At 71.9% G+C, this 55,647-nt stretch carries 53 protein-coding genes; 14 read left to right on the top strand and 39 right to left on the bottom strand.

What is annotated here, in order from left to right; translation table 11 throughout:
• Positions 1-56 precede the first annotated feature (56 nt).
• Both ACZ7MY_RS28755 and ACZ7MY_RS28750 read right to left on the bottom strand, forming a co-directional pair.
• Positions 57-1,598, bottom strand: a complete 1,542-nt coding sequence (locus tag ACZ7MY_RS28755; RefSeq protein WP_499606165.1) for a hypothetical protein — start codon at positions 1,596-1,598, stop codon at positions 57-59.
• Between the two features lie 409 nt (positions 1,599-2,007).
• Positions 2,008-2,868, bottom strand: coding sequence for an alpha/beta fold hydrolase (locus tag ACZ7MY_RS28750; RefSeq protein ID WP_499606164.1), 861 nt, complete (start codon positions 2,866-2,868; stop codon positions 2,008-2,010).
• 43 nt (positions 2,869-2,911) lie between these two features.
• On the opposite strand from ACZ7MY_RS28750, the gene ACZ7MY_RS28745 reads away from it, so the two are divergent.
• On the top strand, positions 2,912-4,639 hold the full coding sequence (locus tag ACZ7MY_RS28745) for a dolichyl-phosphate-mannose--protein mannosyltransferase (protein ID WP_499606163.1): 1,728 nt from the start codon (positions 2,912-2,914) through the stop codon (positions 4,637-4,639).
• A 31-nt stretch (positions 4,640-4,670) separates the two neighbouring features.
• Here ACZ7MY_RS28745 and ACZ7MY_RS28740 read toward each other — a convergent pair whose 3' ends face one another.
• Positions 4,671-5,405, bottom strand: a complete 735-nt coding sequence (locus ACZ7MY_RS28740; RefSeq protein WP_499606162.1) for a rhomboid family intramembrane serine protease — start codon at positions 5,403-5,405, stop codon at positions 4,671-4,673.
• A gap of 185 nt (positions 5,406-5,590) precedes the next feature.
• Here ACZ7MY_RS28740 and ACZ7MY_RS28735 point away from each other — a divergent pair, with 185 nt between their 5' ends.
• On the top strand, positions 5,591-6,097 hold the full coding sequence (locus ACZ7MY_RS28735; RefSeq protein WP_499606160.1) for a GNAT family N-acetyltransferase: 507 nt from the start codon (positions 5,591-5,593) through the stop codon (positions 6,095-6,097).
• Positions 6,098-6,162: 65 nt separating this feature from the next.
• Here the strand turns inward: ACZ7MY_RS28735 and ACZ7MY_RS28730 are convergent, their stop codons facing one another.
• Positions 6,163-6,462 carry a hypothetical protein gene (locus ACZ7MY_RS28730; RefSeq protein ID WP_499606159.1) on the bottom strand — a complete coding sequence of 100 codons (300 nt, stop codon included), beginning with the start codon at positions 6,460-6,462 and terminating at the stop codon, positions 6,163-6,165.
• Positions 6,463-6,578: 116 nt separating this feature from the next.
• Positions 6,579-6,944, bottom strand: a complete 366-nt coding sequence (locus ACZ7MY_RS28725) for a hypothetical protein (RefSeq protein WP_499606158.1) — start codon at positions 6,942-6,944, stop codon at positions 6,579-6,581.
• Positions 6,945-7,002: 58 nt separating this feature from the next.
• Between ACZ7MY_RS28725 and ACZ7MY_RS28720 the strand changes: the two genes are divergently transcribed.
• Positions 7,003-7,461, top strand: a complete 459-nt coding sequence (locus ACZ7MY_RS28720; protein WP_499606157.1) for a DUF4279 domain-containing protein — start codon at positions 7,003-7,005, stop codon at positions 7,459-7,461.
• A 109-nt stretch (positions 7,462-7,570) separates the two neighbouring features.
• On the opposite strand, the gene dapD is transcribed toward ACZ7MY_RS28720, so the two are convergent.
• Positions 7,571-8,563 (bottom strand): 2,3,4,5-tetrahydropyridine-2,6-dicarboxylate N-succinyltransferase, encoded by a 993-nt coding sequence (dapD, locus tag ACZ7MY_RS28715; RefSeq protein WP_499606155.1) that lies wholly within the window; start codon positions 8,561-8,563, stop codon positions 7,571-7,573.
• A gap of 10 nt (positions 8,564-8,573) precedes the next feature.
• The gene (locus ACZ7MY_RS28710) at positions 8,574-9,839 is read right to left on the bottom strand and encodes an MFS transporter (protein ID WP_499606154.1); all 1,266 of its coding nucleotides are present in this window, start codon (positions 9,837-9,839) and stop codon (positions 8,574-8,576) included.
• 66 nt (positions 9,840-9,905) lie between these two features.
• Between ACZ7MY_RS28710 and ACZ7MY_RS28705 the strand changes: the two genes are divergently transcribed.
• Positions 9,906-10,793, top strand: a complete 888-nt coding sequence (locus tag ACZ7MY_RS28705) for a winged helix-turn-helix transcriptional regulator (RefSeq protein ID WP_499606153.1) — start codon at positions 9,906-9,908, stop codon at positions 10,791-10,793.
• Here the strand turns inward: ACZ7MY_RS28705 and ACZ7MY_RS28700 are convergent.
• From ACZ7MY_RS28700 to ACZ7MY_RS28645, 12 genes are all read right to left on the bottom strand, one after another.
• Positions 10,771-11,982, bottom strand: coding sequence for an MFS transporter (locus ACZ7MY_RS28700; protein ID WP_499606152.1), 1,212 nt, complete (start codon positions 11,980-11,982; stop codon positions 10,771-10,773). The genes ACZ7MY_RS28705 and ACZ7MY_RS28700 overlap by 23 nt on opposite strands.
• Positions 11,983-12,088: 106 nt before the next feature.
• A complete protein-coding gene (locus ACZ7MY_RS28695; RefSeq protein WP_499606151.1) occupies positions 12,089-12,643 on the bottom strand; it encodes a TetR/AcrR family transcriptional regulator in 555 nt (184 codons plus the stop codon).
• Positions 12,643-12,963 (bottom strand): DMT family transporter, encoded by a 321-nt coding sequence (locus ACZ7MY_RS28690; protein ID WP_499606150.1) that lies wholly within the window; start codon positions 12,961-12,963, stop codon positions 12,643-12,645. The genes ACZ7MY_RS28695 and ACZ7MY_RS28690 overlap by 1 nt, the downstream gene beginning before the upstream one ends.
• A 58-nt stretch (positions 12,964-13,021) precedes the next feature.
• Entirely contained in the window at positions 13,022-13,816 is a 795-nt protein-coding gene (locus ACZ7MY_RS28685) for a hypothetical protein (RefSeq protein ID WP_499606149.1), read from the bottom strand.
• Between the two features lie 113 nt (positions 13,817-13,929).
• Positions 13,930-14,271: a metal-sulfur cluster assembly factor gene (locus ACZ7MY_RS28680; RefSeq protein WP_018560667.1), complete on the bottom strand. Its 342-nt coding sequence runs from the start codon at positions 14,269-14,271 to the stop codon at positions 13,930-13,932.
• Entirely contained in the window at positions 14,268-14,732 is a 465-nt protein-coding gene (sufU, locus tag ACZ7MY_RS28675) for a Fe-S cluster assembly sulfur transfer protein SufU (protein ID WP_499606148.1), read from the bottom strand. Before sufU ends, ACZ7MY_RS28680 begins: the two co-directional genes overlap by 4 nt.
• A 19-nt stretch (positions 14,733-14,751) precedes the next feature.
• Positions 14,752-16,011, bottom strand: a complete 1,260-nt coding sequence (locus tag ACZ7MY_RS28670; RefSeq protein WP_499606147.1) for a cysteine desulfurase — start codon at positions 16,009-16,011, stop codon at positions 14,752-14,754.
• Positions 16,008-16,772, bottom strand: a complete 765-nt coding sequence (gene sufC / locus ACZ7MY_RS28665; RefSeq protein ID WP_499606146.1) for a Fe-S cluster assembly ATPase SufC — start codon at positions 16,770-16,772, stop codon at positions 16,008-16,010. The genes ACZ7MY_RS28670 and sufC overlap by 4 nt, the downstream gene beginning before the upstream one ends.
• Positions 16,773-16,779: 7 nt before the next feature.
• Positions 16,780-17,109, bottom strand: a complete 330-nt coding sequence (locus ACZ7MY_RS28660) for a non-heme iron oxygenase ferredoxin subunit (RefSeq protein ID WP_018560671.1) — start codon at positions 17,107-17,109, stop codon at positions 16,780-16,782.
• A complete protein-coding gene (sufD, locus tag ACZ7MY_RS28655; protein ID WP_499606145.1) occupies positions 17,106-18,281 on the bottom strand; it encodes a Fe-S cluster assembly protein SufD in 1,176 nt (391 codons plus the stop codon). Before sufD ends, ACZ7MY_RS28660 begins: the two co-directional genes overlap by 4 nt.
• 188 nt (positions 18,282-18,469) lie before the next feature.
• Complete coding sequence (sufB, locus tag ACZ7MY_RS28650; protein WP_499606144.1) at positions 18,470-19,891, bottom strand: Fe-S cluster assembly protein SufB; 1,422 nt, start codon at positions 19,889-19,891, stop codon at positions 18,470-18,472.
• Entirely contained in the window at positions 19,888-20,637 is a 750-nt protein-coding gene (locus ACZ7MY_RS28645; RefSeq protein WP_499606143.1) for a helix-turn-helix transcriptional regulator, read from the bottom strand. Before ACZ7MY_RS28645 ends, sufB begins: the two co-directional genes overlap by 4 nt.
• 215 nt (positions 20,638-20,852) lie before the next feature.
• On the opposite strand from ACZ7MY_RS28645, the gene ACZ7MY_RS28640 reads away from it, so the two are divergent.
• Together ACZ7MY_RS28640 and ACZ7MY_RS28635 are read left to right on the top strand one after the other, a co-directional pair.
• On the top strand, positions 20,853-21,779 hold the full coding sequence (locus ACZ7MY_RS28640; RefSeq protein WP_499606142.1) for an ABC transporter ATP-binding protein: 927 nt from the start codon (positions 20,853-20,855) through the stop codon (positions 21,777-21,779).
• 50 nt (positions 21,780-21,829) lie between these two features.
• Positions 21,830-22,546 carry an ABC transporter permease gene (locus ACZ7MY_RS28635; RefSeq protein ID WP_499606274.1) on the top strand — a complete coding sequence of 239 codons (717 nt, stop codon included), beginning with the start codon at positions 21,830-21,832 and terminating at the stop codon, positions 22,544-22,546.
• Here the strand turns inward: ACZ7MY_RS28635 and ACZ7MY_RS28630 are convergent.
• Complete coding sequence (locus ACZ7MY_RS28630) at positions 22,533-23,813, bottom strand: glycosyl hydrolase family 28-related protein (RefSeq protein ID WP_499606141.1); 1,281 nt, start codon at positions 23,811-23,813, stop codon at positions 22,533-22,535. The genes ACZ7MY_RS28635 and ACZ7MY_RS28630 overlap by 14 nt on opposite strands.
• A gap of 61 nt (positions 23,814-23,874) precedes the next feature.
• On the opposite strand from ACZ7MY_RS28630, the gene ACZ7MY_RS28625 reads away from it, so the two are divergent.
• A complete protein-coding gene (locus tag ACZ7MY_RS28625) occupies positions 23,875-24,894 on the top strand; it encodes a COX15/CtaA family protein (protein ID WP_499606140.1) in 1,020 nt (339 codons plus the stop codon).
• Between the two features lie 535 nt (positions 24,895-25,429).
• Here ACZ7MY_RS28625 and ACZ7MY_RS28620 read toward each other — a convergent pair.
• The 4 genes from ACZ7MY_RS28620 to ACZ7MY_RS28605 all read right to left on the bottom strand — a co-directional run bounded on the left by ACZ7MY_RS28620 (position 25,430) and on the right by ACZ7MY_RS28605 (position 29,293).
• A complete protein-coding gene (locus ACZ7MY_RS28620) occupies positions 25,430-26,539 on the bottom strand; it encodes an amidohydrolase family protein (protein WP_499606272.1) in 1,110 nt (369 codons plus the stop codon).
• Positions 26,536-27,888, bottom strand: coding sequence for a glutamine synthetase family protein (locus ACZ7MY_RS28615; protein WP_499606139.1), 1,353 nt, complete (start codon positions 27,886-27,888; stop codon positions 26,536-26,538). The genes ACZ7MY_RS28620 and ACZ7MY_RS28615 overlap by 4 nt, the downstream gene beginning before the upstream one ends.
• A gap of 67 nt (positions 27,889-27,955) precedes the next feature.
• Positions 27,956-28,318 carry a hypothetical protein gene (locus ACZ7MY_RS28610; RefSeq protein ID WP_499606138.1) on the bottom strand — a complete coding sequence of 121 codons (363 nt, stop codon included), beginning with the start codon at positions 28,316-28,318 and terminating at the stop codon, positions 27,956-27,958.
• Between the two features lie 24 nt (positions 28,319-28,342).
• The gene (locus ACZ7MY_RS28605; RefSeq protein ID WP_499606271.1) at positions 28,343-29,293 is read right to left on the bottom strand and encodes a heme o synthase; all 951 of its coding nucleotides are present in this window, start codon (positions 29,291-29,293) and stop codon (positions 28,343-28,345) included.
• Positions 29,294-29,634: 341 nt separating this feature from the next.
• Here ACZ7MY_RS28605 and tkt point away from each other — a divergent pair, with 341 nt between their 5' ends.
• The 5 genes from tkt to pgl are packed head-to-tail and all read left to right on the top strand — an operon-like array spanning position 29,635 to position 36,184.
• Positions 29,635-31,713, top strand: coding sequence for a transketolase (tkt, locus tag ACZ7MY_RS28600; protein WP_499606137.1), 2,079 nt, complete (start codon positions 29,635-29,637; stop codon positions 31,711-31,713).
• A gap of 40 nt (positions 31,714-31,753) precedes the next feature.
• Complete coding sequence (tal, locus tag ACZ7MY_RS28595) at positions 31,754-32,872, top strand: transaldolase (RefSeq protein WP_499606136.1); 1,119 nt, start codon at positions 31,754-31,756, stop codon at positions 32,870-32,872.
• 5 nt (positions 32,873-32,877) lie between these two features.
• A complete protein-coding gene (zwf, locus tag ACZ7MY_RS28590) occupies positions 32,878-34,401 on the top strand; it encodes a glucose-6-phosphate dehydrogenase (RefSeq protein ID WP_499606135.1) in 1,524 nt (507 codons plus the stop codon).
• Positions 34,398-35,405: a glucose-6-phosphate dehydrogenase assembly protein OpcA gene (opcA, locus tag ACZ7MY_RS28585; protein ID WP_499606134.1), complete on the top strand. Its 1,008-nt coding sequence runs from the start codon at positions 34,398-34,400 to the stop codon at positions 35,403-35,405. Before zwf ends, opcA begins: the two co-directional genes overlap by 4 nt.
• Positions 35,402-36,184: a 6-phosphogluconolactonase gene (gene pgl, locus ACZ7MY_RS28580; protein ID WP_499606133.1), complete on the top strand. Its 783-nt coding sequence runs from the start codon at positions 35,402-35,404 to the stop codon at positions 36,182-36,184. The genes opcA and pgl overlap by 4 nt, the downstream gene beginning before the upstream one ends.
• 102 nt (positions 36,185-36,286) lie before the next feature.
• On the opposite strand, the gene pgi is transcribed toward pgl, so the two are convergent.
• The 15 genes from pgi to uvrA all read right to left on the bottom strand — a co-directional run bounded on the left by pgi (position 36,287) and on the right by uvrA (position 53,932).
• Positions 36,287-37,948 (bottom strand): glucose-6-phosphate isomerase, encoded by a 1,662-nt coding sequence (pgi, locus tag ACZ7MY_RS28575; protein WP_499606132.1) that lies wholly within the window; start codon positions 37,946-37,948, stop codon positions 36,287-36,289.
• Between the two features lie 46 nt (positions 37,949-37,994).
• On the bottom strand, positions 37,995-39,248 hold the full coding sequence (locus ACZ7MY_RS28570; protein ID WP_499606131.1) for an MFS transporter: 1,254 nt from the start codon (positions 39,246-39,248) through the stop codon (positions 37,995-37,997).
• A 78-nt stretch (positions 39,249-39,326) separates the two neighbouring features.
• The gene (locus ACZ7MY_RS28565; protein WP_499606129.1) at positions 39,327-40,094 is read right to left on the bottom strand and encodes a sugar isomerase domain-containing protein; all 768 of its coding nucleotides are present in this window, start codon (positions 40,092-40,094) and stop codon (positions 39,327-39,329) included.
• Positions 40,095-40,252: 158 nt separating this feature from the next.
• Positions 40,253-41,233, bottom strand: coding sequence for an N-acetylglucosamine kinase (locus ACZ7MY_RS28560; protein ID WP_499606128.1), 981 nt, complete (start codon positions 41,231-41,233; stop codon positions 40,253-40,255).
• Between the two features lie 109 nt (positions 41,234-41,342).
• Positions 41,343-41,678, bottom strand: a complete 336-nt coding sequence (locus tag ACZ7MY_RS28555; protein ID WP_361803309.1) for an RNA polymerase-binding protein RbpA — start codon at positions 41,676-41,678, stop codon at positions 41,343-41,345.
• Between the two features lie 162 nt (positions 41,679-41,840).
• Positions 41,841-42,077: a preprotein translocase subunit SecG gene (gene secG, locus ACZ7MY_RS28550; protein WP_018557252.1), complete on the bottom strand. Its 237-nt coding sequence runs from the start codon at positions 42,075-42,077 to the stop codon at positions 41,841-41,843.
• 118 nt (positions 42,078-42,195) lie between these two features.
• A complete protein-coding gene (gene tpiA / locus ACZ7MY_RS28545; protein ID WP_499606127.1) occupies positions 42,196-42,972 on the bottom strand; it encodes a triose-phosphate isomerase in 777 nt (258 codons plus the stop codon).
• A gap of 4 nt (positions 42,973-42,976) precedes the next feature.
• The gene (locus tag ACZ7MY_RS28540; protein WP_499606126.1) at positions 42,977-44,188 is read right to left on the bottom strand and encodes a phosphoglycerate kinase; all 1,212 of its coding nucleotides are present in this window, start codon (positions 44,186-44,188) and stop codon (positions 42,977-42,979) included.
• Between the two features lie 129 nt (positions 44,189-44,317).
• A complete protein-coding gene (gap, locus tag ACZ7MY_RS28535) occupies positions 44,318-45,322 on the bottom strand; it encodes a type I glyceraldehyde-3-phosphate dehydrogenase (protein ID WP_499606125.1) in 1,005 nt (334 codons plus the stop codon).
• Positions 45,323-45,495: 173 nt separating this feature from the next.
• Positions 45,496-46,473 (bottom strand): DNA-binding protein WhiA, encoded by a 978-nt coding sequence (gene whiA, locus ACZ7MY_RS28530; protein WP_319136625.1) that lies wholly within the window; start codon positions 46,471-46,473, stop codon positions 45,496-45,498.
• Positions 46,464-47,471 (bottom strand): gluconeogenesis factor YvcK family protein, encoded by a 1,008-nt coding sequence (locus tag ACZ7MY_RS28525; protein WP_499606124.1) that lies wholly within the window; start codon positions 47,469-47,471, stop codon positions 46,464-46,466. The genes whiA and ACZ7MY_RS28525 overlap by 10 nt, the downstream gene beginning before the upstream one ends.
• The gene (gene rapZ / locus ACZ7MY_RS28520; RefSeq protein ID WP_499606123.1) at positions 47,468-48,391 is read right to left on the bottom strand and encodes an RNase adapter RapZ; all 924 of its coding nucleotides are present in this window, start codon (positions 48,389-48,391) and stop codon (positions 47,468-47,470) included. The genes ACZ7MY_RS28525 and rapZ overlap by 4 nt, the downstream gene beginning before the upstream one ends.
• The gene (gene uvrC, locus ACZ7MY_RS28515) at positions 48,388-50,481 is read right to left on the bottom strand and encodes an excinuclease ABC subunit UvrC (protein WP_499606121.1); all 2,094 of its coding nucleotides are present in this window, start codon (positions 50,479-50,481) and stop codon (positions 48,388-48,390) included. The genes rapZ and uvrC overlap by 4 nt, the downstream gene beginning before the upstream one ends.
• A 39-nt stretch (positions 50,482-50,520) precedes the next feature.
• Positions 50,521-50,940 carry a QcrA and Rieske domain-containing protein gene (locus ACZ7MY_RS28510; protein WP_499606119.1) on the bottom strand — a complete coding sequence of 140 codons (420 nt, stop codon included), beginning with the start codon at positions 50,938-50,940 and terminating at the stop codon, positions 50,521-50,523.
• A gap of 76 nt (positions 50,941-51,016) precedes the next feature.
• Positions 51,017-53,932, bottom strand: a complete 2,916-nt coding sequence (gene uvrA, locus ACZ7MY_RS28505) for an excinuclease ABC subunit UvrA (RefSeq protein WP_499606117.1) — start codon at positions 53,930-53,932, stop codon at positions 51,017-51,019.
• Positions 53,933-54,142: 210 nt separating this feature from the next.
• Between uvrA and ACZ7MY_RS28500 the strand changes: the two genes are divergently transcribed.
• The gene (locus ACZ7MY_RS28500) at positions 54,143-54,874 is read left to right on the top strand and encodes a maleylpyruvate isomerase family mycothiol-dependent enzyme (RefSeq protein ID WP_499606115.1); all 732 of its coding nucleotides are present in this window, start codon (positions 54,143-54,145) and stop codon (positions 54,872-54,874) included.
• Between the two features lie 4 nt (positions 54,875-54,878).
• On the top strand, positions 54,879-55,535 hold the full coding sequence (locus ACZ7MY_RS28495) for an MBL fold metallo-hydrolase (protein WP_499606113.1): 657 nt from the start codon (positions 54,879-54,881) through the stop codon (positions 55,533-55,535).
• The last annotated feature ends 112 nt before the right edge of the window (positions 55,536-55,647 follow it).

Here is a 55,647-nt window from a genome sequence, read left to right as displayed (position 1 = left end):
GTTCGGGCCTCCCGCGCGCCCTCCCCGCGGGGTCCGCGAGGAGGACCGCGGGCCGCTCAGGGCGCCGTGGTTCCCGCCGAACGGGCCTTGAAGGCGGCCTTGCGCGCCTCCTTGGCCAGCCGCTTGTCGGGGTGGATGCGCCCCATGGCCTCCAGAACGTCGGCGGTCGCCGGGTGGTCCACCCGCCAGGCGGCGGAGAAGAACCCGTCGTGCCGGGCGACGAGGTCGGTGACCAGCTCGCGCAGCAACTCGGGGTCGTCGTCGGCGTCGAGCTGCGCGGCGATGGTGTCGACGGTGAGCCAGAAGATCATGTCCTCGTCGGGTGCCGGGACGTCCGCCGCCTCGCGCTCCGTCAGCCAGACCCGGGCCAGCCCGCCGAGCTGGCGGTCGGCCAGGACCTCGCGCAGGGCCGGCTCGGCCTCGTCGCCGAGCAGGCTCAGGGTCTGCTGGGCCACCAGCCGGCGGCCGGGCGCGTTGCGGTCCTCGCCGCGCGCCGCCTCCAGCAGCTCGCGGGCCGCGTCGTACGGCTTGCGGTTGCCCAGCCACGCGTCGGCCTCCCGGCGGGCGATCTGGTCCGGGTACTGGAACAGCGCCTCCAGGAGGACCGTGGCCGGTTCCCCGGCCAGGTCACCGGCGGCCGGGGCGTGCATGCCGGCGTCGACCAGCCGGGTCCGCACGCCGTACAGGCCGAGCGGCGTCAGCCGCACGAGACCGTAGCGGGAGACCTCCTCCGGCCCGATCTCGTCCGGGAAGACCGCCGCGCCCTCGGCGGGGCCGTCGTCCTCCGACTCGGCCTCCTCGATCAGCGCCTCGTCCAGGGGCTGGTACTCCAGCAGCCCGGTGGTCGTGAGGAGCCGGAAGTGCTCGTCGAGGCGCATCATCACCTCGGTGACGTCCTCCAGCAGGGCGTCGCTCGGCTCTTCGACGTCCTCGGGGACGACGAGGGAGGCGGCCAGCACCGGCAGCGGCACGGCGTCCTTGGCGTCGCCGCCGGAGTCCTCCATGGCGGTGAAGAGGTAGAGGTTGGCGAGCGCACCGTCGAGGAACTCGGCCTCCTCCTCCGGGTCCCAGTCCAGGGAGCCCAGGTCGACCTCGCCGTCCGGGCCCAGTTCCTCCATCAGACCGTCGAGGTCGGGGGTCGCGGCCTCGGCCAGCGCCGTGTCCAGCGCGGCCAGCCACACCTCCAGCACCTCGCGCGGCCCGCCCGCGTCCAGCCGCCGCAGCGCCTCGCCGGGCACGGCGCGCCCCGCGGGCTCGTCCAGGGCCACGATCCCGGCGCCGGCCTCCTCGTCGCCCTCGTCGTCCTCGTCCGGGCCGTCCTCGATCTCGAGGTCGACGAGTCCGGCGTCCACGGCCACGCCCCAGGCCTGCGCCGCGTCCGCCGGGCCGTCCGGCTCGTCCTCCAGGCCCAGCTCACGGACGGCGCGCGGGAGGTCCTCCGCGGTGAGCTCCCCCATCGCGTCGACGGTCACGTGCGGCGCGCACCAGCGCGCCAGTCGTACCGCGCGGTCGAGGAGCGGTACGGCGAGTGCGAACCGCGCCAGCTCCTCCTCGGGCAGCAGCCTCACCGGCGGCAGGTCGAGGCGGTCAGCGGCCATGGCGGGGTCTCCAATGCAGCGGTGTCGTGGGGGGCGCCCGAACGCGCAGCACCAGCCTAGACGTGTGGGCGCCCGGTGGGTGCGCTTCGGCCTTCCGTCACCCGCCGTTACCGCAACCGACGCGCGATCCGTCGGCATTGAACGGGTCGGGGCGGCCCAGCGGACGTGCCCGGCCGTTCCACCCGTCAGCGACGTCACTCCCGCCCCACCCCCGGCCCTGCCCCCGGTGCGTACGCCCCGGCGGCCCGAATCACCGGCGCACGACCGGGCGCACGTGAGACCCCCGCACGCCGCCCGGCGCACTTGATCCCGACGAGGGGCGGGATGGGCCAACGCCGGACGCCTCAGGCCCCGCACGCGCGGAAGTTCCTCACAGGCCCTCGTGGGCATGCCGTGCGACGGCCGAACGTCAGGCCTGCGCGAGGAAGTCCTCCAGGGCCTCCAGCCAGGCGTCGGGCTGGTCAACATGGGTCATGTGCCCGGCCTCCTCGATGATCGCGGCCCGCGCGGTGGGCAGGAGCCGCAGCGTGGGTGCCACCAGGCCGACCGGGAAGGTCATGTCCTGCCGTCCGTGCAGCAGCAGCACGGGCAGACCGAGCGCGGCGAGCCGCTCGGGGTCGTCCGGGCGGCGCGGCCCCGGCAGCGTCCCGGCCTCGAAGGGGCGCAGCCACTCCGCGGTGAAGCAGACGCCGCGCAGGACGTCGAGGTAACCGGGCAGGGCCGCCGCGCGCCACACGTTCGCCGGCGCGGAGGCCAGGGCGGCCGCGCGGGTCATGGCCGCTCCGGACAGCGCGGGGTCGGACCACACCGCGGCCTCCGCCGCCAGCCGCTCCTCGCGCTCCCGCCAGCCGTCGAAGGCGTCCGGTGGCACCGGCAGAACGCTGCTCGAAGCGATCACCAGGCGCCTCACTCGGCCGGGTGCGGCCAGGGCGAGGCGCTGCGCGATCAGCCCGCCGTAGGAGAAGCCGAGCACGTCCGTGCGCGGGATCTCCAGCGCGTCCAGGAGCCGGAGGAGGTCGGCGGTGGCCGCGTCCGGTGTGTAGTGGCCGTCGGCAAGCCCGCGCGTGGAGCGTCCGCAGCCGCGCAGGTCCGGCAGGACGAGCCGACGGTGACCCGCGAGGCGGTCCAGGGGCCGCCGCAGGTACGTGTGGTCCCAGTCGGGTCCTCCGTGCACCGCCAGCAGCGGCGGACCGGTCGGATCGCCGGCCAGGGCGACGAACAACTCCACCGCCGGGTCGCGCGAGACCGGTACCAGCATCTCCTCGAACACAGGGGTCAGTATGACGATCCGACAACCCTCTTAGGATGTCCGGGTGACGACGGACACCGCTACGCCGGACCGCACCGACGACGACGCCGGCGACCCCCGGGCGGCGACCGCAGCCGACTGGCCGCGGCGACTGCGCCGGTTCGGCCACAGCCCCCGCCCCCGCACCGACACCCGCGAGCGGCTGGTCCCGCCGTTCCCGGAACCGGGCACCCGCGCGTGGCGGGCCCTGGGCCTCGGCCCGGCGCGGGCGCACCGCGCCGCACGGGCCATGGGCTGGCTCGGCCCGGTCCTGGTCGCCGTCCTCGCCGGCGCACTGCGCTTCGTGGGCCTCGGCAGCCCGCACGCCATCGTCTTCGACGAGACGTTCTACGCCAAGGACTCCTGGTCCCTGCTCCAGCTCGGCTACGAGGGCGGCTGGCCCGACCGCAAGGTCTCGGACCCGCAGATCCTCGGGGACCCCCAGGTCATCCCCCTCTCCGAAACCGCTCACTTCATGGCGCACCCGCCGATGGGCAAGTGGGTGATCGCGCTCGGCGAGTGGATGTTCGGCCTGAACCCGCTGGGCTGGCGCTTCATGGCGGCGGTGCTCGGCACGCTGTCGGTGCTGATGCTGTGCCGCATCGGCCGCCGCCTGTTCCGCTCCACGGCGCTGGGCTGCCTGGCCGGCGGGCTGATGGCGGTGGACGGCCTGCACTTCGTGATGAGCCGGGTCGCCCTGCTCGACGTGGTCGTCATGTTCTTCGTACTGGCGGCGTTCGGCTGCCTGCTGATCGACCGCGACCACGCGCGGGCCCGGCTCGCCGCGGCCCTCCCCGTGGACGAGGACGGCTTCGCCGGTCCCGACCCCGCCACCGCGGCCCGCGCCGGGACCGGCCTGCGGCCCTGGCGGCTCTCCGCCGGCGCGCTCCTGGGCCTCGCCTCCGGCGTCAAGTGGAACGGCCTGTACTACCTGGCGTTCTTCCTGCTGCTGACCGTCCTGTGGGACGTCGGCGCCCGCCGCCTGGCCGGGGCCCGCCGGCCCTTCCGCGCGGTGCTCCGCCGCGACCTCGGCTGGTCGTTCCTGTCCGTCGTCCCGGTCGCCGTGCTGGCGTACCTGGTGACCTGGACCGGCTGGTTCCTCAGCGACGACGGCTACGGCCGGCACTGGGCCGACGGCCGGGGCGGCACGTGGTCGTGGATCCCGGCGCCGCTGCGCAGCCTGTGGCACTACGAGTACGGGGTCTACCAGTTCAACGTCGGCCTGGACGACCCGCACCCCTACCAGTCCAACCCGTGGAGCTGGCTGGTCCTCGGCCGTCCGGTGTCCTTCTTCTACGAGTCCCCCAAGCTGGGGCAGGACGGCTGCGGCACCGCGAACTGCTCACGGGAGATCCTGGCCCTCGGCACGCCCCTGCTGTGGTGGGCGGGCTGCTTCGCCCTCGTCTACCTGCTCTACCGCTGGGCGATGCGCCGCGACTGGCGGGCGGGCGCCGTCCTGTGCGCGGTCGCCGCGGGTTACCTGCCGTGGTTCCACTACCAGAACCGTACGATCTTCTCCTTCTACGCCGTCGTCTTCCTCCCCTACGTCTGCCTCGCCCTCGCCATGACGATCGGCGCGCTGCTGGGCCGGGCCGGGGCGACCGAACGCCGCCGCGCCTACGGGTCGGTGGCCGCGGGCGTGCTCGTCCTGCTGATCGTCTGGAACTTCATCTACTTCTTCCCGATCTACACGGGGCGGACGATCCCCTACGACGACTGGCACGCCCGCATGTGGCTCAACACCTGGATCTGATGCGGCCCGGGCCCGCGCGGGGGCGGCGTTCCTAGAGCAGGCCCAGGTCGTCCAGTTCCTTGTGCAGGCCCGCGCGCGGGTTGTCGGCGGGGACCGGGAGGCCGCCGCGGGTCACCGCGGCGGGCCCGCCGCCCCCGTGGGCCGGCCGGTCGCCGCGGGCGCGCCGGTCGCGGAAGAGCCAGGCCCCCACCAGGCCCCCGACCAGCCCGCCGAGGTGGCCCAGCCAGCTCACCCCGGGCGTCCCGGGCACGGCGACCGTGAGCATGTAGGCGAAGGACGCCGCCATCACGATGCCGATGAGGGTGTCGATCAGGTGCCGGTCGAAGAGCCCGCGGACCACGACGTAGCCGAAGTAGCCGAAGATCAGGCCGCTGGCGCCGACGGTGTCGGCGTTGCCCTGCTCGAAGAACCACACCGCGAGGCCGCTGGTCACCGCGACGAGCAGGCTCAGCGCGAGGAAGCGGCCCACCCCGCGGTACGCGGCGAGGAAACCGAACACGAACAAGGGACCGGAGTTGCTCTCGATGTGCGCCCAGCTCCAGTGCAGGAAGGGCGCGGTGAGGACGTCCGGCAGGGTGCCGACGTCGCCGGAGACCACCCCGTAGTCCCGCGAGAGCGCGTAGTGGCCCGCGTAGTTGGCCAGTTGCAGCAGCCAGACGACCGCCAGGAAGCCGAACACGACGAAGAACGCCTTGCGCGCCTCCGCGATCATCTCCTCCGGCCGTACCGCTCCCGAGCCCGACCCGTCCCGCTCCGCCCCACCCATGACACGTCCCTCCCCGGCGGTCCCCGCCCGCCCACACCACGAACCCCGCGGGTCACATGGTGCCCCAGGCAACCAGTTCCGCCCAAGCCCCACGGCTGCGCCCGGCGCGCCAGTCCCCCTGCGGACCCTGCGGGCCGCATACGCTGCGGGGACGTGCTGCCTGGCGAGCAGGGAGAGGGTGTGGCATGGCGTCCTCAGACGTGCACCTCCGGGAGATCACCGACGAGAACCGGGAAGCCGTCCGCGCCCTCCGCGTCCGGAACAAGCAGAAGCAGTTCGTCGCCTCCGTGTCGCTGTCGCTGAAGCAGGCCGCGAAGATGCCGGACGCCGGCCCCTGGTACCGCGCCGTGTACCGCGGCGACGAGCCGGTCGGCTTCGTGATGCTCTCGTGGAAACCGCCGTCCGGCCCGTACCAGGGACGCCACTTCATCTGGCGCCTCCTGATCGACAAGCACCACCAGGGGCACGGGATCGGCCGCGAGGTGCTCACCCAGATCGTCGACCTGGTCCGCGCCGACGGCGCCACGGAACTGCTGACCAGCTACGAGCCCGGCGACGGCGAGCCCTGGCCCTTCTACCGCAAGTTCGGCTTCGAACCCACCGGCGACATCGACGACGGCGAGATCGTCCTCCGCCTCCCCCTCCCACCCGCGACAGCCGCAGCCACACCCGACGCGACTCCGCACGCATAGCGCCGGTCCCGGCAGCGGTGATCCCGCGCGGGGCAGCCTGTAGGCGAGGCCCATGATCCGAGCGCTCACCCCTCGGGATGGTGGCGAGCCCATTCCCGGTCACCGGGCGTCGGTTCGGTCCGCCAGCGAGCGCGGAGGACTCCGTCGTCGTCGGGCATCACAGCGGTGAACAGCGGAACAGCTTCACCCGCGTACGCAGACACGATCGCTGCCGCGGAGGCACCGCGCATCCGGGCGGTCAGTTCCGGGAAGGCGGTCTCATCGACGATGGCGCTGTGGATGTGGCCGTCGTCGTCCCGCCAGACACCTTCGACGAGGCCTTCAGCCGGCAGGGTTCCCAGTACGGCGTCGACGTCGGCTGACAAGGACGGCCATACGGCCAGAAGGGCCCGGGGAGCCAATCCCGCACAAACCTCCAGCCCCGCAGATCCCGGAGCTCGAACCGCCCAGGGACGCCGCCATGTTCGACGCCGATGTCGGGTCATTCGAATAGGTACCCGAGTCGGGTTTCGGCCGGCCGGGGCACCACCGACCCGCCCCGCACCTGCCACTCGACGTGCTGACCCAACTCGTGGCCGGCCACGAAGATGCCGCGAACCAGGTCCCCGTCCTCGTCAGAGGCGGGGATCGCGGCCATCGCTCGCAGTTGGTCCGTGAACCAGTCCACCGCGGACTCACGGACGTCCCCGCCGTAGAAGACGTAGCAGGTCCAATTGAAGTGTCGGGCCGGAAAGCCCCAGCCGTCGCTGTAGTGCCCGTCGGAGTGGTCCGCGATCACCTGGCGGACGGCGGCGAGCTGCTGCGCGTCGCACTCCAGCCAGCCCCTGATGGAAACGTAGACACCCAACCTGTTGTGACCTCCCCACGGACCGGCGCCACCCCGAGTCCGGGGTAGCATCTCGCGGATGCCCGTCCGTCAGCACGTGTACTTCGCCCTGTACAGCCGCCACACCCCTGCACACGAGATCACCGAACGGCTCGGCGTCAGCCCCGACAAGGTGTCGGTGCGCGGCAGTCGCCGCGCGGGGCCGACGGTGCTCCCGGTCGACCACTCGTGGGAAGTCGCGTGCGCGGATCCGGACCTGTGCGTGGACGAGCAGATCGCCCGCGTCCTCGACAGGCTGCGGCCCCACACGGCCGGCATCGCCGCCCTCGCCGCCCGCCTGGCCGCCGAGGGCGGCGGGGCCGTGCTCCAGGTGGTGCGCTGCTTCGAGGACGCGGACCGGACCCCTCCCGGGGGCCCGGACGGCCCGAACCTCTTCGGCTGGCACCTGGACCGCGAGGTCCTGGACTTCCTCGCCGCCGTCGGTGCCGAAATCGACGTGGACGAGTACGACATGACCTCCGGCCCGGACGAGGACTGAACGCGGGCCGGACGCGCGAGCGCCCTCCCGGGCCGTCATCGGCGGCGGAAGGGCGCTCGTCACGTCGGCCGGCGCGGTCCGGGGTCCCGGGACCTCGGACCGTACGCGGTCAGTTGTGGCTGTGCAGGATCTCGTTCAGCCCGCCCCAGGAGCCCTTGCGCTGCAGGACCTCGACCGTGCCGGTGATGGAGTTGCGGCGGAAGAGCAGGTTGTTCGCGCCGGAGAGCTCCTTCGCCTTGACGATGGTCTCGTCGGGGAGGCAGACCCGGGTGCCGGCCGTGACGTAGAGGCCGGCCTCGACGACGCAGTCGTCGCCCAGGGAGATGCCGATGCCGGCCTCGGCGCCGAGGAGGCAGCGCTCGCCGATGGAGACGACGGTCTTGCCGCCGCCGGAGAGGGTGCCCATGATCGAGGCGCCGCCGCCGATGTCGGAGCCGTCCCCGACGATGACGCCCTGGCTGATGCGCCCCTCGACCATGGAGGTGCCCAGCGTGCCGGCGTTGAAGTTGCAGAAGCCCTCGTGCATCACGGTCGTGCCCGACGCGAGGTGGGCGCCGAGGCGGACGCGGTCGGCGTCGGCGATGCGGACGCCGGAGGGGACGACGTAGTCCGTCATGCGCGGGAACTTGTCGACGCCGTGGACCGACAGGTGCAGCCCCTCCGCGCGCGCGGCGAGGCGGGCGCGCTCGACGTTCCCGGCGGGGACGGGGCCGAGCGAGGTCCAGGCGACGTTGGCCAGGAGGCCGAAGATGCCGTCCAGGTTCTGGCCGTTGGGCTTGACCAGGCGGTGGCTCAGCAGGTGCAGGCGCAGGTAGGCGTCGTGCGCGTCGAGCGGCTTGTCGTCGGTCGAGGCGATGACGGTGCGCACGGCGACGACCTCGACCCCGCGGCGCGGGTCCGGGCCCAGCGCCTTGGGGGCGGCGTCGCCGAGCAGTTCGGCGGCCTGTTCCGCGGTGCGCCGTTCGGTCCCGGCGGGGCCGGGGGCCGCCACGAGCTCGGGCGCGGGGAACCAGGTGTCGAGGACGGTGCCGTCGTCGGCGATCGTGGCGAGGCCTGCGGCAACGGCACCGGTGGCGCGAGAGGTGGCGGTCGTTTCAGTCATGGGTCGAACGCTAGTCGTTGCGTCCCGCGCTTGCCCAACCGGCCCGCCATCCGGAACGCCGCCGCGCCCGGCCCGGCACCGCCCCCGCCACGGCCCGGCCGGCGCCCTTGCCCACGTCGTGCCGCCACCGTGCGGCGGCCGCCAGCACCACCGCCCCGCTGAGCGCGGCCAGCACCGCGCAGACCGGCCAGAGCGCACCGGGCGCGGCGTCGTAGAGGGCGCCGCCGAGGGGCGGGGCGAGGACGGTGCCGCTGACGGAGGCCCCCGCGTACAGGGACTGGAAGCGGCCCTGCAGGTGGTCGGGGGCGTTGTCGGCCACGTAGGCGGTGGCGGTGGTCTTGTAGAGGATCTCACCCGCCGTGAGGAGCAGCATCATGGTCGCCGCCGTGGCGATGTACGGCCCACCGGCCAGGGCGGCGTAGCCGGCGCCGACCAGGACGAGCCCGGTGCCGATGATCGGCAGCGGCGGGCGGCGGCGCAGGGCGACGGTGGCGGGGATCTCCAGGCAGAGGATGACGCCGCCGTTGACGGCGATCAGCCAGCCGTACGCGCCGGTGCCGATGCCGTGGTCGGCGAGCCAGACGGGCAGGGTGGAGTACTGCTGCCGGTAGACGGTGTCGGCGACCAGGATCGTCACCAGCAGCACCATCACGGCGGGCCGTGCCCTCAGTGCCGCCCACAGCCCGCCGGCGCGGTCGGGGCGCGCGGCGCGGTCCCGGCGGGCGCCCTGGGCGGGCAGCGCGAGGGCGGCGTAGCCGGCGAAGAGCAGGGTGCCGATGCCGTCGGCGACGAAGAGCCAGGTGTACGAGGTGTGCGCGGCCAGGAGCGCGCCGAGCGGCGGCCCGATGGTGAAGCCCGCGTTGGAGGCGAAGCGGAGCACGGCGAAGCCCTGGCGGCGCGCGCCCTCGGGCACGGAGACGGCGACGAGCGCGGAGTTGGCGGCGCGTACGGTGCCGGCCGCGTACTGCGCGAGCAGCAGGACGGGCAGCAGCGCGGCGGTGGGCAGGGCGGGCAGCAGGACGAGTCCGGCGCCGGAGACGGCGGACCCGGCGAGCAGGACCCCGCGGTGCCCGAGGTGGTCGCCGAACCAGCCGCCGGTGAAGTTGCCCGCGACCAGGCCCACCCCGCCCGTGCCGGCGATCAGTCCGGCCTCCGGGACGGGCAGGCCGCGTACCGCCGTCAGCCAGACGAAGAGGTAGACGAACGTGAAGCTCACGACCGCGTTCGTGAAGACCCCCGCGGCCAGCGACCAGACGACCCTGGGCACCTCGCGCATGCCCGCACCCCCATCCACCCTGTGAGTTCCTTTTGGGAACTCACTCCCGGGTGGCAGGATAGCGGCATGGCCCGCCGCACAGAACCAGGTGACGCGAACTGCTCCATCGCGCAGGCCCTCGACGTGGTCGGCGACTGGTGGACGCTGCTGATCGTGCGGGACGCCGCCCGCGGCGTGGAGCGCTTCGACGACCTGCAGCGCGAACTCGGGGTGTCCCGCAAGGTGCTGGCCGAACGGCTGCGCCTGCTGGTCGACGCGGACGTGCTGTCCCGCGAGCCCTACCAGGAGCGCCCGGTGCGGTACGCGTACCGGCTCACCCCCCGCGGCCGGGCCCTGATGCCGGTGCTGATCGCCCTCCAGGACTGGGGCGACCAGTGGGTGCTGGGCGACGGCGCGACCACCGGCACCGCGGCGGACGGCTCACGCGAGGCGGAGCGGGTCCACGCGCTGACGGGCACCCGGGTGCCGGAACTGCTGCTGCCCGCGGGCCCGGACGGCGAAATCCGCGACCCGGTGGCCGCGGAGCAGCCGTTCACCGTCCTGTACTGCTTCCCCGGCGCCTACGCGAGCCCCGCGTCCTACCCCCCGGGCTGGGGCGACATCCCGGGCGCCGCGGGCTGCACGCTGGAGTCCTGCACCTACCGCGACCGGCAGGCGGAGTTCGCCGCGGCGGGCGCGGCCGTGCACGGGGTGAGCGCCCAGCGCCCCGACGAGCAGGCGGAGTTCGCCCGGCGGGAACGGCTGCGCTTCCCCCTGCTGTCGGACGCCGAACTGACCCTGTCGGCGGCGCTGCGGCTGCCGACCTTCCGGGCGGGCGGCGCGGTACGGCTGAAGCGGCTGACGCTGGTGGTCGGCGCGGACCGGGTGGTCCGGCGGGTGTTCTACCCGGTCACGGACGTCGCGGCGAGCGTGGCGGAGGCACTCGACGCGGTCAGGACTGCGTCGCGGCCTTGACCGCGTCCGGTTCGGCGACCGCGTCGCGTACGCCCGGCAGCCGCTGGGCGCCGAGCACGGCCGCGCCGGCGACGACGCCGAGGACGGCGCACAGCGGCCACAGCGCGCCCGGCGCGGTCTCGTAGAGCACGCCGCCGAGCGGGGCCGCAAGCACCACGCCGCTGATGGAGGCTCCGGCGTACATGCTCTGGAAGCGGCCCTGCAGGTGGTCGGGGGCGTTGTCGGCGACGTAGGCGGTGGACGGCGACTTGTAGAGGATGTCGCCGACGGTCAGCAGCACCATCATCACGACGGCTGCCGCGACGTACCAGTGGCCGGTGGTGAGCGCGGCGAAGCCGAGGCCGACCAGCATCACGCCGAGTCCGATGATCGGCAGCGGGGCGCGCCGGCGCAGCGCGACGGTCACCGGGAGTTCGAGGAGGATGACCAGGGCGCCGTTGACGGCGATGAGGGCGCCGTAGACGCCGGTGCCGATGCCGTGGCCCTTCAGGAACACGGGCAGGGTGGAGTACTGCTGGCGGTAGATGGTGTCGGCCACCAGGATCGCGGCGAGCAGCACCAGGACGGCGGGCCGGGCGCGCAGCGCGGTCCACAGGCCCGGCGCGTCGGGCGAGGTGGCGCCCTTGGGCCGGTGGTTGCCGTTCGCCGGCAGGATGAAATGCGCGTAGACGCCGAAGAAGAGCATGCCGAGGCCGTCTGCGACGAAGAGCCAGTCGTACGAGACCGTGGTGGCGATCAGCGCCCCGAGCGGCGGGCCCACGGTGACGCCGAGGTTGGCCATGAAGCGCAGCAGGGCGAAGCCCTGGCGGCGGGAGCCCTCGGGCACGGAGAAGGCGATGAGCGCCGAGTTGGAGGCCCGGGTGACGCCGGTGGCGTACTGGGCGACCGGGAAGACCACCGCGAGGGCGGCGGTCGGCGTCAGCGGCAGCGCCGCCAGGCCGAGACCGGACACGACCATGCCGGTGATGAGGGTGCGGCGGTGGCCGAAGCGGTCGCCGAACCAGCCGCCGCTGAAGTTCCCGGCGACCATGCCGATGCCGCCGACACCGGCGATGAGCCCGGCCTGGGAGGTGCTGAGCCCGCGGGGGCCGGTCAGGTAGACGAAGAGGTAGACGAAGGTGAAGCTCACCGCCGCCACGAAGAACATCCCGGTGGCAAGGAGCCACACCACCTTCGGTATGTCCTTCATCGCCTGCTTCATTACGGCCCTCCGATCGACGCCTTACAAGAATCGATCACGTGAAGGCGTGAATGCGGCGCGTGAGGATGCCGGATCAGGTCGCGACCGGTATAGGTCAGCAGTCTCGCCCGGCTTTGCCGATGATCCGTGCGAAGACCTCGCGGGCCTCCTCCCGGTCGATGTCGCGGCCGGTCAGCAGGGCCTGGAGGGACATCCCGTCGGTGAGCGCGGCCAGCGCCCGCGCGGTGACGGGGTCGGTCCAGCGGGTGAGGAGGGCGGCCATGCGGTCCACCCACTCCGCGGCGACCGGCCGTACGGCTTCGTGGCGCAGCGCGGCCAGGTAGAGCTCGTACTCCAGCTGCGCACGGGGACGGTCCCGGGAGACCGTCTCCGCGACGAACCGGGCCAGTTCCTCGGCCGGGTCGGCGCCGGGCGAGCCGAGCAGGGAGCGCTCCCCGACCTCCCGGAAGAAGGCCTCGTTGCACTGCCGCAGGGCGGCCACCAGGAGGTCGTCGAGGGTGGCGAAGTGGTACGTGGTCGAGCCGAGCGGGACGTCGGCCGCGGCGGCCACCGCCCGGTGGCTGAGCCCCGCGATGCCGCGCTCACCGACCACGCGGATCGCGGCGTCGATGATGCGCTGCCGCCGCTCGGGGTCGTAGCGGCGGGCCATCAGTGGGAGCCGCCGAGGTTGAGGACGACCACCCCGGAGATGACGAGGAGGATCCCGAACAGCTTGGTCGCGGTCGCCGCCTCCCCGAGGAAGACCATGCCGATGGCGGCGATGGCGGCGGTGCCTATGCCGGACCAGATGGCGTAGGCGGTGCCTACGGAGAGCGTCTTGAGGGTCTGCGCGAGCAGCGCGAAGGCGATGAGGTAGCCGGCCGCGGTGCCGAGCGAGGGCCACAGCCGGGTGAAGCCGTCGCTGTACTTCATCGAGGTCGTCCCGAGCACTTCGGCGAGTATCGCCGCGCCCAGCAGTGCGTAAGCCATGCGTACGAGCGTACACATCGTTGTGTACGCCCGTACATACGCGGCGGCCTCAGGACCCTCAGGACCGGCGCGACCACCACCGCTTCCGGGCGGCCGCCGGCTGCGGGGCCGGTTCCAGGCCCAGCGAGCCGGTCATGAAGAACTCCCCGTCGACCCAGTGCCCGGCCTCCGGGGTGTCCGTCAACTCCTCGTCGGCGACGGCGACATCGACCTCGAACCCGGCGATCGTCCGCACCCGCAGCCGGTGGAAGCGGCCTCCGGTGACGTCGCCGGTGTGGGCCTCTGCCAGCAGCACCTCCCCGGCGAACCCGGCGTGCGCCGAGGGCACCCAGTCCTCCTCCGCCCCCTCGGGCCTGAACAGGCCGAACGGGATGAGGAAGTCGGGCGCGAAACCGATCTCCTCGCCCTCCTGCGAGGCCTCGTACGCCTCCTTGCCGCCGGTGTGGAGGGTGATCCGCTCGGCGAGCGCGCCGAGGCGCAGTGATCCCTCCGGGACCTTCCCGCCGCGGGCCCGCAGCACGGCGCGGTCCTCCAGCTCGACCGTGAGCGGGCAGACCATCGTCCCGCCCGGTCCGTCGAGGAGTTCGAGCCGGGCGACCTCCTCGTCCACCAGCGACACCCCGCGCACCGCCACCGGTTCGCCCCCGGGGCTGAGGCAGGGCAGTACCTGGGTGATCGACCCGTCCTGGGTCTCGATCACGACCCGGGCACCGCCGGATCCGGTCCAGACGTGCTGCCGCAGCGCGCCGTCGACCGTCCGCGGATCGGTCCGCCCGGCCAGCCCGACGACGAGCTCGCGGAAGGAGTCCTGGTCGGCGACGCCGAGTCCGATGGCGGCGAAGTGATTGCTCATGCACGGAAGACTCACGGTCCGCACGGCATGGGCGCAAACGAAAATACGACTGCGGGGCGCCGCTCGAAGGAACGGCGCCCCGCAGTCGCGGCCCGCGGTCGCGGGCATGAGGGTCAGACGTTGAAGCCCAGCGCGCGCAGCTGGTCGCGGCCCTCGTCGGTGATCTTGTCGGGACCCCACGGCGGCATCCAGACCCAGTTGATCTTCAGGTCGTTGACGATGCCGTCGGTGGCCGACTTCGCCTGGTCCTCGATGACGTCGGTCAGCGGACAGGCCGCCGACGTGAGCGTCATGTCGAGAGTCGCGACGTTGCTGTCGTCGATGTGGATGCCGTAGATCAGGCCGAGGTTGACGACGTCGATGCCCAGTTCGGGGTCGACGACGTCGTAGAGGGCCTCACGGATCTCCTCCTCGCTCGCCGGCTTCGTCGTCGTCACTTCTGCGTTCTCGCTCATGCGGACTCCCTGACCGCGCCATCGCCCAGAGCCCGGGCGGTGGCGTCCTTCCACGCCATCCAGCTCAGCAACGCGCACTTGACGCGTGCCGGGTACTTGGAGACTCCGGCGAACGCGACCGCGTCCTCCAGCACGTCCTCCATCGCGTCGTCGGGCTCCAGCTTGCCCTTGGACTGCATCAGCTCCAGGAAGACCTCCTGGACCTTCACGGCCTCGTCGACCTGGCGGCCGACGAGCAGTTCGTTGAGCACGGAGGCGCTGGCCTGGCTGATGGAACAGCCCTGGCCCTCGTAGCTGATGTCCTGGATGGACGTGCCGTCGAGCTTGACGCGCAGCGTGATCTCGTCGCCGCACGTCGGGTTCACGTGGTGCACCTCGACGTCGCCGTCGCGCAGGCCGCGGCCGTGCGGGTTCTTGTAGTGGTCCAGGATGACTTCCTGGTACATCGAATCCAGCTTCACAGGCTTCGCCGTCCGTCCCTCAGCCGAAGAAGTTCCGTACGTGCTCCAGGCCCTCGACCAAGGCGTCGACCTCGGCCGGGGTGGAGTACAGATAGAACGACGCTCGCGTGGTCGCGGGAATTCCGTACCGCAGGCAGACCGGCCGCGCGCAGTGGTGGCCGACCCGCACGGCGATGCCCTGCTCGTCGAGGACCTGGCCCACGTCGTGCGGGTGGATGTCGCCCAGGGTGAAGGAGATCGCGGAGCCGCGGCCCTCCGGGGTGTCCGGGCCGATGATCCTCAGTCCGGGCACCTCCTTGAGCCGCTTCAGCGCGTACTCGGTGATCGCGTGCTCGTGCGCGGCGATCCGGTCCATGCCGATGGCGCTGAGGTAGTCCACCGCCGCGCCGAGGCCGACGGCCTGGGCGATCGGGGGCGTGCCCGCCTCGAACTTGTGCGGCGCGGGCGCGTAGGTCGACTCGTGCATCGAGACGGTCTCGATCATCTCGCCGCCGCCCAGGAACGGCGGGAGGTCCTCCAGCAGCTCCTGGCGGCCCCACAGCACGCCGATACCGGTCGGGCCGAGCATCTTGTGGCCGGTGAAGGCCACGAAGTCGGCCTGCAGCGCCTGCACGTCCAGCACCATGTGCGGCGCGGCCTGCGAGGCGTCGATCAGCACCAGGGCGCCGACCTCCTGCGCGCGGCGCACGAGGGCCTCGACCGGGTTGACCGTGCCCAGGATGTTGGAGACCAGCGTGAAGGAGACGATCTTGGTCTTCTCCGTGATGACCTGCTCGATGTCGCTCAGGTCGAGCCGGCCGTCGTCGGTCAGGCCGAACCACTTCAGCTTCGCGCCGGTGCGCTGCGAGAGCAGCTGCCACGGCACGATGTTGGAGTGGTGCTCCATCTCCGTGATGACGATCTCGGTGTCGGCGTCCACCCGGTAGGGCTCGTCGGCCCAGCCCAGCATGTTGGCGACCAGGTTCAGCGACTCCGAAGCGTTCTTGGTGAATATCACCTCGTCACGGCTCGGGGCGTTGATGAAGGCCGCGATCTTGTCGCGGGCGCCCTCGTACAGCGCCGTGGCCTCCTCGGCGAGCGTGTGCACACCGCGGTGGACGTTGGCGTTGTAGCGCTCGTAGTACTCGCTGAGGGCGTCGAGGACCTGGCGCGGCTTCTGCGAGGTCGCGGCGTTGTCCAGGTAGACGAGCCTCTTCCCGTCGTGGACCAGGCGGTCCAGCACCGGGAAGTCCTTGCGGATCGCCTCGGCGTCCAGCAGGCCCGGCAGCTGCGGTGTCACTCGGACGCGCCTCCCTTCACGTAGGCCTCGTAGCCCTCGGCCTCCAGCTTGTCCGCGAGCTCGGGACCGCCGGACTCGGCGATCCGGCCCGCGGCGAAGACGTGGACGTGGTCGGGCTTGATGTAGCGGAGGATGCGCGTGTAGTGGGTGATCAGCAGGGTGCCGACCTCACCGTTCTCGCGCACCCGGTTGACGCCCTCGGAGACGATGCGCAGCGCGTCGACGTCCAGGCCGGAGTCCGTCTCGTCGAGGATCGCGATCTTCGGCTTGAGCAGCTCGAGCTGGAGGATCTCGTGGCGCTTCTTCTCACCGCCGGAGAAGCCCTCGTTGACGTTGCGCTCGGCGAAGGAGGGGTCCATGTGCAGGCGCTCCATGGCCTCCTTGACCTCCTTCACCCAGGTGCGCAGCTTCGGGGCCTCGCCGCGGATGGCGGTGGCCGAGGTGCGCAGGAAGTTGGAGACCGAGACGCCGGGCACCTCGACGGGGTACTGCATGGCCAGGAAGACGCCCGCCCGGGCCCGCTCGTCGACGGACATGGCGAGCACGTCCTCGCCGTCCAGGGTCACGGTGCCACCGGTGATGGTGTACTTCGGGTGCCCGGCCAGCGAGTAGGCCAGGGTCGACTTGCCGGAACCGTTCGGACCCATGATGGCGTGGGTCTCGCCCTGCTTCACGGTCAGGTCGACACCGCGGAGGATCTCCCGCGGACCGTTCTCGGCCTCGACGGAGACGTGCAGGTCGTGGATCTCAAGCGTTGCCATGGGTGTCTCAGGACTCCTGGGTGACGGAGACGAGCACATCGTCCCCTTGGATCTGAACGGGGTACACGGGGACGGGCCGCGTCGCGGGCAGCCCGGACGGCTTGCCGGTCCTCAGGTCGAAGGAGGAGCCGTGCAGCCAGCACTCGATCTGGCAGTCCTCCACCTCGCCCTCGGACAGCGAGACGTTCGCGTGCGAGCAGATGTCGTTGATCGCGAACACCTCGCCCTCGGTGAGCACGACCGACACCGGCACGCCGCCGAGCTCGACACGCTTCGGCGTGTCCTCCTCGAGCTCGCTCAGCGCGCAGGCGCGGACGAAGCCTTCGGCAGTGGTCATACGACGGACGCCTCCAGCTCCGCGTCGATCTTCTCCAGCAGGCGCTCCTGCAGGTCCGCGACACCGATCTGCTGGATCAGCTCGGCGAAGAAGCCGCGCACGACCAGCCGGCGGGCCTCGTCGGCCGGGATGCCGCGGGCCATCAGGTAGAACAGCTGCTCGTCCTCGAAGCGGCCGGTCGCCGAGGCGTGGCCGGCGCCGACGATATCGCCGGTCTCGATCTCCAGGTTGGGCACCGAGTCGACCCGGGCGCCGTCGGTGAGCACCAGGTTGCGGTTGAGCTCGTAGGTGTCGGTGCCCTCGGCCTCGGCACGGATGAGCACGTCGCCGATCCACACCGCGTGCGCGTCCCGGCCCTGCAGCGCACCCTTGTAGGCCACGTTCGACCGGCAGTGCGGGGTGTCGTGGTCGATGAAGAGGCGGTGCTCCTGGTGCTGGCCCTCGTCGGTGAAGTACAGCCCGTACAGCTCGGCCTCGCCGCCCGGGGCGCCGTAGACGACCCGCGGGTGCAGCCGCACCACGTCGCCGCCGAAGGTGACGACGACGGACTTGAAGGTCGCGTCGCGGCCGACCAGCGCGGTGTGCTGGGCGGCGTGCACGGCGGTGTCGTCCCAGTCCTGGATGGAGACGACGGTCAGCTTGGCACCGTCGCCGACCAGGTACTCGACGTTGGCGGCGACGGTCGCGTCGCCGGTGTGGTCGATCACCACGACCGCCTCGGCGAAGGCGCCGACCTCGACGACCTGGTGGCCGAAGGCCACGCCGCCCTGGCCCTGCACGGAGATCCGCACCGGCTCGGAGAGCACCGCGTCCTTGGGGATCGAGACGACGCCGGCCTTCTCGAAGGAGCTGTACGCCTGGGCGGCGACCCGGTCCACCGGCTTGCCCGCCCTGCCGACCCGGGCGTCGTCCCGGCCGACGGTCTCGACGGTGACGCCCGCGGGGGCACTCACCTCGACCTTGACGCCGCCACCGGTGGCGACGGCGGTGCCGTCGTGCAGGCCGCGCAGCCGCTCCAGCGGGGTGAAGCGCCACTCCTCCTCGCGGCCTTGGGGCACGGGGAAGTCGGCCACGTCGTACGACGCGGGCGCGCTGACCCGGGCGTCCCGGGGCTGGCCGACCTGGATGGCGCCTTCGGTGGTGGCACCGGCGGCCGGGATGGTTTCAGCCATGGCTGGTTTACTGCCTCTTTCTGCCTATTTGTGCTCGCTCGCCTCCGGGCGCTCTGATCCGCTTCCGACGTTCCTCGACACTGCGCTCGTTCCTCGCTTGGTCTCGTCGCTTTCGGAAGCGGCGCGCCCTTCGGCTCGCTCACGGCCCTGCAGGGGCATCGGTTCGTGGTGGACGGAACAGCCGGGCGTCAGCCGACCGCGCCCTCCATCTGCAGCTCGATCAGCCGGTTGAGCTCCAGCGCGTACTCCATGGGCAGCTCGCGCGCGATGGGCTCCACGAAGCCGCGGACGATGGTGGCCATCGCCTCGGTCTCCTCCAGGCCGCGGCTCATCAGGTAGAAGAGCTGGTCCTCGCTGACCTTGGAGACGGTCGCCTCGTGGCCCATGGACACGTCGTCCTCGCGGACGTCCACGTAGGGGTAGGTGTCCGAGCGGGAGATGGTGTCCACCAGCAGCGCGTCGCACAGCACGTTGGACTTGGAGCCGTGGGCACCCTCGCCGATCTCGATCAGACCGCGGTAGGAGGTGCGGCCACCGCCGCGGGCCACCGACTTGGAGACGATCGAGGAGGAGGTGTTCGGCGCCATGTGCACCATCTTGGCGCCGGCGTCCTGGTGCTGGCCCTCGCCCGCGAAGGCGATCGACAGGGTCTCGCCCTTGGCGTGCTCGCCCATCAGGTAGACGGCCGGGTACTTCATGGTCACCTTGGAGCCGATGTTGCCGTCGACCCACTCCATGGTCGCGCCCTCGTACGCCACGGCGCGCTTGGTGACCAGGTTGTACACGTTGTTCGACCAGTTCTGGATCGTCGTGTAGCGGCAGCGGCCGCCCTTCTTCACGATGATCTCGACCACGGCGCTGTGCAGCGAGTCCGACTTGTAGATCGGCGCGGTGCAGCCCTCGACGTAGTGGACGTAGGCGTCCTCGTCGACGATGATCAGCGTCCGCTCGAACTGGCCCATGTTCTCGGTGTTGATCCGGAAGTAGGCCTGCAGCGGGATCTCGACGTGCACGCCCTTCGGCACGTAGATGAAGGAACCGCCGGACCACACCGCGGTGTTCAGCGAGGCGAACTTGTTGTCACCCGCGGGGATCACGGTGCCGAAGTACTCCTGGAACAGCTCCGGGTGCTCCTTGAGCGCGGTGTCGGTGTCCAGGAAGATGACGCCCTGCTCCTCCAGGTCCTCGCGGATCTGGTGGTAGACGACCTCGGACTCGTACTGCGCCGCCACGCCCGCGACCAGCCGCTGCTTCTCCGCCTCGGGGATGCCCAGCTTGTCGTAGGTGTTCTTGATGTCCTCGGGCAGGTCCTCCCAGGACTCCGCCTGCTTCTCCGTGGACCGCACGAAGTACTTGATGTTGTCGAAGTCGATGCCGGACAGGTCCGAGCCCCAGGTGGGCATGGGCTTCTTCCCGAAGAGCTTCAGGCCCTTGAGACGCAGCTTGAGCATCCACTCGGGCTCGTTCTTCTTCGCGGAGATGTCGCGGACGACGTCCTCGTTCAGGCCACGACGGGCGGCGGCACCGGCCACGTCCGAGTCGGCCCAGCCGTACTCGTAGTTGCCCAGACCCTCGAGTTCAGGGTGAGCCGTCTCCAGGGGGGCAGTCATGCGGGGTTCCTCCCGGCGTTGCTTGCGGTGTTGTTCGGTGCGGTGGTTCCGGCCGGCGGCGCGGTCTTCGGCACGAAGGTGGTGCAGACACCGTCTCCGTGGGCGATGGTCGCCAGCCGTTGTACATGGGTGCCGAGCAGGCGGGAGAAGACCTCTGCCTCCGCCTCGCACAGCTGCGGGAACTGCTCGGCGATGTGGGCCACCGGGCAGTGGTGCTGGCAGAGCTGCTCGCCGGCGGAGGCGGGCGCGCCACGCGTCGTGGCAGCGTACCCGTCCTGGCTGAGCGCCTTGGCCAGCGCCTGTGTGCGTTCCTCGGGGCCGGCCGCCTCGACGACCGCGCGGTAGCGTTCGGCCTGCGCGGCGACCCGGGCGCGGGCGAAGGCGGATACCGCGGCTTCACCCTGCTGCCCGCCTCCGGCGGACTCGGCGATCCAGCGCAGGGCGTCGGCGGCGAGCTGGTCGTAGGCCTGGTCGAAGGCGTCGCGACCGCAGTCGGTCAGCGCGAACACCTTGGCGGGGCGGCCGCGGCCGCGGTTCCCGTAAACCCGCTTCTCGCGCGGCTCGACCATGCCCTCGGCGACGAGCGCGTCCAGGTGACGGCGTACCGCCGCCTGCGTCAGCCCGAGCCGTTCCGCCAGGTCGGCGGCGGTCGACGGCCCGTGGACCAGGACGGACCGGGCGACCCGGTTGCGGGTGCTCCGCTCCCCGGTCGTCTGCTCCTCCTGAGCCTCGGACGCGTTTTTCACAAGACCAGTGTTGCGTAATTCATCTCGCAGAGGCAAGCGGCGGTCCTCCAGGCGAATGTCTGCTGCGTCACTTAGGGAAACCTAACCTGACCTGCGGAAACGATCTTCCCCGCCGCCCGGACCCGGCCGCCGCGCACCCCCCGCCACCGGCGGCGACGGCACCACGCGCCGCCCTCCCGGCGGGGCGGCCCCCGCGGGTTCGTAGACTTCCCGTCATGCGAATGGACCCCGCGGTCGAGGTGACGGGACTGGTCAAGCGTTACGGCGCCAAGACCGCGGTGGACGGGCTCGACCTGACCGTCGCCCGGGGCACCGTGGCCGCCGTGCTCGGACCCAACGGAGCCGGGAAGACCACCACGGTCGAGACCTGCGAGGGCTACCGCCGTCCCGACGGCGGCCAGGTGCGGGTGCTGGGACTCGACCCCGTACGGGATACGGCCGCCCTGCGGCCCCGGATCGGCGTGATGCTGCAGTCCGGCGGGGTGTACGCCGGCGCCCGCGCCGAGGAGATGCTGCGCCACACCGCCAAGCTGCACGCCGACCCCCTCGACCCGGCCCTGCTGATCGAGCGTCTCGGCCTGGAGTCCTGCGGCCGCACCCCGTACCGGCGGCTCTCCGGCGGCCAGCAGCAGCGCCTCGCGCTCGCCATGGCCGTCGTGGGCCGCCCGGAGCTGGTGTTCCTGGACGAGCCGACGGCCGGACTGGACCCGCAGGCCCGCCGCGGCACCTGGGACCTGGTCCGCGAGCTGCGCGCCGACGGCGTCACCGTCGTCCTGACCACGCACTTCATGGACGAGGCCGAACAGCTCGCGGACGACGTCGCGATCATCGACAAGGGCCGGGTGATAGCGAGCGGCACCCCCGAGGAACTGTGCCGCGGCGGCGCCGAGAACACCCTGCGCTTCTCCGGCCGCCCGGGCCTGGACCTGGCCTCGCTGCTCAAGGCGCTGCCCGCCGACTCCGCCGCGGTGGAGCTCACGCCGGGCAGCTACCGGATCGAGGGCAAGGTCGATCCGCAGATGCTGGCCACCGTCACCTCCTGGTGCGCCCAGCACGGCGTGATGCCGGACCGCCTCGCGGTCGAACGGCGCACCCTGGAGGACGTCTTTCTGGAGCTCACCGGCAAGGAGCTGCGTTCGTGACCGCCACCGGCACCTTCACCCCGGCCCCCGGGGCGGCCCCGCTGCCCCGGATGATCGGCGCCCAGACCGCGCTGGAGACCCGGATGCTGCTGCGCAACGGCGAGCAGCTGCTGCTGACCGTCGTGATCCCCACGCTGCTGCTGGTCCTGTTCAGCGCCGTCGACATCGTCGACACCGGCGCCGGCAAGGCCGTGGACTTCCTCGCCCCCGGCATCCTCGCCCTGGCCGTGATGTCCACCGCGTTCACCGGCCAGGCCATCGCCACCGGCTTCGAGCGGCGCTACGGCGTGCTGAAGCGGCTCGGCGCGTCCCCGCTGCCGCGCTGGGCCCTGATGACCGCCAAGACCGGCTCCGTGCTGGTCACCGAGGTCCTGCAGGTCGTGCTGCTGACCGTGATCGCGTTCGCCCTGGGCTGGTCGCCGCACGGCAACCCGTTCGCGGTGGTCCTGCTGCTCGCCCTGGGCACGGCGGCCTTCTCCGGCCTGGGGCTGCTGATGGCCGGCACGCTGCGCGCCGAGGCCACGCTCGCCGCCGCGAACCTGGTCTTCCTGCTGCTGCTCGTGGGCGGCGGGGTGATCGTGCCGCTCGACAGGTTCCCGGGCGGGGTGCGCTCGGTGCTGGAGCTGCTGCCGATCTCCGCCCTGTCGGACGGCCTGCGGGACGTCCTGCAGCACGGCGCGGGCATGCCGTGGGGCGACCTCGGCGTCCTCGCCGTCTGGGCGGTGCTGGGCCTCGGCGCGGCGGCCCGCTGGTTCAGGTGGGAATGACGCAGTCCACGAAGCGGGCGAAGCCGGTTCCCTGGCCCTCGTCGAGCGCCAGGAAGCCGCTCTCCGGAGCGTGGCTGGCCAGCAGGCACATGTCGTAGCGCACGGTGGTGGGCAGTTCGGCGGAACCGTCGGTGCGGTAGCGGTGGGCGCCGGTGAGCTGGCAGGAGTCGTAGCGCACGAGCGGGCCGCGCGGGCCCAGCGTGTAGCGGTGGGCCCGCAGTTGCGGGGCGAAGGACTTGAACGCGTTGGCCGTGTCGTCGCAGTCGTTGAAGTGGACGGTGCCGCCGCCCCATTCGCAGTCGATCACGACGGTGTCGGCGTTGCGCAGCTCGAAGCGTATGTCCTCGGCGTGGAAGCGCTGCACCGAACTGAAGTGCTGCTTGCGGGGGAAGCGGAAGAACGCGCTCTCGTAGCCGTAGTCGGGGTGGGGCGCCGGGCGGCGCCCGGTGACGATGTAGCTCCCGGCGCGGCAGGTCACCGAGCCGCCGTAGGGGAACTCCAGGAAGTTGCCCCACTCATAGGTGACGTTCATGTCGGTGAACCAGTAGTTGAGGAACTGGTCCTGCTGTTCGGGGTTCTCCGAGCGCTTGGACAGGCCGGAGTAGAGGAAGGCCCTGCGGTAGGCGCCGCCCACCCGGCAGGCCTCCCAGCGCATCTCGGAGTTGGTGTTGGTGCCGTCGAGGGCGAGGCCGTACTCCCACTCCCCCATCCACTCGCAGTCGAGGAAGCGGTAGTTCGCCGCGCCGCCGGTGGAGTAGGAGGAGAAGAAGGAGGCGCCGGGGGTGCCGGAGGTGAAGCGCAGGCCCTCGAAGGCGAGGTTCTGCCACATGTCGTCGTTGCGGCAGAGGAAGGCGCCGGCGGGCTCGCGGGGCGCGAAGACGATCTCGCTGATGCGCAGGCCCGCCCCGCGGAAGCGCAGCCCGTTGGCCGCGTTGGACGGGTCGTCGCCGTCGAGCAGCGCGCCGGGCTCGGTGATCAGGTACCTGCCGGGCGGGACGTCGATCACCGTGCGGCCGGTGTGGTCGTCGAGCCGTGACTCTGCGTAGCGGTAGGCGTCGGCGAAGGCCTTGCTGTCGTCGGTGGTGCCGTCGCCCTTGGCGCCGAAGTCGGCCACGACGTCGACCACGCCGGGGTGCGTGGCGCTCCTGGGCTGCCGCACGGCCTCGGCGGCAGGTGTGTCGGCGGCGGAGTACGCGGCCGCGCCGATCCCCGTGAGCGCCGCCGCGGCGCCGCCGTACAACAGTTTCCGCCGGTCGACCTCGGACATGGCCCCCATCCCCTCCCCCGGGTGTCCCCCTCGTGAAGGATTGCACAAGGAGGCGCCTACGATGGTGGCCGTGCCGAATCTCAGCCAAGCAGGCCAAGCGTCGCGAAACCCCCTGGCCTTCATCGCCCAGCGCTGGACCCCGTCCCCGGAGACGGTCCGGCGGGCCGCGCTGGCCGCGCTCGTGATGAGCGTCGTCATCGTGGTGACCGGCGGTGCCGTCCGGCTGACCGGTTCGGGCCTCGGCTGCCCGACCTGGCCCAAGTGCACCGACGACAGCCTGACCGCGACCCGGGCGATGGGCGTGCACGGGGTGATCGAGTTCGCCAACCGCATGCTGACGTACGTGCTGTGCGCGGCCGTGGGCTGGGCGATCATCGCCGCGCGGGCCGTGAAGCCGTGGCGGCGCGGGCTCACCCGGCTCGGCTGGGCCCAGTTCTGGGTCGTCATGGGCAACGCCGTGCTCGGCGGCTTCACCGTCCTGACCGGCCTCAACCCGTACACCGTCGCCGCGCACTTCCTGCTCTCCAGCGCGCTGATCGCCGTGGCGCTGCTGATGTGGCAGCGGACCGGCGAGGGCGACGCCGGTGCGCGCCCCCTGGTCGGCAAGCCGGTCAGGCAACTGGCGTGGGTGCTGGTCGCCGCCTCCGGGGCGCTGATCGCGGTCGGCACGCTCGTGACCGGAGCCGGGCCGCACGCCGGCGACAGCAGCGACGTGCCGCGCGTGCCGGTGAAGTGGGAGACCATCTCGCAGCTCCACGCCGACCTGGCGTGGGTGGTGTGCGGACTGACGATCGCGCTGTGGTTCGTGCTGCGCGCCGTCGACGCGCCCGCGGGGCCGCGGGCCCGGGTGCGCGACCTGCTGGTCGTGCTGCTGGCGCAGGGCGTCATCGGCTACGTCCAGTACTTCACGAAGCTGCCCGAGGTCCTGGTGGCCCTCCACATGCTCGGCTCGACGCTGGTGTGGATCGCGGTGCTGCGGGTGCTGCTGTCGATGCGCGAGCGGCCGGAGGCGGAGCCCGGCGAGGAACAGCTCGCGCTGCCCGTCCCGTCCTCGGCCCCGGAGCCTGCGCCGGCTGCGTAGCGGCCTGCCCGGTGGCGTCGGGCCGGTGGGGGCCGCGCCGGTTGCTCGGCTGTCGCGCCGTCTCGCGCCCTTCGGGCGCAAAGATGCCGGCTGCGGCAGGGAGGGTGTCGGTCCGGGGTCGGTCGGCAGTCTGCGGCCCGGTGGGCGGCCGGGGTTCAGGCGCCGGAGCGGGGTGCCTCTCCCTCGGCGGAGGTCTCGTTGCCGTCCGCCGGTGCAGATGGCCGGTGACCACGCCCAGCCTCCGTGGGTGGCGCCTGCCGTAACCCGCGTCTGCGGGTGCTTCCCGATCCGACATCGGGCGCGCCCACCACCGGCAGTAGGCGTGGCAACCGGCCATCTATACCCGCGGACGGCAACGAGACCCAGGCCACCGGAAAGGCAACCCGCTCCGGCGCCTGAACCCCAGCCCGGTATCCACCCGCACGCTGCCGACCTGCCCCGGCCGCCCACCCTCCCTGCCGCAGCCGGGATCTTTGCGCCCGAAGGGCGCGAGACGGCGGGGCAGACGACGTCACCCCACCGCCCCCACGCCCGCTCAGGGGAGCCCGTACACCCGTCGCGCGTTGTCCGCCGCCACCATGGCCGCGACGCGCCGGGCGTCCGCCGCCGACCAGGCACCGTCCGCGACCCAGCCGCCCAGCACCTCGCGCACCGCGCCGCGGAAGGCCTCGGCACCGGTGACGTACAGCTCGGGCAGCCCGTAGGCGTCCGTCGAGAACAGCAGCTTCCCGAACGGCGCCAGCTCCAGGAACTCCGCCAGGACCGCCCCCGCCCGCGCCCCCACATGGGTGAGGGCGAGGCCGACGTCCGCGTACACGTGCGCGAAGACGTTCGCCAGGTAGGCGGCCTGACGGTGGTACGGGTAGCAGTGCAGCAGCACCAGATCGGTCCCGGTCCCCGCCGTCGCCCGGGCGAAGTCCGTCAGCAGCGCCGGGTCGGCGTGGTCGAGCCGCAGGTCCGGGTCGCCGAAGCCGGTGTGCAGTTGCAGCGGCAGCCCGGTCGTGACGGCCGTCCACAGCAGGTGCCGCAGCAGTACGGGGTCGCCGAGCCGGTCGCGGCCTGCTTGGCGCGCCTCCAGCCACGCCCCCGCCGCGTGCCGGACCTCGCCGGGCGCGGGCGGCTCCGGGGCGAGGCCCAGGCCGTGGCGGTAGGCGGCGATCGACTTGAAGCCGGCTGCGGTGCGCGCGGCGGTGTGGACGGCCCCGGCGATGCCCTCGACCAGTTCTCCGGCCGAGTCGCAGGCCCCGGCGACGTCCTCGGCGAGCCGCTCCAGCCGGACGATCTCCCGCTGCGCTCCCCCGCCGGCCGCGGCGAGTTCCGCGGGCGTCGTGAGGTCCCCGGGCAGTCCGGTGTCGACGACGTACGTACCGATGCCGCTGCCCCGCAGCAGCCGGCGCGTGCTCTCGTACGTCCCGAGCTCGCGGCGCCGCGCGAGGTAGCCCGCGGGCGGGCAGTGCGGCTCCAGACCGAGCAGCGGCGGGCACCAGCGGCGGACGGCGAAGCCGGTCTGGGTGTCGAAGAAGCTGGTGCCGGGCGCGGCGGGCGTGTCGGACTCGGTGAGATACGTCTCGAAGGCCGCGATGCCGAGCTCCCCGCGGACGACGCCGTGGCAGTGGTGGTCGACCAGCGGCGGAAGCTCGATCACCAGCGCCACCGGGTGGCCTCCGCGAGCTCGGCGGGACCGTACTCGGCCAGGGCCTCGGACTCGGCGCGCCGCACCGCGACCACCGCGCCGAACAGCGCCTCGCCCAGGGCCTCCTTCAGCGCGGTGCTGCGCACCAGGTGCGACAGGGCCTCGCCGAGCGAGGTCGGCAGCCGCTTCTGCTCGCCGCGCCCGGCCGGGTCGCCGCTGACCGGAGGCGGCAGCGTCCCCCCGCCGTCGCGCAGGCCGGCCAGGCCCGCCGCGATGACGGAGCCGACCAGCAGGTAGGGGTTGGCGGCGGCGTCGAAGGGCTTGAGCTCGGCGTGGCCGCCGTCGGGGTCGTCGGCCTCGCCCGGCACCAGGCGCAGCGCCGCCTCCCGGTTCTCCACGCCCCAGCAGCGGTGCGCCCCGGCCCAGCGGGAGGGGACGAGCCGCAGGTAGCTGGCCGGGGAGGGGGCGCCGATGGCGCACAGGGCGGGCAGGGCGTCGAGCACGCCGGCCAGGAAGGTGTTCGCCGTGGGTGCCAGGCCGTACGGGGCGGTGGGGTCGCGGTGCAGGTTGTGTCCGTGTTCGCTCAGGCTCAGGTGCAGGTGGCAGCCGTTTCCGACCTGCCCGGCGACGACGGCCGGGGCGAAGGAGGCGCGCAGGCCGTGGGCGGCGCTGACCGCCCGTACGGTCTCGCGGACGAGGACGACCTCGTCCGCGGCGCGGACCGGTTCGGCGGGCGCGGTGGAGACCTCGAACTGGCCGGGCGCGTACTCGGGGTGCACCTGGAGGACCTCGACGCGCTGGGTGGCGAGGGCGTCGTGGAGGTCGAGCAGGTAGTCCGAGAGTTCGGTCACCCGGGTCATCCCGTAGGCCGGTCCGCGGGAGGCCCAGTCGCCGCTGCCGTCGTCCTTGACCACGACCCACTCGGTCTCGAAGCCCATCCGCAGCTCCAGGCCGCGGCCCGCGGCGCGCTCCGTCATGCGCCGGGCGAACAGCCGCTGGCAGCCGGGGTGCGGACGGCCGTCCTGGTCGTAGCGGTCGGCCGGGGCCCAGGCCCAGCCGGGCCGGGCGGCCAGCACGGTCAGGCGGTCCAGGTCGGGGAAGAGCCGCAGGTCGCCGTCGGGACCGCCGATGAGCGGGGAGGAGGTGATGGAGTCGTCGGAGGTGAAGACGTCGAAGACCGGCGACATGCCCACCCCGCGGTGCGCGGCCTGCGGCAGCCGGGCGGTCGGCACCGTCTTGGCCCTGCTGATGCCCGCGTTGTCGACCCAGCTGACGGCGACGGCGCGCACGCCCTCCGCGGACAGCCGCGCCGCTTCCCGGCGGGCCGTCAGCCGCCGCTCGTCGCGTTCCTCGGTGTCCACCGACGCCTCCTCGTCCCACCCGTCAACAGGACCACTCCTCCCATGGTCCTCACAGGCGGGCCCGGCGTCAGGTGTTGGCGGGGCCGCCGATCTGGATCCCGGCCATCCGCGACCACTCGTAGCGGCCGGTGCGCACCTTGGCCGCGAGTTCGCCGTCGAAGGACTCGTGCACGGTGATGCCGGAGCGTTCGACGGCGCTGCGGGCGATGTCGTAGGTGGGGGCCACCAGGTCGCCCCACTCGCCGTTCTCGCCGACGAGCACGATGCGGGTACCGGCCTCGCCGATGTACGCGATCTGGCCCTCGGCGCCGCCGCCGTGGCTCTTGGCGAACGCGGTGATCTGCTTCGCCAGGCGGGCGGCGCGGCGCTCCGCGCGGGCCGCGGCCCGGCGGTCCGCGGCCTGGGTGACTGCTTCCTGGGTCTCTGCCATGGACAGAATGCTACCCGCGGGTAATCAGCGCAGGAAGGGGTCCACGGCGACGGCGACGAACAGCAGCGTCGCGTAGGTGATGGACCAGTGGAAGAGCCGCATCTCCTTGAGCTTGGCTCCGACCACACCGGCCTTCGCCCGTGCGTACAGGGCGTGCGCCTCGACCAGCCAGAAGGCGCCCAGCAGCACGGCGGCGGCCGCGTAGAACCAGCCCGCCGCGCCGAGCGGCCACCACAGGGTGAGCGAGACCAGCACCATCACCCAGCTGTAGATGACGATCTGCCGGCCCACCACGACGTTGCCCGCGACGACCGGGAGCATGGGCACGCCCACGCGCGCGTAGTCGTCCTTCACCTTCATCGACAGCGGCCAGTAGTGCGGCGGCGTCCAGAAGAAGAGGACGAGGAAGAGGACGAACGGCGCCCACGCCACCTCGTTGCGCACCGCCGACCAGCCGATGAGCACCTGCATGCAGCCGGCGATGCCGCCCCACACGATGTTCTGGGCGGTACGGCGCTTGAGGCCGAGGGTGTAGACGAAGACGTAGTAGAGGATGGCGGCCAGGGACAGCGCCGCCGACAGCGGGTTGACGAGCACCCAGAACCACGCGGTGGAAACCACCGAAAGCGTGATGCCGAAGACCAGGCACTCCCACGGCGCGACCATGCCGGTGACCAGCGGGCGCTGCTCCGTGCGGTGCATCAGCGCGTCGATGTCGCGGTCGATGTACATGTTGAGGGCGTTCGCGCCGCCGGCCGACATGTAGCCGCCGATCATCGTCACCGCGACCAGCCAGAGGTCGGGGACGCCGCCCGCCGCCAGGAACATCACCGGAACCGTCGTGATGAGCAGCAGCTCGATGATGCGCGGCTTGGTCAGCGCCACGAACGCCATCACACGGGCACCGAACGGCCGGTGGCGGTGGCTCGACCCGATGGCTCCGGCGGGCCGGGATTCGACGGCCGTCACGAACACCCCTGACGAAAAGTCCAGCAAGCGGCTCCGCTTGCGCGTACCACGCCACTTTAGACGTAGCGGATACCCCGCCCGCGCTCGGGGGTGCCACGTGTTGGCCTCCATAGCGCAAGAGAGGTGCAACCTGAAGGTGTTCTGCGTTCAACAGGCGAAGAAACGCTGACCGGGGCACGCTGGTGACACCACCGGTGCCGGGGAGGGAATGCCGCTGCCCGGGGATCGGTTGCCGCACGCGTCGAGCCCACACTCGAATAGGTGCACGTACGTGCAGGGGTAGGCTCGGCAACGCCCGGTGTGCACTTCGTCACCGGCGTAATACATGTGGAGAGGAGCCCTCTCAGGTGAGCACCGAGCCGACCACCTCCGAGCTGGAGTGGAGCGAGCTGGACGGGCGCGCGGTTGACACCGCCCGGGTTCTGGCGATGGATGCCGTGCAGAAGGTCGGCAACGGCCATCCGGGGACGGCGATGAGCCTCGCCCCCGCGGCCTACCTGCTGTTCCAGAAGCTGATGCGGCACGACCCCTCGGACGCCGGGTGGACCGGTCGCGACCGCTTCGTCCTCTCGCCGGGTCACACGTCCCTGACGCTGTACACGCAGCTCTTCCTTTCGGGTTACGGCCTGGAGCTGGAGGACCTCAAGGCCTTCCGCACCTGGGGCTCGCGCACCCCGGGCCACCCCGAGCACGGTCACACGACGGGTGTGGAGACCACCACCGGCCCGCTGGGCCAGGGCATCGCCAACGCGGTGGGCATGGCGATGGCCGCCCGCTACGAGCGCGGCCTGTTCGACCCCGACGCGGCGCCGGGCGAGTCGGTCTTCGACCACACCGTCTGGGCGATCGTCTCCGACGGCGACCTGGAGGAGGGCATCTCCGCCGAGGCGTCCTCGCTGGCCGGCCACCAGAAGCTGGGCAACCTGATCGCGCTGTACGACGACAACCACATCTCGATCGAGGGCGACACCGCGACCGCCTTCTCCGAGGACGTGCTCAAGCGCTACGAGGCCTACGGCTGGCACGTGCAGCGCATCGAGCAGGAGCCGTCGGGCGACTTCGACGTCCGGGCCCTGTACGCCGCCTTCGACGAGGCCCGCGCCGTCACCGACCGCCCGTCGATCATCGCGGCCCGCACGATCATCGCCTGGCCCGCCCCGAACGCCCAGAACACCGAGGCCGCCCACGGCTCGGCGCTGGGCGACGCCGAGGTCGCGGCCACCAAGAAGGTGCTGGGCTTCGACCCGGAGCAGAGCTTCGAGGTCGCCACCGAGGTGCTGGCGCACGCGCGCAAGGTCGCCGACCGCGGCCGCGAGGCCCACGCGGAGTGGACCAAGCGGTTCGAGGAGTGGCGCTCCGCCAACCCCGAGCGTGCCCGGACCTTCGACCGCATCCACGCCGGCGAGCTCCCGGCCGGCTGGGAGGACGTCGTCCCGGAGTTCCCCGCGGGCAAGGACGTCGCCACCCGCAAGGCCTCCGGTGAGGTGCTGAAGGCGCTGGGCGGTGTGATCCCCGAGCTGTGGGGCGGCTCCGCCGACCTGGCCGGCTCGAACCTCACCACCATCGACGCCTCGTCCTCGTTCCTCCCGGCGGACAACCCGCTGCCGGAGGCGAGCCCGTACGGCCGCACCGTGCACTTCGGCATCCGCGAGCACGCCATGGGCTCGACGATGAACGGCATCGCGCTGCACGGCAACACCCGCGTCTACGGCGGCACCTTCCTGGTGTTCTCCGACTACATGCGCCCGGCCGTGCGCCTGGCCGCGCTGATGAAGCTGCCGGTGTCCTACGTGTGGACGCACGACTCCATCGGCCTCGGCGAGGACGGCCCGACCCACCAGCCGATCGAGCACCTGGCGGCGCTGCGCGCCATCCCCGGCCTGAACGTGGTCCGGCCGGCCGACGCCAACGAGACGGCGATCGCCTGGGCGGAGATCATGCGCCGCCACACCGCCAAGCCCGCGCCGCACGGCGTGGCGCTGACCCGGCAGAACGTGCCCACCTACCCGGCCGACGAGAACGCGGCCAAGGGCGGCTACGTGCTGTTCGACGCCGAGGGCGGCCAGCCGCAGGTCATCCTGATCGCCACCGGTTCCGAGGTGCAGCTGGCCGTCGAGGCCCGCGAGGCGCTGCAGGCCGACGGCATCCCGGCGCGCGTGGTCTCCATGCCGTCCGTGGAGTGGTTCGAGGAGCAGGACCAGGCGTACCGCGACAGCGTCATCCCGCCGAACGTGCGGGCGAGGGTCGCCGTCGAGGCCGGTATCGGGCTGACCTGGCACCGCTTCGTCGGCGACGCGGGCCGGATTGTGTCCCTGGAGCACTTCGGGGCAAGCGCCGATTACAAGGTCCTCTACCGCGAGTTCGGTCTGACCGCAGAGGCCGTGGCCGTCGCCGCGCGCGACTCGCTCGCCGCCGCCGCTCGCTGACGCACAGACGCATACGACGTACCGAGGAGATGCAGAACCCATGACAGACGCACTCAAGCGCCTCTCCGACGAGGGCGTGGCGATCTGGCTCGACGACCTGTCCCGCAAGCGGATCACCTCCGGCAACCTGGCCGAGCTCATGGACCAGAGCCACGTGGTCGGTGTCACCACCAACCCGTCGATCTTCCAGAAGGCCATCGCCGGCGGTGACGGCTACGAGCAGCAGCTCGCCGACCTCGCCGCCCGGAAGCTGACGGTGGACGAGGCGCTGCGGATGATCACCACCGCGGACGTGCGCGACGCCGCCGACGTGCTGCGCCCGCTGTACGACGCCAGTGGCGGCCAGGACGGCCGGGTGTCCATCGAGGTGGACCCGCGTCTGGCCCACAACACCGTCGCCACCGTCGCCGAGGCCAAGCAGCTGGCCTGGCTGGTGGACCGGCCCAACACCCTGATCAAGATCCCGGCGACCAAGGCGGGCCTGCCGGCCATCACCGAGGTGATCGGCCGGGGCATCAGCGTCAACGTCACGCTGATCTTCTCGCTGGAGCGCTACCGCGAGGTCATGGACGCCTACCTGGCGGGCCTGGAGAAGGCCCGGGCCGCGGGCCTGGACATCTCCCTGATCCGCTCGGTGGCCTCCTTCTTCGTGTCGCGCGTGGACACCGAGATCGACAAGCGCCTGGAGAAGCTGGGCAGCGACGAGGCCAAGGCCCTCAAGGGCAAGGCCGCCGTCGCGAACGCCCGGCTGGCCTACCAGGCGTACGAGGAGGTCTTCTCCTCCGACCGCTGGCGGGCGCTGGAGCACGAGGGCGCGCACAAGCAGCGCCCGCTGTGGGCCTCCACCGGCGTGAAGGACCCGGCCTACCCGGACACCCTGTACGTGACCGAGCTGGTCGCCCCGGGCATCGTCAACACCATGCCCGAGGCCACGCTGGACGCGGTGGCCGACCACGGCGAGGTCACCGGCGACACCATCCGCGGCACGTACGAGCAGGCCCGGGCCGAGCTGGACGCGATCGGCGCGCTCGGCATCTCGTACGACGACGTCGTCCAGCTGCTGGAGGACGAGGGCGTGGAGAAGTTCGCGGCGTCCTGGAACGAGCTGCTGGGCTCGACCGAGGCCGAGCTCAAGCGCCTGGCGCCGAAGGAGGCGTAAGCACGTTGAGCAGCGCCAACCCGCTGCGTGACGCATCGGACCGACGGCTCCCGCGCATCGCGGGGCCGTCGGGCCTGGTGATCTTCGGCGTCACGGGTGATCTGTCACGCAAAAAGCTGATGCCCGCCGTGTACGACCTGGCCAACCGCGGGCTGCTGCCGCCGGGCTTCTCGCTGGTCGGCTTCGCCCGCCGCGACTGGGCGGACGAGGACTTCGCGCAGGTCGTCCACGACTCCGTCAAGGAGCACGCGCGCACCCCCTTCCGCGAGGAGGTCTGGCAGCAGCTCTCCGAGGGGATGCGGTTCGTCCCCGGCGACTTCGGTGACGACCAGGCCTTCGAGAAGCTGCGCGCGACGGTCGACGAACTCGACAAGGCCCGCGGCACGGGCGGCAACTTCGCCTTCTACCTCTCGGTGCCGCCCAAGTTCTTCCCGTCGGTGGTCCAGCAGCTGAAGAAGCACGGACTGTCCGACCCGGCCGAGGGCTCGTGGCGGCGCGCCGTCATCGAGAAGCCCTTCGGCCACGACCTGGCCAGCGCCCAGGAGCTCAACCAGGTCGTCCACCAGGTCTTCCGCTCCCAGGACGTCTTCCGGATCGACCACTACCTGGGCAAGGAGACGGTCCAGAACATCCTGGCGCTCCGCTTCGCCAACACGATGTTCGAGCCGCTGTGGAACCGCTCCTACGTCGACCACGTGCAGATCACCATGGCCGAGGACATCGGCATCGGCGGCCGCGCGGGCTACTACGACGGCATCGGCGCCGCACGCGACGTCATCCAGAACCACCTGCTGCAGCTGCTCGCGCTGACCGCCATGGAGGAGCCCGCCTCCTTCGAGGCCAAGTCGCTGGTGCAGGAGAAGCTGAAGGTGCTGCAGGCGGTCAAGCTGCCGGCCGACCTCGGCGGGCACACCGTGCGCGGCCAGTACGCGCACGGCTGGCAGGGCGGGGAGGAGGTGCTCGGCTACCTGGAGGAGGAGGGCATCGACCCCGGGTCCAAGACCGACACCTACGCCGCGATCAAGCTGGCCATCGACAACCGCCGCTGGGCGGGCGTCCCGTTCTACCTGCGCGCCGGCAAGCGCCTGGGCCGCCGCGTCACCGAGATCGCGGTCGTCTTCCAGCGCGCCCCGCACTCCCCGTTCGACAACACCGCGACCGAGGAGCTGGGGCAGAACGCCCTGGTCATCCGGGTCCAGCCGGACGAGGGCATCACCATCAGGTTCGGTTCCAAGGTGCCGGGCACCTCGATGGAGATCCGGGACGTGACGATGGACTTCGCCTACGGCGAGTCCTTCACCGAGTCCAGCCCGGAGGCCTACGAGCGGCTGATCCTGGACGTCCTGCTCGGCGACGCCAACCTCTTCCCCCGGCACCAGGAGGTCGAGGAGTCCTGGCGGATCCTGGACCCGATCGAGGAGTACTGGGACCGGCACGGCAAGCCCGAGCAGTACACCGCGGGCACCTGGGGTCCCAAGGCGGCGGACGAGATGCTCGCACGAGACGGCAGGAGCTGGCGCCGGCCATGAACATCGACCTGACCGAGACCACCTCGAGCAAGATCAATTCGGCGCTGATCAAGGCCCGCAGGGCCATCGGCAGCCCCGCGGTCGGCATGGTGCTCACCCTCGTCATCGTCACCGACGAGGGCAACCACTACGACGCCCTCAAGGCCGCCTCCGACGCCTCCCGCGAGCACCCCTCGCGCATCCTGGTCGTCATCAAGCGCCCCGGACGCTCCCCCCGCGACCGGCGCAACGCCCGCCTCGACGCCGAGGTGCGCGTCGGCGGCGAGTCCGGCACCGGCGAGATCGTCCTGCTCCGCCTGCACGGCGAACTCGCCGACCACGCCGAGAGCGTCGTGCTCCCGCTGCTGCTGCCCGACGCCCCCGTCGTCGTGTGGTGGCCCGAGGACGCGCCCGCCAATCCCGCCGAGGACCTGCTGGGCCGGCTCGCGGCACGCCGGATCACCGACGCGGCGGCCACCGAGGACCCGGTCGCCGCCCTGGGGGTGCGCGCCGCGTCGTACACCCCCGGCGACACCGACCTCGCCTGGACCCGGATCACCCCGTGGCGCAGCGTGCTGGCCGCGGCCCTGGACCAGAAGCAGGCCGCGGTCAAGGGCGCCGTCGTCGAGGGCGAGGCGTACAACCCGAGCACGGAGCTGCTCGGGCTGTGGCTCGCCCGGCGGCTGGGTGTACCCGTGCGGCGGAAGGTCTCCGACGGCCCCGGCATCACCGCCGTACGGCTGGCGACCGCGGACGGCGAGATCTGCCTGGACCGGCCGACCGGCTCGCTGGCCGAACTGGCCATCCCCGGCCAGCCCGACCGGCACGTGGCGCTGCAGCGGCGGCTGACCTCGGACCTGATCGCGGAGGAGCTGCGCCGGCTCGACCCCGACGAGGCGTACGCGGCGGCCGTCAAGTTCGGCGTGGACCAGCTCTCACGCGCCGAGGAGACGGCCGAGCCCGCCGCCGCGGCCGCGGGAGCGGGCCAGGACGGCGGCTCCGGCAAGAAGGCGGCCGCACAATGACCGCACCGCAGGTGGTCGTCCACCGGGACAAGGAACTGATGGCGCAGGCCGCCGCGGCCCGGCTGATCACGAAGATCGTGGACGCCCAGGCCGCCCGCGGCTCCGCCTCGGTGGTGCTGACCGGCGGACGCAACGGCAACGCCCTGCTCGCCGCCCTGGCCGCCTCGCCGGCCCGGGACGCGGTGGACTGGGCGCGGCTGGACCTGTGGTGGGGCGACGAGCGGTTCCTGCCCTCGGGCGACCCGGAGCGCAACGAGACCCAGGCCCGCGAGGCGCTGCTCGACGCCGTTCCGGTCGACCCGGCGCGGGTGCACGCCATGCCGTCCTCGGACGGGCCGCTAGGCAACGACGCGGACGCCGCCGCCGAGGCCTACGCGCAGGAACTGGCGGAGGCCGCCGGTCCCGAGGACCACGGTCCGGTGCCCTCCTTCGACGTGCTGATGCTCGGCGTGGGGCCGGACACCCATGTGGCCTCGCTGTTCCCCGGGCACCCGGGGGTCCGCGAGACCGAGCGCACCGTCGTGGGCGTGCACGGCTCCCCCAAGCCGCCACCGACCCGGATCTCGCTCACCCTGCCCGCCATCCGCGCCGCCCGCGAGGTCTGGCTGCTGGCAGCGGGCGAGGACAAGGCGGGCGCCGTGGCCATCGCCCTGTCCGGGCCCGGTGAGATCCAGGCGCCGGCGGCCGGTGCGCACGGGCGGGCCCGCACGCTGTGGCTGCTGGACCGTACGGCCGCGGCGAAGCTGCCCCCGCAGCTGTACCCGCCGTCCTCCCCGTGAGGCGGTGACCGGCGCGGGACGCCGCACAGGAAGAAGCCGCCGGGCGGGCTCCTCGGAGCCCGCCCGGCGGCTTCTTCCTTCGTGCGCCGTGCGCTGTGAGACTCAGCGGCCGCGCAGCGACCGGTAGGTGGCCACGAGGGCCTTCGAGGACGCGTCCAGACCGGCCACCTCGGCGCCCTCGGTCAGGGCGGGCTCCACGCGCTTGGCGAGGACCTTGCCGAGCTCGACGCCCCACTGGTCGAAGGAGTCGATGTTCCAGACCGCGCCCTGCACGAAGACCTTGTGCTCGTACAGCGCCACCAACTGGCCCAGCACGGAGGGGGTCAGCTCCTTGGCGAGGACAGTCGTCGTCGGGTGGTTGCCGCGGAAGGTGCGGTGCGGGACCTGCGCCTCCGGGACGCCCTCGGCGCGGACCTCCTCGCTGGTCTTGCCGAAGGCCAGCGCCTGGGTCTGGGCGAAGAAGTTGGCCATCAGCAGGTCGTGCTGTGCGGCGAAGGCCGGTTCCAGGTCGTCGACCGGGTTGGCGAAGCCGATGAAGTCCGCCGGGATGAACTTCGTGCCCTGGTGCAGCAACTGGTAGTAGGCGTGCTGCCCGTTGGTGCCCGGTGTGCCCCATACGACCGGCCCGGTCTGCCAGTCGACGGGCCGCCCCTCGCGGTCGACGTACTTGCCGTTGGACTCCATGTCGAGCTGCTGCAGGTAGGCCGTGAACTTCGACAGGTAGTGGCTGTACGGCAGGACCGCGTGCGCCTGCGCGTCGAAGAACTGGCCGTACCAGACGCCCAGCAGCCCCATCAGCAGCGGCGCGTTGGCCTCCGGAGGGGCGGTGCGGAAGTGCTCGTCGACCAGGTGGAAGCCGGCCAGCATCTCCCGGAACTGCTCCTCGCCGATGGCGATCATCAGCGAGAGCCCGATCGCGGACGGGTACGAGTAGCGGCCGCCGACCCAGTCCCAGAACTCGAACATGTTGTCGGTGTCGATGCCGAACTTGGAGACCTCCGCCGCGTTCGTGGACACGGCCACGAAGTGGAAGCGCACCGCGTTCTCGTCGGCGCCGAGCCCGTCGAGCAGCCACTCACGCGCCGAGGTGGCGTTGGTGATGGTCTCGATGGTGGTGAACGTCTTGGACGCGACGATGAACAGCGTCTCGGCGGGGTCCAGGTCGTGCAGCGCCTCATGGAGGTCGGCGCCGTCCACGTTGGAGACGAACCGGAAGGTGAGCTCGCGGTCGGTGTACGCGCGCAACACCTCGTAGGCCATCGCCGGGCCCAGGTCGGAACCGCCGATGCCGATGTTCACCACGTTCTTGATGCGGCGTCCGGTCGAGCCGACCCACTTGCCCGTGCGCACGGAGTGGGCGAAGCTCCCCATCCGGGTGAGCACGTGGTGGACGCCGGGCACGACGTTGACGCCGTCGACCGTGACGTCGGCCGACTGCGGGGCGCGCAGCGCGGTGTGCAGCACCGCGCGGTCCTCGGTGACGTTGATCTTCTCGCCGCGGAACATGGCGTCCCGCAGCGCCGCGACACCGGTGGCCGCCGCGAGGTCGCGCAGCAGACGCAGTGTCTCATCGGTCACCAGGTGCTTGGAGTAGTCCAGATGGAGATCGCCGACCTGCACGGTGTAGCGCCGGGCGCGGTCCGGGTCGGCGTCGAACAGCTCCCGCAGGTGGGTCGCGCCCAGCTCCTCGCGGTGCTCGGCGAGCGCGTGCCACTCGGGCCGCTGGTCGAGACGGGTTCGGCCCTGCGTGTTGGTATCGGACATCAGTCCACTTCTCCTCGTCCTCCTGCTGCAGGTCCAAACTAGTTGATTACCTGCGCGCCGTTGTTTCACGTCCGCCGTCTGGCGTGGTGACGATCGGACGAAGAACCGGCAACGCGCAGCCCACCAGAGCCGCCGCGAGCAGCAACGGGGTGTTGGGCCCGAGGATCTGCGCCGCGGCGCCGCCCAGCAGGGCACCGAGCGGGGCCCCGGCGACTCCCAGGGTGCGCATGGCCGCGCTCACCCGGCCCAGCAACTTCTCGGGTGTGCGCTGCTGCATCAGGGTGGTCTCGTTGACGTTCCACACCGTGCCGAGGGCGCCGAAGACGGCCAGCGCGGCCGCGGTCACCGCCAGGGAGCGCACGCTGCCGGCCAGGACCAGGCAGCCGGCCTGGAGCGCCAGCCCCGGCGCGAGGCTCCTGACGCGGCCGCCCAGCACCGCCGAGAGCCGTCCGGCGGCCGCTCCCCCGGCCACGCTGCCCGCCCCGTACGCGACCAGCACGACGGCGTACCCCGCGTGCCCCGCGTGGAGCCAGCCGGTGACGTGCAGGACGAGGGTCGCCACCAGGGCGCCGATGCCCACGTTGACCACGGTGTTGGCGGTGCACAGCGCCCGCAGCACCCGGTCCCGCCACAACACGCGTATCCCCTCGGCGATGTCCTGCCGCAGGGTGCGGCCGGCGGGCCGCACCGCCCGTTCGGGCGGGGGCACCCGCAGCGAGGCGACCAGCACGGCGGCGGCCGCGTAGGTCAGGGCGTCCACCCCGAACGGCAGCGCCGCAGTGACGCCGAAGAGCACCGGCACCAAGGGCGCGGCGAGGAAGGTCGCGGCCATGGTCTGGGCGGTCATCAGCCGGGCGTTGGCGCGGCCCAGGGACCGGGAGGGCACGACCGCGGGCAGCAGCGAGGTCGCGGCGTTGTCGAAGAGGGTCTGCAGCGTGGTCAGCGCGAACGCCAGGACGAGCAGCAGCACGATGCCCGCCCGGTCCAGCCACACGGCGAGCGCGAAGGCGGCCGTGAGCCCGCCCCGCACGGCGTCCACGGCCCACATGGCGCGACGCTGGTCCACCCGGTCGGCCACCGCGCCGCCGAGCAGCCCGAACAGGATCCAGGGGACGAAGCCCGCGGCGGTGACGAGCGAGACCAGCAGCGGGGAGTCGGTCAGCCCCACGGCGAGCAGCGGCAGCGCCGCCGCCCGCAGCCCGTCACCGAACCGCGAGACCGCCGCGGCCGTCCACAGCCGCCCGAACCCGCCCCGCCACCCGGGCGCGCGCTCGATGTCGTACGCGATGCCGACGCTCATGGAAACCCCCGCTCACCGGTCCTCGACCTTCGTCACAGACCGTAGCGGGGGCCACTGACAACGCTGCTCGGCCGCAGGTCAGAACCCTCCGCGGTGCAGTCGCTCCCCGTAGTGGCGCTCCAGGACGAGGTTGCGCTCGAAGCCGCCGGGGACGTTGGCCGAGACGTACACCGGCGCCTGGTGGCCCTCGGCGGTCATCAGGCCCACGGCCTCGGCGACGGTCATCTGGACGAGCATGGCCGAGGTGATCGTCGAGATCCCGCACAGCGAACCGCCGTCGGGCAGCGGCAGCAGGGCGTCACCGGTCGGCGCGCCGTTGTCCAGGACGACGTCGGCGAGGTCGGCGAGCCTCTTGCCGGACGCGTGCAGCGCCGGGACGGAACGGGTGTGCTGCAGCGAGGTCAGGGCGATCAGCGGATGGCCCGCCTCCTTCGCGTGGAGGGCGAAGTCGACGATCGAGTTGTTGACGCCCGAGTTGGAGATCACGACGAAGACGTCCCGCGGGTGGGGGGCGGCCAGTTCGTACAGCCGCTTGCCGAGCCCGGGCGACCGCTCCAGCAGCGGGTCGGAGAGCACCGAGAGGTCCTCGCCACCGCGGACCACCAGGTCCGACAGGCCGATGCGGTTGGTGGGGATCAGCCCGCCGGCGCGTCCGGCGATCTCCAGTGCCGTGGCCTGCGAGTGGCCGGTCCCGAAGGCCTGGACGATGCCGTCCGCGGCGACGCAGTCGGCGAGCAGCCGGGCGGCGGCGGCGACGGAGTCCTTGTTGGCGGCGACCACGCGGTCGATGACCGTCCTCGCCTCGTCGGCGAAGCGTGCGGCGGTGGTCGTCACGTCGTCGGCCATGGCCGATTCCCCCTGAGTCCAGTGATCCGGTGGGTGCTCCTCCGAAACGATGGACGAGAGGTCTAGTCCACGTCAATCCCCTGGCGGGGGCGTCCTGTCGGGGCCGCCCGTCGGGTGCGTCCCCTCGGGTGCGTCCGGACCGCCCGGTTCGCTCCCGCTCAGTCCCCGTCGACCCGCAGCCGGGCCAGCGCCAGCGCTCCCGCGCCACCGTCGCGCACCGGCATGACGTCCAGTTCCATCTCCTCGGCACGGGCCACGACGCGGCCGAGCAGCGGACCCGTCGGCCCCAGCAGTCCGCCGGTGACGACCAGGGGTTCACCGGGGCGGGGGTCCAACGCGACGACGGTCGCGGCGAGTTCGTCGGCGGCGTCGTCCAGCAGGGTCGCGGCGACCTCGTCGCCGTCCCGGTCGGCCGCGACGGCGAGCGGGCTCAACCGGGCCAGCCTGACCGGGGGTTCGGCGTACACCAGCGGCACCAGACGGTTCCGCAGCACGTGGCACTCCTGGCCGCCGGGGCGCTCCTGCGCGAGGTACGGTCCTCCGGGTGAGCCCATGTAGTGGGCGAGCACGCCCTCGACCAGGATCGTCCACGGTCCGCGCCCGTCCAGCGCCCGCAGGGCGGCCCTCATCACCTCGCGGCCGAGCCAGAAGCCGCTGCCCTCGTCGCCGACCAGCCAGCCGTTGCCGTCCGCGACGAGCGTCTGGTTGCGCTTCTCGATGCGCGCGGCCACGGCCCCGGTACCGGCGACCAGCGCCAGTCCGTCGGCCGGGGTGCCCGGCGCGGAGGCGAAGGCGACCTCGATGTCGCCGCAGACCGTCACGTGCGGCGCGCCGACACCGTGGCTGTCGAGCGCCGCCCGCAGACAGGAGGTGGCCAGTTCATGACCCGTCTCGGGGCCGGTCCCGAGGGCCGCGCCGGCGAAGCCGCCCACGACGGTCGTGACCTCGCCTCTGCGGTCCTCCGGGACCGCGCCGCGGATGGCGTCCGCGAGGTGCTGCGTCAGCGCCACGCGTTCGACGGTCATCGCGTTGCCGGGCCCACCCTCACCCTCGCCGAGCACCACGCCGTCGGGCGCCGCCTCGGCCAGGTAGGCGCGCGTCCGGGTTCCGCCCGCATCGATGCCGATCACCAGAGACACGACACGGAGTATACGTTCCGGTTACGCACCGGAGGGACGCGACAGGCCCGGTCCGCGAAAGAAGGCGTCCTCGCGGGCCGGGCCCCCGCGGAGCTTCAGCCGGTACGGCTCAGATCTCGCCGCGCAGCTTGGCCAGCGCCTCGGCGAGGATCGCCTCGCCGTCGGCCGCGCTGCGCCGCTCCCGTACGTACGCCAGGTGCGTCTTGTACGGCTCGGTGCGCGGCGGAGCCGGCGGGTTCTCCTCGTCCTGACCGGCCGGGAAGCCGCAGCGCGGGCAGTCCCAGGTCTCGGGGATCTGCGCGTCGCTCGCGAAACTCGGCCGGGTCTCGTGCCCGTTGGAGCACCAGAAGGAGATGCGCAGGCGCGGCGCGGACTCGCCCCGCTCGGCCTCTCCCATCGGCCCCGCCCCGACCCGACTACCACGGATCGCGTTGCCACTTGCCACGGTCGTAACTCCCTGCGTGATGGTGCTGCGAGGTCGCCCAGTTTACGGAGACCGGTTCACCCCCGCGCCTGCGGGGAAAGGGCACCGTATCCCATGACGCCCTCCCATGATAAGTCGCGCCGACGACGAGGCGTCAGTTCTCCCCGGAAGCCGGGGACTCGGTCACTTCTGGAACTTCAACAGAAGGCCGAGGGCGACAATGCAGGCAAACCACAGCAGACCGATCACGACGGTGATCCGGTCGAGGTTGCGCTCGGCCACCGAGGAACCGCCGACGGACGACTGCATGCCGCCGCCGAACATGTCGGACAGACCGCCGCCCTTGCCCTTGTGCATCAGCACGAGCAGCAACAGCAGCAGGCTGAAGATGATGAGGGCGATGGAGAACCCGATGACCACAGCTGGACCAACTCTCTCGGTGACCTTGGACGACGCGGGGGCCGGGCCGCTGCTGCGCAGCGCTCCGACCCCCGACAGAGTACTTCGGGCAGGGCCCGACAGCCTACTGCCCCGGAACTTACTGGTCGCGGAACCGGATGATCTTGACGAACTCCTCCGGGTCCAGCGCCGCACCGCCGACCAGGGCGCCGTCCACGTCCGGCTGCGCCATGATCGCCGCGATGTTGCCGGCCTTGACCGAGCCGCCGTACTGGATGCGGACCGCGTCGGCCACCTCCTGGCCGTACAGCTCGGCCAGCCGGCCGCGGATCGCCCCGCAGACCTCCTGGGCGTCGTCGGGGGTGGCGACCTCACCGGTGCCGATGGCCCACACCGGCTCGTAGGCGATGACCAGGGTCGCGGCCTGCTCGGCCGGGACGTCCTTCAGGGCACCGTCGACCTGGGCGAGGGTGAAGGTCACCTGCTCGCCGGCCTTGCGGACGTCCAGGCCCTCGCCGACGCAGACGATCGGCGTCAGCTCGTACCGGAACGCCGCCTTGACCTTGGCGTTCACCTGCTCGTCGGTCTCGTGGTGGTACTGCCGGCGCTCCGAGTGGCCGATGACCACGTACGAGCACTTCAGCTTGGCCAGCATCGGGCCGGAGATCTCACCCGTGTAGGCGCCGGAGTCGTGCGCCGACAGGTCCTGGGCGCCGTACTTGATCTTCAGCTTGTCGGCCTCGATCAGGGTCTGGACGCCCCGGAGGTCGGTGTAGGGCGGCAGTACGACGGCCTCGACGGCGTCGTAGTCCTTGTCGTTGAGCGAGAAGGCGAGCTTCTGGACGTGGTGGATGGCCTCGAGGTGGTTGAGGTTCATCTTCCAGTTGCCCGCCATGATCGGCGTGCGCGTGCTCATCGGATCAGTCCTCCAGTGCGGCGAGGCCGGGGAGCGTCTTGCCCTCGAGGTACTCGAGGCTCGCGCCGCCACCGGTCGAGATGTGGCCGAATGCGTTCTCGTCGAAGCCCAGGATGCGGACGGCCGCGGCGGAGTCGCCGCCGCCGACCACGGTGAACGCTGGGCTGTCGAGCAGCGCCTGGGCGACCGCGCGGGTGCCCTCGGCGTAGTCGGGGTGCTCGAAGACGCCCATCGGGCCGTTCCAGAAGACGGTCGCCGCGTCGGCGAGCTTCGAGGCGAAGAGCTTGCGGGACTCCGGACCGATGTCCAGGCCCATCAGGTCGCCGGGGAAGGCGTCGACGGAAACGGTCACGGGGTTGCCGGCGACCGGGTTCTTCAGGTCGGGAAAGGACGGCGCGGCCACGATGTCCAGGGGCAGCACGAACTCCACGCCCTTGGCCTTCGCACGCTCCAGGTACTCCGCGACGGTGTCGAGCTGGCCCTCCTGCACCAGGCTCTTGCCGACCTCGTGGCCCTGGGCCTTGAGGAACGTGAAGAGCATGCCGCCGCCGATCAGGATGCGGTCGGCGCGGTCCAGCAGGTGGTCGATCACGCCCAGCTTGTCGGAGACCTTGGCACCGCCGAGGACCACCGCGTACGGGCGGGCCACGTCCTCGGTGAGCTTCTTCAGCACGCCGACCTCGGTGGCGATCAGCAGACCCGCGGCGTGCGGCAGCCGGGCCGGCAGGTCGTAGACCGAGGCGTGCTTGCGGTGCACCGCGCCGAAGCCGTCACCGACGTACAGCTCGGCCAGGCCCGCCAGCTGCTCGGCGAAGGCGCCGCGCTCGGCGTCGTCCTTGCTGGTCTCGCCCGGGTTGAAGCGCAGGTTCTCCAGCAGCGCCACCGAACCGTCGGTGAGGGCGTCCACCGTCGCGCGGGCGCTCTCGCCGACCGTGTCGGTCGCGAAGGCCACCTGCGTGCCGAGGAGTTCGCCCAGGCGCACGGCGACGGGGGCGAGCGAGAACTGCGGGTCGGGCGCGCCCTTGGGACGGCCCAGGTGGGAGGCGACGATCACCTTGGCGCCGGCCTCGGCCAGCTTGGCGATGGTCGGCACGACGGCGCGGATACGGCCGTCGTCGGTGATGGTGGTGCCGGACAGCGGCACGTTGAGGTCGGCGCGCACGAACACGCGCTTGCCGCCGACCCCCTCGGCGACGAGTTCGTCGATCGTCTTCATGGTGGAGGCTCCCCTGCCTTGGTCCTGACTGGTCGGATCACCCGAACCGCCACGTCATGGGACAGGGCCCGGACGACGGCACGTCGTTCGGGCCCTGTCCTCATCGCATGACGGGCGGTCGAGCGGGTGTCAGAGCTGGCCGCCGACGAACACGGTCAGGTCGACGAGGCGGTTGGAGTAGCCCCACTCGTTGTCGTACCAGCCGATGACCTTGACCTGCTTGCCCTGCGCCATCGTCAGCGAGGAGTCGAAGGTGCAGGAGGCCGGCCAGTTGACGATGTCCGAGGAGACGATCGGGTCCTCGGTGTACTCGAGGATGCCCTTGAGCTGGCCCTCGGCGGCCTTCTGGAAGGCGGCGTTGACCTCGTCCTTGGTGACCTCGCGCTCGAGCTCGATGACCAGGTCGGTCACCGAGCCGGTCGGGACCGGGACGCGCATGGCGATGCCGTCCAGCTTGCCCTTGAGCTGCGGCAGCACCAGGGCGGTGGCCTTCGCGGCACCCGTCGAGGTGGGGATGATGTTCTCCGCGGCGGCACGGGCGCGGCGCAGGTCCTTGTGCGGGAAGTCCAGGATGCGCTGGTCGTTGGTGTACGCGTGGACCGTGGTCATCATGCCCTTGACGATGCCGAAGTTCTCGTCGAGGACCTTCGCCATCGGCGCCACACAGTTGGTGGTGCAGGAGGCGTTGGAGATGATGTTGTGCTTCGCCGGGTCGTACTTCTCGTTGTTGACGCCCATCACGATCGTGATGTCCTCGTCGGACGCCGGCGCCGAGATGATGACCTTCTTGGCGCCACCCTCGATGTGCTTCTTGGCGTCCGCGGCCTTGGTGAAGATGCCGGTGGACTCGATCACGATGTCGACGCCGAGCTCGCCCCACGGGATGTCGGCGGGGTTGCGCTCGGACAGCACCTTGATGGTGTGACCGTCGACGGTGATGGAGTCGGCGGTGTGGGTGACCTCGGCCTTGAGGCGGCCCAGGATCGTGTCGTACTTGAGCAGGTGGGCGGTGGTAGCCGTGTCACCCAGGTCGTTGACAGCCACGATCTCGATGTCCGCACCCTGGTCCAGGGCGGCACGGAAGAAGTTGCGACCGATGCGACCAAAGCCGTTGATGCCTACGCGGATCGTCACGAACCGATCTCCTCGCTGGTGTGCCGGAGGCCATTTCGCTCCGGCTGCGACGTATTGGGATGTCCCCGACCAAGGACGACCCTACCTCCCCGTGCTCCCGGCGGTGACATCGGCGCCACGGGTGCCCGCCGTACGGACCGGTAACCGGACGGGGCGGGCGGGCCGCGCCGGGCTCAGCCCACCATCTCCTCGGTGAGGTTGGACTCGGTGCCCGGGATGCCGAGGTCCGAGGCGCGCTTGTCGGCCATCGCCAGCAGCCGGCGGATCCGGCCCGCCACCGCGTCCTTGGTGAGCGGCGGTTCGGCGAGCGAGCCCAGCTCCTCCAGCGAGGCCTGCTTGTGGTCCATGCGGAGCCGGCCGGCCGCCGCGAGGTGCTCGGGCACGTCGTCGCCGAGGATCTCCAGGGCCCGCTGCACCCGCGCGCCCGCGGCGACCGCGGCGCGGGCCGAGCGGCGCAGGTTCGCGTCGTCGAAGTTGGCGAGCCGGTTGGCGGTGGCGCGCACCTCGCGCCGCATCCGCCGCTCCTCCCAGGCCAGTACGGACTCGTGCGCGCCGAGCCGCGTCAACAGCGCGCCGATGGCGTCACCGTCACGGACGACCACGCGGTCGACGTTGCGGACCTCGCGCGCCTTGGCGGCGATCTGCAGCCGGCGGGCGGCACCGACCAGGGCGAGGGCCGCCTCGGGACCGGGGCAGGTGACCTCCAGCGAGGAGGAACGGCCCGGCTCGGTCAGCGAGCCGTGGGCCAGGAACGCCCCGCGCCAGGCGGCCTCGGCGTCGCAGGTGGCCCCGGACACGACCTGCGGGGGCAGGCCGCGGATCGGACGGCCGCGGCCGTCCACCAGGCCGGTCTGGCGGGCCAGCTGGTCACCGCCGGCGACCACCCGCACCACGTACCGGCTGCCGCGCCGCAGTCCGCCGGGCGCCATGACGACCAGGTCGGAGGAGTGCCCGAAGATCTCCAGGATGTCCTTGCGCAGCCTGCGCGCGGCGATCCCGGTGTCCAGCTCCGCCTCGATCACGATGCGTCCGCTGACCAGGTGCAGTCCGCCCGCGAACCGCAGGATCGCCGAGACCTCCGCCTTTCGGCAGCAGGTCCGGGTGACGGGAAGCCGGGAGATCTCGTCCTTCACCGCTGCCGTCATCGCCATGGGCCGATCCTTCCATGCATACGAAAAATCCGGTCGAACGCGGCCGCCAGCAGTTCCGGATCGTGCCGCGGCCCGTCGGGGGCGGCGACCCGGGCCAGCTCCACCGTGCCCGACAAACGCTCGGCTGCCTGTATGAGGCTGTCGCGGTCGAGTACGGCGGCCTCGTCGGCCAGCACCACGTCGATGGTGAGTTTAGGGGCGTGTCGGGCCAAAACCTCCAAGTGACGCTGCGGAGAAAAGCCCTCGGTCTCACCCGGTTGTGGTGCGAGGTTGAGCGCGAGCACCTTGCGGGCCCTGGTCTCCATGAGCGCGGACACCAGATCGGGCACCAGCAGGTGCGGCATCACGGAGGAGAACCAGGAACCGGGGCCGAGCACCACCCAGTCCGCGTCGAGCACGGACTGCACCGCCTCGGGGACGGCCGGCGGGTCGCTCGGCACCAGTTGCACCTCCTGCACCTCACCGGGGGTGAGGGCGACGGTGGCCTGGCCGTGGACGGTCGTGACCTCCTCCGGCTCCTCCGGGTCGTGGCCGCGCACCGTGGCGGTGAGCTCCAGCGGCACCGCCGACATGGGCAGCACCCTGCCGTGGGCGCCGAGCAGCCGGCCCACCCACTCCAGGGCCGCCACGGGGTCGCCGAGTTGCTCCCACAGCGCCACGATCAGCAGGTTGCCGACCGCGTGGCCGTGCAGGTCGCCCTGGCTGACGAAACGGTGCTGGACGACCTGTGACCAGGTCCGGCCCCACTCGTCGTCGCCGCACAGCGCGGCCAGCGCCTTGCGCAGGTCGCCGGGCGGCAGCACCCCCATCTCCTGGCGCAGGCGGCCGCTGGAGCCGCCGTCGTCGGCGACCGTGACCACGGCGGTCAGGTCCTGGGTGATGCGGCGCAGGGCGGACAGGGAGGCGGACAGTCCGTGCCCGCCTCCCAATGCCACGACCTTGGGCGTGGCCCCGCTGCGCCCCGCCGACCGGCGCAAGCGCCGAGTCGTCCTGATCACTCGCGCCCCATGTCCCGGTGGACGACGACCGTCTCCACTCCGTCGGCGGACAGCCGCGCGGCCAGTCGCTCGGACATGGCGACGCTACGGTGCTTGCCGCCGGTGCAGCCGACCGCGATGGTCACGTAGCGCTTGCCCTCACGGCGGTAGCCGGCGTTGACGATGTGCAGCAGCTCGGCGTAGCGGTCCAGGAACTCCTTGGCGCCGGGCTGGTTGAAGACGTAGGTGGCGACCTCGTCGTTGAGACCGGTGTACGGCCGCAGCTCCGGCACCCAGTGCGGGTTGGGCAGGAAGCGGCAGTCCGCGACCAGGTCGGCATCGACGGGGAGGCCGTACTTGAAGCCGAAGGACATGACGGTGGCCCGCAGTTCCGGCTCCTCCTCGCCGGCGAACTGGGCGTCCATCTTGGCCCGCAGCTCGTGGACGTTGAGGCTGGAGGTGTCGATCACCAGGTCCGCGTCGCCGCGCAGCTCGCTCAGCAGCTCGCGTTCCTTGGCGATGCCGTCGACGATGCGTCCGTCGCCCTGCAGCGGGTGCGGGCGGCGCACCGACTCGAAACGGCGCACCAGCGTCTCGTCGGAGGCCTCGAGGAAGAGCACCCGGCGCTTGACGCCCTTGGAGTCCAGGTCCGCGAGGGACTCGCGGAGGTTGTCGAAGAAGCGCCGGCCGCGGACGTCCACGACCACCGCGATCCGCGCCACGTTGCCCTGCGAGCGGGCGCCGAGGTCGACCATGGTGGGGATGAGGGCGGGCGGCAGGTTGTCCACGACGAACCAGCCGAGGTCCTCCAGGCACTTGGCCGCGTGGCTGCGCCCGGCACCGGACATGCCCGAGATGATCACGAGTTCGGGGATGGCCTCGGCGGCCTCTCCCGCTCCTCCGGTCGTCACCTGTTCTCCGCCTCCGTCGTTCGCGTTCATGAGTCGTGCCCCCGTTCCGTGGGGACGGTCACCGGACCGGCCGTCCCCTCTCCCTCAATGATCTCTCCTGTGGCGGTGTTCACCGCGGGACCGGCGGGGGCGGCGCCGGCCAGCGCGACCAGCACGGCCTCGGCGGTGCGCCTGCCGACCCCGGGAACCTCGCAGATCTGCTCGACCGTCGCCGCGCGCAGCCGCTTGAGCGAGCCGAAGTGCTTCAGCAGCGCCTGGCGGCGGCTCTCGCCGAGGCCCGGCACCGCGTCCAGGGCACCGGACCTCATCGACTTGGATCGCTTGTTGCGCTGGTAGGCGATGGCGAAGCGGTGGGCCTCGTCCCGGACCCGCTGCAGCAGGTACAGGCCCTCGCTGGTGCGCGGCAGGATGACGGGGTCGTCCTGGCCGGGCAGCCAGACCTCCTCCAGGCGCTTGGCCAGGCCGCACACCGCCACGTCCTCCACCCCGAGCTCCGCCAGGGCCCGCTGGGCGGCGGCGACCTGCGGCTGCCCGCCGTCCACGACGACCAGCTGCGGGGGGTAGGCGAACTTGCGCGGCCGGCCCGTGTCCGGGTCGATGGGTCCGCCGGCGACCTCGCCGCCGCTGCCCGCGACGCCGTTCCCGTCGGCTCCTCCCGTGCCGGCGCCGTCGACCACCTCGGCCCCGTCGCCGTCGCCGTCGACCCACTCGCCGGTCTTCTGCTTCTCCAGCAGGTAGCGACGGAAGCGCCGGGAGACCACCTCGTGCATCGACCGGACGTCGTCCTGGCCGGCGAAGCTCTTGATCTGGAAGCGGCGGTACTCGCTCTTGCGGGCCAGTCCGTCCTCGAAGACCACCATGGAGGCGACGACGTCGTCGCCCTGGAGGTGGGAGATGTCGAAGCACTCGATGCGCAGCGGCGCCGAGTCCAGGTCCAGCGCCTCGGCGATCTCCTCCAGGGCGCGGGAACGCGTGGTGAGGTCGGAGGCGCGCCTGGTCTTGTGCAGCACCAGCGCCTGCTGGGCGTTGCGCTGCACGGTGGCCATCAGGTCCTTCTTGTCGCCGCGCTGCGGTATCCGCAGGCTCACCTGGGAGCCCCGGCGCTCGGTGAGCCACTGCTGCACGGGCTCGTACGGGTCGGGCAGCGCGGGCACCAGCACCTCCTTGGGCACCCCTTCGCCCCGCTCCTCGCCGTACAGCTGCTGCAGCGCGTGCTCGACCAGCTCGGGGGTGCCGACCTCCTCGACCCGGTCGGTGACCCAGCCGCGCTGACCGCGCACCCGGCCGTCGCGGACGTGGAAGATCTGGACGGCGGCCTCCAGCTCGTCCTCGGCGACGGCGATCAGGTCGGCGTCGGTGGCGTCGGCGAGGACGACGGCGTTCTTCTCCATGGCGCGCTTGAGCGCCTCGATGTCGTCGCGGAGCCGGGCCGCCCTCTCGTACTCCATGGCCGCGGCCGCGTCCCGCATCTGCTGCTCCAGGCGGCGCAGGTAGGTGCCGGTGCGGCCGGCCATGAAGTCGCAGAACTCCTCGGCCAGTTCACGGTGCTCCTCGGCGCTGACCCGGCCGACGCAGGGGGCCGAGCACTTGCCGATGTACCCCAGCAGACAGGGGCGGCCGATCTGCGCGGAGCGCTTGAACACCCCGGAGGAGCAGGTGCGCACGGGGAAGACCCTCAGCAGCAGGTCCACCGTCTCGCGGATCGCCCAGGCGTGCGCGTACGGGCCGAAGTAGCGCACGCCCTTGCGCTTGGGACCGCGCATCACCTGGACGCGGGGGAACTCCTCGTTCAGGGTGACGGCGAGCGAGGGGTAGCTCTTGTCGTCCCGGTACTTCACGTTGAAGCGCGGGTCGTACTCCTTGATCCAGGAGTACTCCAGCTGCAGCGCCTCGACCTCGGTGGCCACCACCGTCCATTCCACGGAGGCGGCGGTGGTGACCATCGTGCGGGTGCGCTGGTGCAGGTTCGCGAGGTCCTGGAAGTACGAGGAGAGCCGCTGGCGCAGGCTCTTCGCCTTCCCGACGTAGATCACCCGGCCGTGCTGGTCCCGGAACTTGTACACCCCGGGAGAGTCCGGAATCTGTCCCGGCTTGGGGCGGTAGCTGGAGGGATCGGCCATGCCCCCACCCTACTGATTGACGGTGACATTCCCGCCGTCTCAGGCCCCGGTCCCGGCGACGAGCTTGCCGTCCTTGACCTGGACGTCGACCTTGGTCAGCGGCTTGGTCGCGGGGCCGGTGCGGACGGCGCCGGTGGCGGCGTCGAAGACGCTGCCGTGGCAGGGGCAGGACAGCGCGGTGTCCTCCACCTTGTCGCAGGTGCAGCCCTGGTGGGTGCACACGGCGCTGAAGGCCCGGTAGCTGCCCTGCGTGGGCTGCGCCACGACTATCTTGGCCTCGCGGTAGAGCTTGGCACCGCCGACCGGGACCTCGGTGGCCGCGCCCAGCTCTACGGGACCCTCGGGGGCCGCCGCGCCGGGACCGCCGCAGGCGGTGAGGCCGACCCCGGCGACGCCCACGAGGGCCGCGCCCTTCAGGACGGTACGGCGGCAGGGGGGCAGGGCGCTGGTGTCGGCCATGGGGGGCTCCGCTTCGGCACGTAGGGAAAAGAGCTTGAAAGCTGCACCATACGTGCCGAAACCCTGAGCCCCGCCGTCAGGCCTTCGCCGCCGCCCTCTTCCGCGGGGCCGCCCGCTTCTTGGCCGGGGCCGGCGGGGCGTCGGAGACCCGCTCGGCGCCGAGGATGTCCCTGAGGAACTTGCCGGTGTGGCTCGCCCCCACGCCCGCGACCTGCTCCGGGGTGCCCTCGGCGATCACCAGACCGCCGCCGCTGCCGCCCTCGGGGCCCATGTCGATGACCCAGTCGGCCGTCTTGATCACATCGAGGTTGTGCTCGATGACGATCACGGTGTTGCCCTTCTCCACCAGCCCGGAGAGCACCTTGATCAGCTTGCTGATGTCCTCGAAGTGCAGACCCGTGGTGGGCTCGTCCAGCACGTAGACCGTGCGGCCGGTGGAGCGCTTCTGCAGCTCGGAGGCGAGCTTCACGCGCTGCGCCTCACCACCGGACAGGGTCGTGGCGGACTGGCCCAGCCGGACGTACCCCAGCCCGACCTCGGTGAGGGTGCGCAGGTGCCGGGCGATCGTCGGGACCGCCTCGAAGAAGTCCAGCGCCTCGGAGATCGGCATGTCCAGGACCTCGGCGATGGACTTGCCCTTGTAGTGGACCTCCAGGGTCTCCCGGTTGTACCGGGCACCGTGGCAGACCTCGCACGGCACGTAGACGTCCGGGAGGAAGTTCATCTCGATCTTGATGGTGCCGTCGCCGGAGCAGTTCTCGCAGCGGCCGCCCTTGACGTTGAAGGAGAAGCGGCCCGGCAGGTAGCCGCGGACCTTCGCCTCCATCGTCTCCGCGAAGAGCCGGCGGACGTGGTCGAAGACACCCGTGTACGTGGCCGGGTTGGAACGGGGGGTACGGCCGATCGGCGACTGGTCGACGTGGACCACCTTGTCGACCAGGTCGTCCCCGGCGACACGGGTGTGCCGGCCCGGGACGCCCCGGGCGCCGTTCAGCTCACGGGCCAGGTGCGTGTACAGGATGTCGTTGACCAGGGTGGACTTGCCGGAGCCGGAGACCCCGGTGACGGCCGTGAAGACACCCAGCGGGAAGGACACGTCGATGTCCCGCAGGTTGTTCTCCCGGGCGCCGTGCACGGTCAGCCGGCGCTCCCCGTCCAGCGGGCGGCGCACGTCGGGGATCGGGATCCGGCGTTTGCCCGCCAGGTACTGGCCGGTCAGCGACTCCTTGTTGCGCAGCAGCTCCTTGAGCGAACCGCTGTGCACCACCTTGCCGCCGTGCTCACCCGCGCCCGGGCCGATGTCGACCACCCAGTCGGAGGTCTTGATGGTGTCCTCGTCGTGCTCCACCACGATCAGGGTGTTGCCGAGGTCGCGCAGCCGCACCAGGGTCTCGATGAGCCGGTGGTTGTCCCGCTGGTGGAGGCCGATCGACGGCTCGTCCAGCACGTAGAGCACGCCCACCAGGCCCGAGCCGATCTGCGTGGCGAGCCGGATCCGCTGGGCCTCGCCGCCGGACAGGGTGCCGGCCGCGCGGTTGAGCGAGAGGTAGTCCAGGCCGACGTCGACCAGGAAGCGCAGCCGCTCGTTGACCTCCTTCAGCACCCGCTCGGCGATGGTCTTCTCGCGCGCGCTCAGCTTCATGCCGCGCAGGAACTCCGCGCAGTCGCTGATGGACATCGCGGCGACCTCGGCGATGGACTTCTCCTGGACGGTGACCGCCAGGACGATCGGCTTGAGGCGGGTGCCCTCACAGGTGGGGCAGGGCACCTCGCGCATGTACCCCTCGAAGCGCTCGCGGCTGGAGTCGCTCTCGGACTCCGCGTGCCGGCGGCGGACGAAGGGGATCGCGCCCTCGAAGGAGGTGGTGTACGAGCGCTCGCGCCCGTAGCGGTTGCGGTAGCGCACCGCGATCTGCGTCTTGTGGCCGTTGAGCAGGGCCTTCTTCGCGCGCTGCGGCAGCCCCGCCCACGGGATGTCGGTACGGAAGCCCAGCTCGTCGGCGAGCGCGCCGATCAGGCGCTGGAAGTAGTCCCGGGTGTGGCCGAGCGACCAGGGGGCGATGGCGCCCTCGTCGAGGGACTTGTCCTCGTCGGGGACGATCAGCTCCGGGTCGACCTCCATGCGGGTGCCGATGCCGGTGCACTCCGGGCAGGCGCCGAAGGGCGAGTTGAAGGAGAAGGAGCGCGGCTCCAGCTCCTCGAAGGACAGGTCGTCGTACGGGCAGTAGAGGTGCTCGGAGAACATCCGCTCGCGCTGCGGGTCGTCCTCGGGGAGGTCGACGAAGTCCAGGATCACCATGCCGCCGGACAGGCCCAGGGCGGTCTCGACCGAGTCGGTCAGCCGGCGCTTGGCGCTCTCCTTGACGGTGAGGCGGTCGATGACCACCTCGATGGTGTGCTTCTCCTGCTTCTTGAGCTTCGGCGGGTCGGTCAGCTGGACGGTCACGCCGTCCACCCGGGCCCGGCTGTAGCCCTTGGTCTGCAGGTCGGAGAAGAGGTCGGCGAACTCGCCCTTGCGCTCGCGCACCAGCGGCGAGAGCACCTGGAAGCGGGAACCCTCCTCCAGCTCCAGCACCCGGTCCACGATCGCCTGGGGCAACTGCCGGGAGATCGGCCGGCCGCACTCGGGGCAGTGCGGCTTGCCGATGCGGGCGAAGAGCAGGCGGAGGTAGTCGTAGACCTCGGTGATCGTGCCGACCGTCGAGCGCGGGTTGCGCGAGGTGGACTTCTGGTCGATCGAGACCGCGGGCGACAGGCCCTCGATGAAGTCGACGTCCGGCTTGTCCATCTGGCCCAGGAACTGCCGTGCGTACGAGGAGAGCGACTCCACGTAGCGACGCTGGCCCTCGGCGAAGATCGTGTCGAACGCCAAGGAGGACTTGCCCGACCCCGAGAGGCCGGTGAACACGATGAGCGAGTCCCGTGGCAGGTCGAGCGAGACGTTCTTCAGATTGTGCTCGCGAGCGCCACGGACGGTGAGACGATCGGCCACGCCAGTGCGCACCTTTCAAAAGGCAGACAAGGGGACAGCACCCCCAGACAGCCTAAACGGGGCGCCGACGAGTTTTCTTCCGGTTGTGTTGACAGCGAGCCTATAGCACGCACATTCGATTTCCGGCATCGGTGCGGCAGCTTCACCCGAATGAGTGTCCCGCGCTAGCGTCTCCGTGGAGACGTCGATCACGTCCGACCAGGAGGCCCCGTGTCTGTCCAACGACCCGACCCCGACCACGATGCGGCCGAACTCCGAGCGGCCACCGAACGACTGATCGAGACCGTGGCCGCCATGCCCCCCGCGTGCGTCGCCGAGCCGTCGCGGCTGCCGGGCTGGACCCGCGGCCATGTGCTGGCCCACCTCGCGCGCAACGCCGACTCCCTGGTCAACCTGCTCATCTGGGCCCGCACCGGCGAGGAGACCCCGCAGTACGAGAGCGGCGAGCGCCGGGAGAAGGACATCGAGGCGGGCGCCGGCCGCACCCTCGCCGAGCACCTCGACGACCTGCGGACCTCCGCCGACCGGCTGGCCCTGGCCATCGAGGAGCTGCCGCCGCAGAACTGGGCCGCGCAGGTCGTCATGCGCTCCGGCCGGGTGACCGCCGCGGCGGAGATCCCGTACCTGCGGCTCCTGGAGATCTACTTCCACCACGTCGACCTCGGCCTGGAGTACACCTGCGCGCACCTCCCCGACGACTTCGCGGCGCGGGAGCTCGGCGCCATCATCGACGACCTGTCGGGCCACGAGGGGGTCGCCGCCGTCCGCATCCACGACACCGAGAGCGGCGAGAAGTGGGTGATCGGCGCCGCCAGCGAGCCCGAACTCACCGTCGACGGGCCCCGGCACGCGCTGCTCGCCTGGGTCAGCGGCCGCTCCGACGGCGACGGCCTGTCCGCCCGGCCCGACGTGCCGCTGCCGGTGCTGCCGCCACTAGGCTGACGCCATGACGTACAGCGGCGAGGTCACGGTCGGGGGCGCGCCCGACGTGCACGAACTCAAGGACCTCATCATCACCAAGGTCGCGGTCGGCCCCATGGAGAACAACGCATACGTGCTGCGCTGCCGCGCCACCGACGAGCAGCTGCTCGTCGACGCGGCGAACGACGCGCACACGCTCCTGGAGGTCGCCGGAAACGACGGTCTCGCGTCCGTCGTCACCACCCACCGCCACGCCGACCACTGGCAGGCGCTGCGGGCCGTGGTCGACGCGACCGGCGCCCGCACCTACGCGGGCCGCCACGACGCCGAGGGGATCCCCGTCCCCACCGACGTGCCGGTCGAGGACGGCGACCGGATCCAGGTCGGCCGGGTCGAGCTCACCGCCCGGCACCTGGTCGGCCACACGCCCGGCAGCATCGTCCTGATCTACGACGACCCCCACGGGCACCCGCACATCTTCACCGGTGACTGCCTCTTCCCGGGCGGCGTCGGCAACACGCACGACAACCCGGACCACTTCACGAGCCTCTACGAGGGGGTCAAGGCCAAGCTCTTCGACCGCCTCCCGGACGAGACCTGGGTCTACCCCGGTCACGGCAAGGACACCACGCTCGGCGACGAGCGCCCCCACCTCGGCGAATGGCGCGAACGGGGCTGGTGACGGCCCCGGTGGCGGGGGGCCCGGGGGGGGGGGCAACCCCCCGCAAGGGGGTGGGTGGGGCCCGGTGGGTACCCCCCCCCCCCCCGGCCGGACTGCCACCCAGCTGGTGATA

It is taken from the genome of Streptomyces sp. NPDC111520 (assembly GCF_055635295.1).
This window is presented reverse-complemented; position numbering and strand designations above follow the sequence as displayed.

Excerpts from the sequence above, each read along its gene's own strand:
- ACZ7MY_RS28720 (WP_499606157.1), top strand. The coding sequence starts at position 7,003 with ATGCCCGTCCGTCAGCACGTGTACTTCGCCCTGTACAGCCGCCACACC.
- ACZ7MY_RS28685 (WP_499606149.1), bottom strand. The coding sequence starts at position 13,816 with ATGAGCAATCACTTCGCCGCCATCGGACTCGGCGTCGCCGACCAGGAC.
- ACZ7MY_RS28565 (WP_499606129.1), bottom strand. The coding sequence starts at position 40,094 with ATGGCCGACGACGTGACGACCACCGCCGCACGCTTCGCCGACGAGGCG.
- ACZ7MY_RS28630 (WP_499606141.1), bottom strand. The coding sequence starts at position 23,813 with ATGTCCGAGGTCGACCGGCGGAAACTGTTGTACGGCGGCGCCGCGGCG.
- ACZ7MY_RS28710 (WP_499606154.1), bottom strand. The coding sequence starts at position 9,839 with ATGCGCGAGGTGCCCAGGGTCGTCTGGTCGCTGGCCGCGGGGGTCTTC.
- ACZ7MY_RS28755 (WP_499606165.1), bottom strand. The coding sequence starts at position 1,598 with ATGGCCGCTGACCGCCTCGACCTGCCGCCGGTGAGGCTGCTGCCCGAG.
- ACZ7MY_RS28690 (WP_499606150.1), bottom strand. The coding sequence starts at position 12,963 with ATGGCTTACGCACTGCTGGGCGCGGCGATACTCGCCGAAGTGCTCGGG.
- sufC (WP_499606146.1), bottom strand. The coding sequence starts at position 16,772 with ATGGCAACGCTTGAGATCCACGACCTGCACGTCTCCGTCGAGGCCGAG.
- ACZ7MY_RS28570 (WP_499606131.1), bottom strand. The coding sequence starts at position 39,248 with ATGAGCGTCGGCATCGCGTACGACATCGAGCGCGCGCCCGGGTGGCGG.
- pgi (WP_499606132.1), bottom strand. The coding sequence starts at position 37,948 with ATGTCCGATACCAACACGCAGGGCCGAACCCGTCTCGACCAGCGGCCC.
- ACZ7MY_RS28680 (WP_018560667.1), bottom strand. The coding sequence starts at position 14,271 with ATGAGCGAGAACGCAGAAGTGACGACGACGAAGCCGGCGAGCGAGGAG.
- uvrC (WP_499606121.1), bottom strand. The coding sequence starts at position 50,481 with ATGGCCGATCCCTCCAGCTACCGCCCCAAGCCGGGACAGATTCCGGAC.
- ACZ7MY_RS28495 (WP_499606113.1), top strand. The coding sequence starts at position 54,879 with ATGACGTACAGCGGCGAGGTCACGGTCGGGGGCGCGCCCGACGTGCAC.
- tpiA (WP_499606127.1), bottom strand. The coding sequence starts at position 42,972 with ATGAGCACGCGCACGCCGATCATGGCGGGCAACTGGAAGATGAACCTC.
- dapD (WP_499606155.1), bottom strand. The coding sequence starts at position 8,563 with ATGACTGAAACGACCGCCACCTCTCGCGCCACCGGTGCCGTTGCCGCA.
- ACZ7MY_RS28740 (WP_499606162.1), bottom strand. The coding sequence starts at position 5,405 with ATGGGTGGGGCGGAGCGGGACGGGTCGGGCTCGGGAGCGGTACGGCCG.
- ACZ7MY_RS28610 (WP_499606138.1), bottom strand. The coding sequence starts at position 28,318 with ATGGCAGAGACCCAGGAAGCAGTCACCCAGGCCGCGGACCGCCGGGCC.
- ACZ7MY_RS28695 (WP_499606151.1), bottom strand. The coding sequence starts at position 12,643 with ATGGCCCGCCGCTACGACCCCGAGCGGCGGCAGCGCATCATCGACGCC.
- sufD (WP_499606145.1), bottom strand. The coding sequence starts at position 18,281 with ATGGCTGAAACCATCCCGGCCGCCGGTGCCACCACCGAAGGCGCCATC.
- ACZ7MY_RS28625 (WP_499606140.1), top strand. The coding sequence starts at position 23,875 with ATGGTGGCCGTGCCGAATCTCAGCCAAGCAGGCCAAGCGTCGCGAAAC.
- opcA (WP_499606134.1), top strand. The coding sequence starts at position 34,398 with ATGAACATCGACCTGACCGAGACCACCTCGAGCAAGATCAATTCGGCG.
- pgl (WP_499606133.1), top strand. The coding sequence starts at position 35,402 with ATGACCGCACCGCAGGTGGTCGTCCACCGGGACAAGGAACTGATGGCG.
- ACZ7MY_RS28700 (WP_499606152.1), bottom strand. The coding sequence starts at position 11,982 with ATGAAGGACATACCGAAGGTGGTGTGGCTCCTTGCCACCGGGATGTTC.
- rapZ (WP_499606123.1), bottom strand. The coding sequence starts at position 48,391 with ATGAACGCGAACGACGGAGGCGGAGAACAGGTGACGACCGGAGGAGCG.
- ACZ7MY_RS28660 (WP_018560671.1), bottom strand. The coding sequence starts at position 17,109 with ATGACCACTGCCGAAGGCTTCGTCCGCGCCTGCGCGCTGAGCGAGCTC.
- tal (WP_499606136.1), top strand. The coding sequence starts at position 31,754 with ATGACAGACGCACTCAAGCGCCTCTCCGACGAGGGCGTGGCGATCTGG.
- ACZ7MY_RS28705 (WP_499606153.1), top strand. The coding sequence starts at position 9,906 with ATGGCCCGCCGCACAGAACCAGGTGACGCGAACTGCTCCATCGCGCAG.
- whiA (WP_319136625.1), bottom strand. The coding sequence starts at position 46,473 with ATGGCGATGACGGCAGCGGTGAAGGACGAGATCTCCCGGCTTCCCGTC.
- ACZ7MY_RS28540 (WP_499606126.1), bottom strand. The coding sequence starts at position 44,188 with ATGAAGACGATCGACGAACTCGTCGCCGAGGGGGTCGGCGGCAAGCGC.
- ACZ7MY_RS28635 (WP_499606274.1), top strand. The coding sequence starts at position 21,830 with ATGATCGGCGCCCAGACCGCGCTGGAGACCCGGATGCTGCTGCGCAAC.
- ACZ7MY_RS28510 (WP_499606119.1), bottom strand. The coding sequence starts at position 50,940 with ATGGCCGACACCAGCGCCCTGCCCCCCTGCCGCCGTACCGTCCTGAAG.
- ACZ7MY_RS28640 (WP_499606142.1), top strand. The coding sequence starts at position 20,853 with ATGCGAATGGACCCCGCGGTCGAGGTGACGGGACTGGTCAAGCGTTAC.
- ACZ7MY_RS28735 (WP_499606160.1), top strand. The coding sequence starts at position 5,591 with ATGGCGTCCTCAGACGTGCACCTCCGGGAGATCACCGACGAGAACCGG.
- sufB (WP_499606144.1), bottom strand. The coding sequence starts at position 19,891 with ATGACTGCCCCCCTGGAGACGGCTCACCCTGAACTCGAGGGTCTGGGC.